55 protein-coding genes (1 of these 55 running past the window's edge) are annotated in these 57,671 nt (G+C 47.1%); 24 read left to right on the forward strand and 31 right to left on the reverse strand.

Annotation, left to right across the window (positions count from 1 at the left end; all coding sequences use genetic code 11):
* Positions 1 to 50: 50 nt before the first annotated feature.
* Positions 51 to 965, reverse strand: coding sequence for a GGDEF domain-containing response regulator (locus tag LRP49_RS21415; RefSeq protein WP_274144828.1), 915 nt, complete (start codon positions 963 to 965; stop codon positions 51 to 53).
* A gap of 222 nt (positions 966 to 1,187) precedes the next feature.
* Between LRP49_RS21415 and LRP49_RS21420 the strand changes: the two genes are divergently transcribed.
* From LRP49_RS21420 to LRP49_RS21435, 4 genes are all read left to right on the forward strand, one after another.
* A complete protein-coding gene (locus tag LRP49_RS21420) occupies positions 1,188 to 2,345 on the forward strand; it encodes a patatin-like phospholipase family protein (RefSeq protein ID WP_274144830.1) in 1,158 nt (385 codons plus the stop codon).
* Between the two features lie 104 nt (positions 2,346 to 2,449).
* The gene (locus LRP49_RS21425; protein WP_274144832.1) at positions 2,450 to 3,304 is read left to right on the forward strand and encodes a GGDEF domain-containing protein; all 855 of its coding nucleotides are present in this window, start codon (positions 2,450 to 2,452) and stop codon (positions 3,302 to 3,304) included.
* Positions 3,305 to 3,383: 79 nt separating this feature from the next.
* Positions 3,384 to 3,590: a YaeP family protein gene (locus LRP49_RS21430; protein WP_274144833.1), complete on the forward strand. Its 207-nt coding sequence runs from the start codon at positions 3,384 to 3,386 to the stop codon at positions 3,588 to 3,590.
* On the forward strand, positions 3,590 to 3,778 hold the full coding sequence (locus LRP49_RS21435; RefSeq protein ID WP_274144835.1) for a DUF4250 domain-containing protein: 189 nt from the start codon (positions 3,590 to 3,592) through the stop codon (positions 3,776 to 3,778). Before LRP49_RS21430 ends, LRP49_RS21435 begins: the two co-directional genes overlap by 1 nt.
* Before the next feature lie 74 nt (positions 3,779 to 3,852).
* Here the strand turns inward: LRP49_RS21435 and LRP49_RS21440 are convergent, their stop codons facing one another.
* The 20 genes from LRP49_RS21440 to rpsB all read right to left on the reverse strand — a co-directional run bounded on the left by LRP49_RS21440 (position 3,853) and on the right by rpsB (position 26,313).
* Complete coding sequence (locus LRP49_RS21440) at positions 3,853 to 5,199, reverse strand: sodium-dependent transporter (RefSeq protein WP_274144836.1); 1,347 nt, start codon at positions 5,197 to 5,199, stop codon at positions 3,853 to 3,855.
* Between the two features lie 181 nt (positions 5,200 to 5,380).
* Positions 5,381 to 5,692: a c-type cytochrome gene (locus tag LRP49_RS21445; RefSeq protein WP_274144838.1), complete on the reverse strand. Its 312-nt coding sequence runs from the start codon at positions 5,690 to 5,692 to the stop codon at positions 5,381 to 5,383.
* Between the two features lie 54 nt (positions 5,693 to 5,746).
* The gene (gene tilS / locus LRP49_RS21450; protein WP_274144840.1) at positions 5,747 to 7,075 is read right to left on the reverse strand and encodes a tRNA lysidine(34) synthetase TilS; all 1,329 of its coding nucleotides are present in this window, start codon (positions 7,073 to 7,075) and stop codon (positions 5,747 to 5,749) included.
* A gap of 90 nt (positions 7,076 to 7,165) precedes the next feature.
* Positions 7,166 to 8,128 (reverse strand): acetyl-CoA carboxylase carboxyl transferase subunit alpha, encoded by a 963-nt coding sequence (accA, locus tag LRP49_RS21455; RefSeq protein WP_274144842.1) that lies wholly within the window; start codon positions 8,126 to 8,128, stop codon positions 7,166 to 7,168.
* Between the two features lie 59 nt (positions 8,129 to 8,187).
* Complete coding sequence (dnaE, locus tag LRP49_RS21460) at positions 8,188 to 11,667, reverse strand: DNA polymerase III subunit alpha (protein WP_274144844.1); 3,480 nt, start codon at positions 11,665 to 11,667, stop codon at positions 8,188 to 8,190.
* A gap of 67 nt (positions 11,668 to 11,734) precedes the next feature.
* The gene (gene rnhB, locus LRP49_RS21465; protein WP_274144845.1) at positions 11,735 to 12,337 is read right to left on the reverse strand and encodes a ribonuclease HII; all 603 of its coding nucleotides are present in this window, start codon (positions 12,335 to 12,337) and stop codon (positions 11,735 to 11,737) included.
* 3 nt (positions 12,338 to 12,340) lie between these two features.
* Positions 12,341 to 13,480 (reverse strand): lipid-A-disaccharide synthase, encoded by a 1,140-nt coding sequence (gene lpxB / locus LRP49_RS21470; protein ID WP_274144846.1) that lies wholly within the window; start codon positions 13,478 to 13,480, stop codon positions 12,341 to 12,343.
* On the reverse strand, positions 13,480 to 14,268 hold the full coding sequence (gene lpxA / locus LRP49_RS21475) for an acyl-ACP--UDP-N-acetylglucosamine O-acyltransferase (protein WP_274144847.1): 789 nt from the start codon (positions 14,266 to 14,268) through the stop codon (positions 13,480 to 13,482). The genes lpxB and lpxA overlap by 1 nt, the downstream gene beginning before the upstream one ends.
* Before the next feature lie 2 nt (positions 14,269 to 14,270).
* Entirely contained in the window at positions 14,271 to 14,723 is a 453-nt protein-coding gene (fabZ, locus tag LRP49_RS21480; RefSeq protein WP_274144849.1) for a 3-hydroxyacyl-ACP dehydratase FabZ, read from the reverse strand.
* A gap of 135 nt (positions 14,724 to 14,858) precedes the next feature.
* On the reverse strand, positions 14,859 to 15,884 hold the full coding sequence (gene lpxD, locus LRP49_RS21485; protein WP_274144851.1) for a UDP-3-O-(3-hydroxymyristoyl)glucosamine N-acyltransferase: 1,026 nt from the start codon (positions 15,882 to 15,884) through the stop codon (positions 14,859 to 14,861).
* An 8-nt stretch (positions 15,885 to 15,892) separates the two neighbouring features.
* Positions 15,893 to 16,402, reverse strand: coding sequence for an OmpH/Skp family outer membrane protein (locus LRP49_RS21490; RefSeq protein ID WP_274144853.1), 510 nt, complete (start codon positions 16,400 to 16,402; stop codon positions 15,893 to 15,895).
* A 22-nt stretch (positions 16,403 to 16,424) separates the two neighbouring features.
* Positions 16,425 to 18,824 carry an outer membrane protein assembly factor BamA gene (bamA, locus tag LRP49_RS21495; protein WP_274144854.1) on the reverse strand — a complete coding sequence of 800 codons (2,400 nt, stop codon included), beginning with the start codon at positions 18,822 to 18,824 and terminating at the stop codon, positions 16,425 to 16,427.
* Positions 18,825 to 18,857: 33 nt separating this feature from the next.
* Complete coding sequence (gene rseP / locus LRP49_RS21500; RefSeq protein ID WP_274144856.1) at positions 18,858 to 20,213, reverse strand: sigma E protease regulator RseP; 1,356 nt, start codon at positions 20,211 to 20,213, stop codon at positions 18,858 to 18,860.
* Complete coding sequence (gene ispC / locus LRP49_RS21505; protein ID WP_274144858.1) at positions 20,210 to 21,406, reverse strand: 1-deoxy-D-xylulose-5-phosphate reductoisomerase; 1,197 nt, start codon at positions 21,404 to 21,406, stop codon at positions 20,210 to 20,212. Before ispC ends, rseP begins: the two co-directional genes overlap by 4 nt.
* Before the next feature lie 65 nt (positions 21,407 to 21,471).
* The gene (locus LRP49_RS21510) at positions 21,472 to 22,323 is read right to left on the reverse strand and encodes a phosphatidate cytidylyltransferase (protein WP_274144859.1); all 852 of its coding nucleotides are present in this window, start codon (positions 22,321 to 22,323) and stop codon (positions 21,472 to 21,474) included.
* A 10-nt stretch (positions 22,324 to 22,333) separates the two neighbouring features.
* Positions 22,334 to 23,104 (reverse strand): isoprenyl transferase, encoded by a 771-nt coding sequence (locus LRP49_RS21515; RefSeq protein WP_274144928.1) that lies wholly within the window; start codon positions 23,102 to 23,104, stop codon positions 22,334 to 22,336.
* 75 nt (positions 23,105 to 23,179) lie between these two features.
* Entirely contained in the window at positions 23,180 to 23,737 is a 558-nt protein-coding gene (frr, locus tag LRP49_RS21520) for a ribosome recycling factor (protein ID WP_274144861.1), read from the reverse strand.
* A 57-nt stretch (positions 23,738 to 23,794) separates the two neighbouring features.
* On the reverse strand, positions 23,795 to 24,523 hold the full coding sequence (gene pyrH / locus LRP49_RS21525; RefSeq protein ID WP_274144862.1) for a UMP kinase: 729 nt from the start codon (positions 24,521 to 24,523) through the stop codon (positions 23,795 to 23,797).
* Positions 24,524 to 24,610: 87 nt separating this feature from the next.
* Positions 24,611 to 25,453 carry a translation elongation factor Ts gene (gene tsf, locus LRP49_RS21530; protein ID WP_274144863.1) on the reverse strand — a complete coding sequence of 281 codons (843 nt, stop codon included), beginning with the start codon at positions 25,451 to 25,453 and terminating at the stop codon, positions 24,611 to 24,613.
* Between the two features lie 131 nt (positions 25,454 to 25,584).
* Positions 25,585 to 26,313 (reverse strand): 30S ribosomal protein S2, encoded by a 729-nt coding sequence (gene rpsB, locus LRP49_RS21535; RefSeq protein WP_274144864.1) that lies wholly within the window; start codon positions 26,311 to 26,313, stop codon positions 25,585 to 25,587.
* A 330-nt stretch (positions 26,314 to 26,643) separates the two neighbouring features.
* Between rpsB and map the strand changes: the two genes are divergently transcribed.
* From map to LRP49_RS21550, 3 genes are all read left to right on the forward strand, one after another.
* Positions 26,644 to 27,441 carry a type I methionyl aminopeptidase gene (gene map, locus LRP49_RS21540; RefSeq protein ID WP_274144866.1) on the forward strand — a complete coding sequence of 266 codons (798 nt, stop codon included), beginning with the start codon at positions 26,644 to 26,646 and terminating at the stop codon, positions 27,439 to 27,441.
* Between the two features lie 66 nt (positions 27,442 to 27,507).
* Positions 27,508 to 30,129: a bifunctional uridylyltransferase/uridylyl-removing protein GlnD gene (gene glnD, locus LRP49_RS21545; protein ID WP_274144867.1), complete on the forward strand. Its 2,622-nt coding sequence runs from the start codon at positions 27,508 to 27,510 to the stop codon at positions 30,127 to 30,129.
* Between the two features lie 164 nt (positions 30,130 to 30,293).
* Positions 30,294 to 30,671 carry a DUF3461 family protein gene (locus LRP49_RS21550; RefSeq protein ID WP_274144868.1) on the forward strand — a complete coding sequence of 126 codons (378 nt, stop codon included), beginning with the start codon at positions 30,294 to 30,296 and terminating at the stop codon, positions 30,669 to 30,671.
* Positions 30,672 to 30,726: 55 nt separating this feature from the next.
* Here the strand turns inward: LRP49_RS21550 and truC are convergent, their stop codons facing one another.
* Both truC and LRP49_RS21560 read right to left on the reverse strand, forming a co-directional pair.
* Entirely contained in the window at positions 30,727 to 31,458 is a 732-nt protein-coding gene (truC, locus tag LRP49_RS21555) for a tRNA pseudouridine(65) synthase TruC (RefSeq protein ID WP_274144870.1), read from the reverse strand.
* On the reverse strand, positions 31,448 to 31,798 hold the full coding sequence (locus LRP49_RS21560) for a YqcC family protein (RefSeq protein ID WP_274144872.1): 351 nt from the start codon (positions 31,796 to 31,798) through the stop codon (positions 31,448 to 31,450). Before LRP49_RS21560 ends, truC begins: the two co-directional genes overlap by 11 nt.
* A 200-nt stretch (positions 31,799 to 31,998) precedes the next feature.
* Here LRP49_RS21560 and LRP49_RS21565 point away from each other — a divergent pair, with 200 nt between their 5' ends.
* The 4 genes from LRP49_RS21565 to LRP49_RS21580 all read left to right on the forward strand — a co-directional run bounded on the left by LRP49_RS21565 (position 31,999) and on the right by LRP49_RS21580 (position 35,430).
* Positions 31,999 to 33,039 (forward strand): DUF3549 family protein, encoded by a 1,041-nt coding sequence (locus LRP49_RS21565; RefSeq protein WP_274144873.1) that lies wholly within the window; start codon positions 31,999 to 32,001, stop codon positions 33,037 to 33,039.
* Positions 33,036 to 33,344 (forward strand): DUF3301 domain-containing protein, encoded by a 309-nt coding sequence (locus LRP49_RS21570; protein ID WP_274144874.1) that lies wholly within the window; start codon positions 33,036 to 33,038, stop codon positions 33,342 to 33,344. Before LRP49_RS21565 ends, LRP49_RS21570 begins: the two co-directional genes overlap by 4 nt.
* Before the next feature lie 1,509 nt (positions 33,345 to 34,853).
* Complete coding sequence (locus LRP49_RS21575) at positions 34,854 to 35,087, forward strand: DUF2789 family protein (RefSeq protein ID WP_274144876.1); 234 nt, start codon at positions 34,854 to 34,856, stop codon at positions 35,085 to 35,087.
* 64 nt (positions 35,088 to 35,151) lie between these two features.
* Entirely contained in the window at positions 35,152 to 35,430 is a 279-nt protein-coding gene (locus LRP49_RS21580; protein ID WP_274144877.1) for a hypothetical protein, read from the forward strand.
* 36 nt (positions 35,431 to 35,466) lie between these two features.
* Here LRP49_RS21580 and LRP49_RS21585 read toward each other — a convergent pair whose 3' ends face one another.
* Both LRP49_RS21585 and syd read right to left on the reverse strand, forming a co-directional pair.
* Positions 35,467 to 36,240 carry a Zn-ribbon-containing protein gene (locus tag LRP49_RS21585; protein WP_274144879.1) on the reverse strand — a complete coding sequence of 258 codons (774 nt, stop codon included), beginning with the start codon at positions 36,238 to 36,240 and terminating at the stop codon, positions 35,467 to 35,469.
* 6 nt (positions 36,241 to 36,246) lie between these two features.
* Positions 36,247 to 36,792, reverse strand: a complete 546-nt coding sequence (gene syd / locus LRP49_RS21590) for a SecY-interacting protein (protein WP_274144881.1) — start codon at positions 36,790 to 36,792, stop codon at positions 36,247 to 36,249.
* 62 nt (positions 36,793 to 36,854) lie between these two features.
* Here syd and queF point away from each other — a divergent pair, with 62 nt between their 5' ends.
* The 5 genes from queF to xni all read left to right on the forward strand — a co-directional run bounded on the left by queF (position 36,855) and on the right by xni (position 44,173).
* Positions 36,855 to 37,700: an NADPH-dependent 7-cyano-7-deazaguanine reductase QueF gene (gene queF, locus LRP49_RS21595; RefSeq protein WP_274144882.1), complete on the forward strand. Its 846-nt coding sequence runs from the start codon at positions 36,855 to 36,857 to the stop codon at positions 37,698 to 37,700.
* A gap of 27 nt (positions 37,701 to 37,727) precedes the next feature.
* Positions 37,728 to 40,022 (forward strand): tetratricopeptide repeat protein, encoded by a 2,295-nt coding sequence (locus LRP49_RS21600; protein WP_274144884.1) that lies wholly within the window; start codon positions 37,728 to 37,730, stop codon positions 40,020 to 40,022.
* A gap of 129 nt (positions 40,023 to 40,151) precedes the next feature.
* Entirely contained in the window at positions 40,152 to 41,711 is a 1,560-nt protein-coding gene (locus LRP49_RS21605; protein ID WP_274144886.1) for a GGDEF domain-containing protein, read from the forward strand.
* Between the two features lie 254 nt (positions 41,712 to 41,965).
* A complete protein-coding gene (gene ppnN / locus LRP49_RS21610; RefSeq protein WP_274144887.1) occupies positions 41,966 to 43,336 on the forward strand; it encodes a nucleotide 5'-monophosphate nucleosidase PpnN in 1,371 nt (456 codons plus the stop codon).
* A 63-nt stretch (positions 43,337 to 43,399) separates the two neighbouring features.
* Positions 43,400 to 44,173: a flap endonuclease Xni gene (gene xni / locus LRP49_RS21615; RefSeq protein WP_274144888.1), complete on the forward strand. Its 774-nt coding sequence runs from the start codon at positions 43,400 to 43,402 to the stop codon at positions 44,171 to 44,173.
* Between the two features lie 45 nt (positions 44,174 to 44,218).
* Here the strand turns inward: xni and rlmM are convergent, their stop codons facing one another.
* Genes rlmM through LRP49_RS21635 form a run of 4 tightly spaced genes read right to left on the reverse strand, consistent with a single transcriptional unit; the run spans position 44,219 to position 47,240 of the window.
* A complete protein-coding gene (gene rlmM / locus LRP49_RS21620; protein ID WP_274144890.1) occupies positions 44,219 to 45,286 on the reverse strand; it encodes a 23S rRNA (cytidine(2498)-2'-O)-methyltransferase RlmM in 1,068 nt (355 codons plus the stop codon).
* Between the two features lie 60 nt (positions 45,287 to 45,346).
* The gene (locus LRP49_RS21625; protein WP_274144892.1) at positions 45,347 to 45,721 is read right to left on the reverse strand and encodes a DUF423 domain-containing protein; all 375 of its coding nucleotides are present in this window, start codon (positions 45,719 to 45,721) and stop codon (positions 45,347 to 45,349) included.
* Complete coding sequence (locus LRP49_RS21630; RefSeq protein ID WP_274144894.1) at positions 45,718 to 46,338, reverse strand: alpha/beta family hydrolase; 621 nt, start codon at positions 46,336 to 46,338, stop codon at positions 45,718 to 45,720. The genes LRP49_RS21625 and LRP49_RS21630 overlap by 4 nt, the downstream gene beginning before the upstream one ends.
* On the reverse strand, positions 46,335 to 47,240 hold the full coding sequence (locus LRP49_RS21635; protein ID WP_274144896.1) for a transcriptional regulator GcvA: 906 nt from the start codon (positions 47,238 to 47,240) through the stop codon (positions 46,335 to 46,337). The genes LRP49_RS21630 and LRP49_RS21635 overlap by 4 nt, the downstream gene beginning before the upstream one ends.
* Positions 47,241 to 47,635: 395 nt before the next feature.
* On the opposite strand from LRP49_RS21635, the gene csdA reads away from it, so the two are divergent.
* The 6 genes from csdA (at position 47,636) to phaC (ending at position 54,085) form a co-directional block, all read left to right on the forward strand.
* Positions 47,636 to 48,859, forward strand: coding sequence for a cysteine desulfurase CsdA (gene csdA / locus LRP49_RS21640; protein WP_274144898.1), 1,224 nt, complete (start codon positions 47,636 to 47,638; stop codon positions 48,857 to 48,859).
* A gap of 15 nt (positions 48,860 to 48,874) precedes the next feature.
* Complete coding sequence (gene csdE, locus LRP49_RS21645; RefSeq protein WP_274144899.1) at positions 48,875 to 49,297, forward strand: cysteine desulfurase sulfur acceptor subunit CsdE; 423 nt, start codon at positions 48,875 to 48,877, stop codon at positions 49,295 to 49,297.
* Positions 49,298 to 49,840: 543 nt separating this feature from the next.
* Positions 49,841 to 50,581, forward strand: a complete 741-nt coding sequence (locus LRP49_RS21650; protein WP_274144900.1) for an SDR family oxidoreductase — start codon at positions 49,841 to 49,843, stop codon at positions 50,579 to 50,581.
* A gap of 17 nt (positions 50,582 to 50,598) precedes the next feature.
* Positions 50,599 to 51,810 carry an acetyl-CoA C-acetyltransferase gene (locus LRP49_RS21655; RefSeq protein WP_274144902.1) on the forward strand — a complete coding sequence of 404 codons (1,212 nt, stop codon included), beginning with the start codon at positions 50,599 to 50,601 and terminating at the stop codon, positions 51,808 to 51,810.
* Positions 51,811 to 51,859: 49 nt separating this feature from the next.
* Positions 51,860 to 52,207 (forward strand): phasin family protein, encoded by a 348-nt coding sequence (locus tag LRP49_RS21660; RefSeq protein ID WP_274144904.1) that lies wholly within the window; start codon positions 51,860 to 51,862, stop codon positions 52,205 to 52,207.
* Between the two features lie 63 nt (positions 52,208 to 52,270).
* Entirely contained in the window at positions 52,271 to 54,085 is a 1,815-nt protein-coding gene (gene phaC, locus LRP49_RS21665; protein ID WP_274144905.1) for a class I poly(R)-hydroxyalkanoic acid synthase, read from the forward strand.
* Positions 54,086 to 54,155: 70 nt separating this feature from the next.
* Here phaC and tcdA read toward each other — a convergent pair whose 3' ends face one another.
* Positions 54,156 to 54,956 carry a tRNA cyclic N6-threonylcarbamoyladenosine(37) synthase TcdA gene (tcdA, locus tag LRP49_RS21670; protein ID WP_274144906.1) on the reverse strand — a complete coding sequence of 267 codons (801 nt, stop codon included), beginning with the start codon at positions 54,954 to 54,956 and terminating at the stop codon, positions 54,156 to 54,158.
* 83 nt (positions 54,957 to 55,039) lie between these two features.
* Complete coding sequence (locus LRP49_RS21675) at positions 55,040 to 55,939, reverse strand: LysR substrate-binding domain-containing protein (protein ID WP_274144908.1); 900 nt, start codon at positions 55,937 to 55,939, stop codon at positions 55,040 to 55,042.
* A gap of 174 nt (positions 55,940 to 56,113) precedes the next feature.
* On the opposite strand from LRP49_RS21675, the gene LRP49_RS21680 reads away from it, so the two are divergent.
* Both LRP49_RS21680 and LRP49_RS21685 read left to right on the forward strand, forming a co-directional pair.
* Positions 56,114 to 57,433, forward strand: coding sequence for an aspartate aminotransferase family protein (locus LRP49_RS21680; RefSeq protein ID WP_274144910.1), 1,320 nt, complete (start codon positions 56,114 to 56,116; stop codon positions 57,431 to 57,433).
* Positions 57,434 to 57,442: 9 nt separating this feature from the next.
* Positions 57,443 to 57,671, forward strand: partial view of a beta-keto acid cleavage family enzyme gene (locus LRP49_RS21685; RefSeq protein ID WP_274144912.1) — the start only. It continues 605 nt past the right edge of the window; only the first 229 of its 834 coding nucleotides appear in the window; the start codon lies at positions 57,443 to 57,445; its stop codon lies off the right edge, out of view.

A 57,671-nucleotide genomic window follows, 5' to 3' on the forward strand; every position in this document is an offset into this window, starting at 1 on the left:
CTCCGAATGGAGGCGTTTTTTTGTTTTCTTCTTTCTTACAGGCTTAACGATTATAGAAATGTAATGCAATTACGGCCGTTGGCTTTTGAAGTATAAAGCGCGTCGTCTGCTCGTTTGAAGTAATCTTCTACCCGCAGCGCATTATCGACCATGTCGATTACCGTCGCCCCGAAACTCATCGTAACCTTAATATCCGTATTTTCATGCTTAAAAGGATGGCACTCAATGGCCTGCCTTATGCGTTCGAGAACACGCACTGCATTGTCCTTATCTTCAACAGAAAATAGCAATAAAAACTCCTCACCTCCGACACGTCCCAGTCGGTCATAAGGTCGCAACTGGTGCGTGAGCAGTGCACCCAACTCACTTAAAATGGCATCTCCCGCTGGGTGACCAAAATTGTCATTAACCTGCTTGAACCAATCGATATCACACACAGTGAAACACAAACAAGATTTAGATCGAGCTGCACGTGAAAAGTCTTCATGAATGCATTCAAATACTGCTCGTCGATTCATCAAACCCGTTAGTTCATCGAAACGGGCTAACTTATCTAAACGAGACATTGCATTAATAAGTCGACTTTGAAGCTCTAGCGTTCGCTTACCAACTTCAACTCGAGCACGAAGGACCTGCGTATTAAAAGGCTTAGACACAAAATCATTCGCGCCTTTATTTAGCCCCTCTGCAATATGTTCAGCACTGTCTCTCGCGGTACAAATAATGATGTAAGGTGGGTCGTCAGTATCGATTTCTCGTATTTTCTGACAAAGCTCGATGCCACTATAGCCCGGCATCTCCCAGTCAAATAACAATAGAGTCGGAGGCGTCTCTTGCATCATGACTTCCAGAGCTTGGACACCATCATGTGCCACAATAGCTTCCACTCCCCATTTATTCAGGAGAACTTCTACCAGCTTTGCGGTCGCTTTGTCGTCATCAGCAATGAGTGCGGTAATCGGCACGGTAATCTTTCACTTTGAGCAAACCTCGATGAACAAAAATATAACACTTACTGTTCTACTCTATCGAGGGGAATGCAGTACGCCATTCGAGTTTTGGCTCTGAGTCACAATCAGCACGGCAAAGAAGTACAACTATTCGGCATATAAAACGAATCGCTCTAACCCTAATAACTTGGTTCATACTTACCGTAGAGTTTAACTTATTGAGAGTAAGCACTTTACATGAAAAAAACGCCGCCTCCTTCCCGAAGTCCTGTACAGAAAACTGCTCTATTACTGAGTGGAGGAGGAGCACGAGCGGCATATCAAGTAGGCGTATTGAAAGCCATATCAGAATGGTACCCTCGCGTACATGCCAGTCCATTTACCATATACTGTGGAACGTCAGCAGGGGCATTGAATGCAACATCTCTAGCCTGTCATTCGTCATGTTTTCGTCTTGGTGTCAAAAAACTGACTTGGCTTTGGTCAAACCTCGCGACTCAAGATATCTTTCAAAGCTCGGTTTCTGGCATCTTGTCTCACCTCAGCAGACAGGGGTTTGCCCGAATGCAGGCAAAATACCATGATGCACCGCCTTTTGGCCTTCTTGATAATCGCCCCCTGAGGCATCTTCTAAAGCGAGTTCTAAACTTTAATAAAATTGATCATCAGATATTATCTGGTCACCTTCATGGCCTTGCTGTCACTGCCTCTAACTACCAAACCAGTAAATCTGTCACCTTCTTTCAAGGGCAGTCAGATATTGCCCCCTGGACGCGCTCTAGGGCTTTGGGAATAAAAAGCCAGATCACCACAGAACACCTCCTTGCTTCTTCGGCAATTCCGATTGTTTTTCCAGCGACCCAGATTGGACATGGGTACTATGGCGACGGCTCTGTCCACCAAATTGCTCCATTAAGACCTGCACTCAAATTAGGTGCGGAGAAAGTCCTGATTATCGACCTAGCCCCTAAGCAAGCACCTCCGACTCCCTCCATTATCCATGCACCAGGGTTGGCAACCCTTGGAGGGCATCTTATGGATGCCATTTTTGCCGACACGCTGTCTGCTGATCTTGAGCACCTTGATAGAATGAACATGCTTGTCGAATCCTTGGATAAAAAAGCAGCCGATAAATTGGCACTCCGGCAAGTTGATGCCTTCCAACTTTCCCCTTCTTCCCCCTTTGAGCCCCTTGTAGAACGTTACTACTGCCACATGCCTATCGCCGTTAGAAGTTTGATGAGAATTTTGGGCATAAGTCCCATTGATGATGCTGCGATCACGAGTTATCTGTTGTTTGAACCGAAATATATCAATCACTTAATTGACATGGGATATCAAGACGCTCAAAATCTACGATCCGATTTAATCGGGTTTCTCGGTATCGAAAACTAAGACTAAACACTATCAAGCGGCTATCCATTCCATGATCTGGAACGTTACTTGCTTACTGGTTAAAGCATGGACAATCATGGCTATTGGTTTCTGAGGCAATATCGATGAGTACGCAACTGGAACAATTAAAAAATGCCGCGATTCAATCGCGTCGTGTTCCCTTAGGTGCGGATCAGCGGCTTATGGTGCTGCAGAAACTTCAAGGTCGCTTGGAAATCGACCAGCTGTTTGAAGTTTTTATCCGAGAACTTGAAAAACAAATTGACATTACGCGGTTGATTTGGGATCACGAAGATATATCTCACATTGTCAGACGTGGAGGGACGACTGAGTATCGTCAGACCTTCTCGATCAAGTTCGCCCAAACTGCATTAGGCATGCTGCAGTACAGCACCCCCTACAAACTTGATGACGATGAGATCAGTCTGATCCATACCTACCACCGTCTCTTAGCCGGCCCTTTGCGAAATGCTATTGAATATAACCGTGTTAGAAACCTTGCGCTGCTTGATAACCTGACAAGCCTGAATAACCGAACCAGCTTTGAACAAGACCTTCGTCAATCAATTGCACTGGCTGAGCGCAAAGATCATGGCCTCATTTTGATGATCTTCGACATGGATAACTTTAAGCAAGTCAATGATACCTATGGGCACCTTGACGGCGATAAAGTGCTGCGTAGATTTGCCATGCTTCTGAAGCAAGCTATCCGAGCGTCCGATAGATGCTATCGCCTCGGTGGCGATGAATTTGCAGTCTTGCTAACCCCCGCTACACGAGAGTCTGCACAGTTGGTTAATGACCGCTTAAAAACCCTCGTCTCCGCAGATCAACTGCTGACGTCTCACGCGATTACCAGCTCTGTTGGTTGTTCGGAGCACCGTTCAGGTGATAACGCCACATCACTTTTTGAACGCGCAGACCGTGGTATGTATCGCAACAAACATAAACGTCGATAACGCTGTTCTTCTCTCGCACAAAGCTCCTTTTAAGGAGCTTTTTTGTTATATTGCTACTCGAGTTTTTCAAGGAGTGACTATGAAAGTCTACGATTGTTGTGCGCTGATCCGTCAGCGATACGCGGAAATTGGCAGCGGCGAACAAGGGTATATCCCACAAGCTATTACCTGCGCAATTAAAACACTGAACACTATTGCTTCTGACGAAACCATTTCAGATGACCTGCGTGAACAAGCTGCATTTGCAGCCGCTAACCTTCTGATCAGTGATCATGAGGACGCATAATGAATCTTAAAAACTTCGAGACCATGGACACGATTATGCTAATGAGTATTGTGAACATGAAATTGCGAGATGAATTTGACTCTCTAGTGTCTCTTAGCAAGTTCTTTGACATTGATGCTGATGCTTTAAAGCAGAAACTTGCCACCGCTGGTTTTGAGTATATGCCCGAGCAAAATCAGTTCCGTTAAGACTGGTTCTCCAACAGCAAAAAACGGAAGCCAAAGCTTCCGTTTTTTATCCACACTTCACAATGCCAAGCGCGTTAAATCGACATCCAAATCACAGCGGCAACCAACGCAGGACAAACATACTTCACGTAAGCAGGCCAGATTTTCCAAAATAGCCCTTCGTCAATATCATCGTATCCTTGACGCATCTCTTCCAATTGCTTGCTTCGCTTCCAAACCCAACCGCCATACAGACAGAAAAGCAGCGCAGCGATAGGCTGTACATATTGCGTCGCTACCGTCGCGACCAAGCCAAACAAGTCACCAAAGTTAAAGATAATCACCGCACTGAAGGCGGCAATCGCACCGCCTAGCATCCAGCTTGCTGCTATGCGAGATGTGCCTTTACGTTCGTTCAGCAGAGCTACCGGACATTCCAGCATCGAAATAGATGAGGTTAATGCAGCAATCGTCATCAAAACAAAGAATACCAGTGCCACAAACACACCTGCCAAACCCAGACCATCAAACAACATTGGCAACACATCGAACACCAAGGTAGATGAGCTTAGCAACGCGCCGTTCGCATCATAGATTTCTACGCCTTGTTTCATCGCCGCAAACATGGCTGGCATGATAACCAGACCTGCAATCACGGCCACGGCTGTATCGACCAGCGTGACATTTAACGCCATTTTGGGCAGATTTTCTTTCTTGCTAAGGTATGAGCCATAAATCAGCATGGAACAACCACCAATCGTCAGCGAGAAGAAGCCTTGTCCCATCGCCGCAAGGATCAGGTCACTGTCCATGATTCTCGAGAAATCAGGCACCAAGTAGTGCGCCAAACCCTCTGTCGCCCCTGGCAGGGTCATCACATAGACAAACATCAAGCCAAACAGAACAAATAGTGCAGGCATCAAACGCGTCGACCATTTCTCGATACCGTCTTTAACACCGGCTTGAACAATCAATATGGTCAGAAGGTAGAAAACTGCAGCACCAAAAAGATTACGCTCTACCGAAAAACCTTTCAGCCAATCTGATACTGATGTCATGCCCACCAGATCAGCACCAGCTGCGAGCATGAATGACACCAACCAGCCGCCAACAATGCTGTAAAACGCCAGCACGAGACACGGCACCATCAGACCGATAAAACCAACGCCACCGCCTAGCTTTTTGGTAAGGGGTGAATTGCCGAGCTTTTTCATACTGTCGATAGGGTTTGCTTGTCCATGACGGCCAATTGCCATTTCTACCACCAGCATAGGGTACGCCACGATCAGGATCAGAAGCAGGTACACCAGTAAGAATGCGCCGCCACCATTGCTAGCGGCTTGTGTTGGAAAGCCCCAAATATTGCCTAAACCTACCGCAGCACCTGCCGCAGCGAGTACAAAACCAAGGCGGGAACTAAAATGCTCGCGTCCTGCAGCCATTGCGTTAACCTCTTACAATGTATCAGTGAGCTAGTACATTAGTAAAAACCAAGTTTTTTAGCAATAGCAGACAATCTGTTCGAACAAAAAACGAGCAGGCAATATTTAAAACCTGTGAATAGACTCGATACAAACAAAAAAGCCACAGCTAAACGCTGTGGCTTTTTTGAAACTTGGCAACCTATTTCATTTGCGCAAAGTAAGCAGCAAGATTTTCCATATCAGCATCGCTCAACATCGCGGCTTGGGGCTTCATAACCATCGCTTGCGCGCCGGTTCGTTCGCCATTTTTGTAAGCTTTAAGTGCGGATACGATGTACTGCTCATTTTGACCGGCTAGATTTGGATATCCCGGAATTGCCGCAATACCATTCGCACCATGACACGCTGCGCAGATTGCCGCTTTGGCTTTTCCTGCTTCTGCATCACCCGCTGCAACTGCAGATCCTGAAAACGCCATTAACGCGATTGTTAGAGGTATAAGTACTTTCATTGCTTCCTCGCTCTTTATTTCCCAGTTTTTATCATTGTTGCACGTGATTTTTAATCACGCATCAAGGGCATGGAATTTGTTCCAGAGTAGCTCACATTCCTGACCTTCAAACCCTTCACAGACAAATAAACCCGCAACAGCAACAAGTTGCTTACCATAAAAAACAAGCGGCGTTCTACGTCTCTCCCATGTCGGCACACGATATTCTTGGAACAGCTTTTTGAGCTTCCGCTTTCCTTGCCTTCCAATGGGGTGCGCAAGTAACCCCTCCGGATTAAATTGGACCCTAACCACTTCATCTTTTTCCGGTGCTCGAAGCCGTTGCCCACTTCCCGATATGACTGTTGATAAATATATGATTCCTAGTCCATCAGGTAATTTGCACGTCACATCCAAATCTACCTCTTGCACCCAATAAGTGACATCGCTGGTCGGTTTAACGATATAGATAGCCGCACCATGACGGTGAACCCACCACTGTCCGATTTTGAGCTTTGGATTCGCATCTTCAGCAGCATCAATAACCCCACTGAACACTTCCCTCAGCTGAGCCAGTGAAGGTACCGATGCAGTCTGTCGCTTGAACCATCGACGCACAACAGCGGTTTGAATAGCAGTCTCCAGTTGCGTTAATCTCTCAATCGACAAACTTCCATTTGAATTAACAACATCTTGGTCGAAATCCTTTAGCAAAATATCAAGCAACGCTTCTTGTTCAGCACACAATTGCGCAGTCCGGTTTATCGCCTTTGTGATGCCAGGCCAACGCGCCTTTGCCGAAGGTAACCATTCGTTTCTGATGAAGTTACGGTCAAAACGGTTATCTCGATTACTTTCATCCTCAACCCAAGATAATTCCTTGTCTGACGCGTAACTTTCTATCTGATCTCTGCTGGCACTGAGCAAAGGACGAAGCAATTGCGCATGACCCATTTCTCGAAGGGCGGGCATTGATGCTAACCCCGCAGGGCCACTTCCTCGTTTTAACGCAAGCAAGAAAGTTTCGGCCTGATCGTCGGCATGTTGCGCAGCCAATATCAAAGCACCGGGTTCCACATTACTCACTATGGCTTTGTATCTGGCCTCTCTCGCCACTTTCTCCAAACTTTCACCCTGGCTATCGAGACTGACGCGAATGCCTTTGAAAGGAATTTCCACCGCTTTCGCCCAGCCTTCACATTGTGCTAACCATACATCCGCATTGCCGCTCAACCCATGATGAATATGAATCGCCAAGTAGCGGTGCTGCGGGTGTTTATTGCGATATTGAGCGAGAAGATCGAGCATCACGCGAGAGTCGACACCACCACTGAACGCCAACACGATCTGACGTGGAGAGGCCGTATGGACACAAAGTGATTTTTCAAAAAGTGGGAATAGCATAAATGCCTCAACGAAAATTTATCGCTGCCATGATAGCACCAGACATAAAAAAAGGGCCAAATCGGCCCTTTTTATCAATTACTCTGACTGTTAGCAGTAACCGTAGCTCAGCAGTCGTTGATAACGACGCTCACGCAAGTTTTCTGAGTCCAGTTGTTCTAGTTCGTCGAGTTGCTGAACCAACAATGCTTTGATCGCTTCTGCGGTTTTTGCATAGTTACGGTGCGCACCGCCCATTGGCTCTTCGATGATATTGTCGATCAGGCCAAGCTCTTTCAAGCGAGGAGCCGTCATGCCCATGGCTTCAGCAGCTTGAGGAGCTTTGTCTGAATCACGCCATAGGATTGAAGCACAACCTTCTGGAGAGATTACCGAGTAAGTAGAGTATTGAAGCATGTTGACGTAATCACCAACACCGATAGCCAGAGCACCACCAGAACCGCCTTCACCCACAACGTTAACAATGACAGGTACAGTCAATCCTGACATTTCTTTGAGGTTACGCGCGATAGCTTCAGATTGACCACGCTCTTCTGCACCTACTCCCGGGTAAGCACCAGCTGTATCAATAAAAGTGATGATCGGCATGTTAAAACGCTCAGCCATTTTCATCAAACGCAGTGCCTTACGGTAACCTTCAGGCTTTGGCATACCAAAATTACGCTCAACTTTCTCGCGCGTTTCTCGGCCTTTCTGGTGTCCGATGATCATAACTGGGCGGCCGTCGATGCGTGCCATGCCACCGACCATCGCTTTGTCATCTGCGTATGCACGATCACCAGCCAACTGATCGAACTCGGTAAAGATGAGATCGGCATAATCTAATGTGTATGGACGGCGTGGATGACGAGCAAGTTGAGCGACTTGCCATGCGCCCAAATCGCTGAAGATTTTCTTCGTCAGCTCAACGCTTTTTGTCTCCAGTTGCTCGATTTCTTTATCAAGATTGACAGCCTCAGGACCATCGCCACGCTTTGACACGACGCGTAGGGCTTCAATTTTTGCTTCTAGTTCAGCAATCGGCTGTTCAAATTCAAGGAAATTAAGACTCATAGAGAAAGAATCCTGTTTAGGTAATTAAATTGCCCACCCTTGAGGGTGGGACAAAAGTATCAGTCAAATTCCAGCTCGACCTGTTTCTCGCCAAGCAGGGTTTTTAAGTCATCAATCAGCTTGTCGTCCGGCGTTATACGCCACTCTGCTCCTAAGACCAGTTTCGCGCGCACATCGTCACGCTGATAATAAAGGTTCACTGGGACAGTACCTGCCCGGTGAGGCTCTAGTATCTCGCTGAATTGTTCAAAAAATTTGTTATCAATTTGCCTGTCGGTCACCGAGATAGCAAGACCACGCAGGTACTTTTCACGTGCTTGGGAAAGATCAAGCACTTCTCGTGCCGACATTTTAAGACCGCCGTTAAAGTCATCAAAGCTGACCTGTCCAGAAACAACCAAAATTCGGTCTTTTTCGATGAGATCCAGATACTTTTCTAATGCATCTGAGAACAACATCACTTCCATGCGCCCTGAACGGTCGTCCAATGTCAGTATCCCGATGCGCGTTCCACGCTTGGTGGTCATCACACGTGCGGCAATAACGAGTCCCGCAACTGTTGATACAACATCTCGCTTGGTCGCATGCGCATCTTCTAACCGCCACGTAATATAGTGTTTCAACTCTTTCGCGTAGCTGTTTATTGGGTGGCCTGTTAGATAAAGGCCTAGCGTTTCTCGCTCGCCTTCTAACCACACTTTATCTGGCCACGGCGGCACATTCGCGTACTTGTGTTCCACTTCTTCTGGCGCATCTGTTAATACGCCGAACATATCAGCCTGACCGAACGCTTCTGCTTGGTGATGTTGGCTTGCCGATTTAATGGCATTGTCCAATGACGCCATCATTGCAGCACGATGCGGCCCTAAACGATCCAAAGCGCCAGACTGGATAAGCTTTTCAATCACACGTTTATTGACTTTCTTGGTGTCGATACGTGCACAAAAATCAAAGAGGTCGCGGAAATAACCACCTTCCTCACGCGCTTTGATAATATTTTCAATCGGTGCCTCACCTACCCCTTTGATGGCCCCGATACCATAGACAATCTCACCTTTCTCATTAACGTTGAAGCGGTACAGACCTGCATTCACGTCAGGTGGCAGCATGGTGAGTTTCATCCGGCGACATTCTTCCACCAGACCAACGATCTTGTCGGTGTTGTCCATGTCGGCGGTCATTACCGCAGCCATGAACTCTGCTGGATAGTGTGTTTTCAACCAAAGTGTTTGGTAAGACACCAGTGCGTAAGCAGCAGAGTGAGATTTGTTAAAGCCGTAGCCTGCAAACTTCTCTACAAGGTCGAAGATCTTCATCGACAGCTCGCCGTCGACCCCATTCTCGATCGCACCACTTTCGAAGGTCGCGCGCTGCTTGGCCATTTCTTCCGGCTTTTTCTTACCCATTGCACGACGCAGCATATCTGCGCCACCCAAGGTATAGCCAGACAGCACCTGCGCAATCTGCATGACCTGTTCTTGGTAAAGAATGATGCCGTAGGTTGGGTCCAGAATTTCTTTTAACGACTCATGTTGCCATGTCGCATCCGGGTAGGAAATTTCTTCTCGACCGTGCTTACGGTCAATAAAGTTATCTACCATGCCGGACTGCAGCGGGCCAGGGCGGAACAGTGCCACCAGTGCGATGATATCTTCAAAACAGTCTGGCTGTAGACGTTTGATCAGTTCTTTCATACCGCGCGATTCAAGCTGGAATACCGCGGTAGTTTCTGAATTCTGCAGTACGCGAAACGATGCCGCATCTGCAAGTGGAATCGACTCAATACGCACCGGCTCTTGACCTTCGCGCTCAAGACGAGGGTTTATCAGCCCTAATGCCCAGTCAATAATAGTAAGCGTTCGTAGTCCCAAGAAGTCGAACTTAACCAGACCTGCGGTCTCTACGTCGTTCTTATCGAACTGAGTTACCGGGAAGTGACCTTCAGCATCGGCGTAAATCGGCGCGAAATCGGTAATAGTCGTAGGCGAGATAACCACACCACCCGCGTGCTTACCCGCATTACGAGTACAGCCTTCCAAAATCCGGCAGGTATCAATCAGCTCACGGACTTCTTCATCCGCCTCATAGATTTCACCCAGTTGCGGCTCAGCATCGAATGCTTTTGTCAGTGTCATACCCGGATCAGGCGGCACCAACTTAGAGATGCGGTCAACGAAACCATAAGGGTGGCCCAGCACCCGCCCTACATCGCGAATTACCGCTTTAGCTGCCATGGTACCGAACGTGATAATCTGAGATACCGCGTCACGACCATACATTTCGGCCACGTGATCAATAACCTGATCACGTTTATCCATACAGAAATCGACGTCGAAATCGGGCATGGAAACACGTTCTGGGTTCAAGAAACGTTCGAAGAGCAGATCGTATTCGAGTGGATCCAGATCGGTGATTTTAAGTGCGTAGGCCACCAGCGAGCCGGCACCCGAACCACGGCCCGGACCAACAGGAATGGCGTTGTCTTTTGACCACTGGATAAACTCCATAACGATCAAGAAGTAACCCGGAAAGCCCATGTTATTGATTACTTCAAGTTCGATCTCTAGACGCTCATCGTACTCAGGACGGCGTTTAAGGCGCTCTTCTTCATCTGGGAAAAGAAACTCTAGACGCTCTTCCAACCCTTCTCGTGATTTCAACACCAAGAATTCGGTTTCTTTCATGCCTTCAGTAGGGAAAGCGGGCAGGAAGTATTCATTGAGGCGCACAGTAACATTACAACGCTTGGCAATTTCAACCGTATTTGCCAATGCTTCAGGAATGTCATGAAACAGCTCGCACATTTCCTCTTCACTACGAAGATACTGCTGCGGGCTATAGTTTTTCGGACGTCGCGGATCTTCCAGCGTGAATCCATCGTGAATCGCTACGCGAATTTCATGCGCATCAAACAAATCAGATGTTAAAAAACAAACTTCATTGGTCGCAACGACAGGCAAGTCGTTTTCGACAGCAAAGTCGAGAGCAAAGTGCAGGTACGCTTCTTCATCGGGACGCCCTGTGCGAGTTAATTCGAGGTAATACGCATCAGGGAAATGAGCTTGGTAAAACGCAGCACATTGTTGGGCAAGTGCCATGTTGCCTTTCAGCAACGCTTTACCTAAATCACCCTTTCTTCCGCCAGATAAGATGATTAAGCCTTCTTTAAGCTCAATCAACCATTCCAAGTCAATGACAGGCTGGTGCTGAACATGACCACGAAGATAAGCCTTAGAAATCAGCAAGGTTAGATTCTTGTAGCCCGCATTATTGGCTGCCAGAACAGTGAGTTGACACAAATCATCACCAAACGCATCAGATTGAACCTTAAAGTCGGCTCCGATGACTGGCTTTACACCACACCCTTGCGCTGTGTTGTAGAACTTCACCAGACCACAGAGGTTGGTAAAGTCGGTGAGTGCCATTGCAGGCATGCCCATTTCGGCAACCTTTTTTACCAATGGAGGCACTTTTCCAAGGCCATCAACCATGGAATAATCACTGTGAACACGAAGGTGAATAAAGCGTGGGTCTGACATAGTACTCTTACGTTACTGAATAATTGTTAGATATGGATAGAGGGAGATGACTCTCCCTCTATGGGCATTATGCAATGCCGAGAGCTTTCTTAACAGGTTTAAAACTCTTTCGGTGCTCTGGGATAGCACCGTGGGCTTCGAGTGCTTCGAAATGCACCTTTGTTGGGTAACCTTTGTGCTTGGCAAAGCCGTACTGTGGGTATTGAGCATCCAATACTTCCATTTCACGATCACGTACCACTTTCGCCAAAATTGACGCAGCACTGATCTCCGCCACACGTAAATCGCCTTTTACCACAGCTTGCGCGGGCACATTTAGCCCTTTGGGTACGCGGTTGCCGTCAATCAACACAAAGTCAGGTGTGATGTTTAAACCTGCAACAGCACGCTCCATAGCAAGCATGGTCGCTGACAAGATGTTGATGTCATCAATTTCTTCCGGCTCTGCTCGGCCTAACGACCACGCCAATGCTTTTTCTTTGATTTCTTCAAACAACACTGCGCGTTTTTTATCTGACAATTTTTTCGAATCGGTCAGGCCTTCAATGGGATTATTGGGATCCAAAATAACAGCAGCGGTAACAACGGCACCAACTAGGGGGCCTCGCCCTACTTCATCGACACCAGCAATTAGGCTGGCATTGGGATAAATAAAAGGTTCAAATTCCATCGATTAATGTCCAATCAAGTTCAACACGGCTCGCGCGGAAGATTTATCTGCATCACAACGGATCACTTCATGCAGACGCGTGAATTCATCCATCAGCTGGTCATTGTTTCCATCAAGGTAACGCGATACATCAGCGGCAAGTTGCTCCGGCGTACAAGCTTCTTGCAACCTTTCAGGAACCAACTCTCGACCCGCCAGAATATTTGGCAAAGAAACGAACTCGGTTTTCAACAGACGCTTAGCCAGCCAAGCCGTAATGGCATTGACCTTATAACCGACAACCATTGGGCGTTTCACTAACATGCATTCCAGTGCGACAGTCCCGGACGCAAGTAGCACAGCATCAGAGGCTGTTATCACGTTTCGAGCAGTATCATCGACCAGAGTGAAGTCAAGTTCAGGTGCAGTTTCTTGCCATGCTTGCTCAAATTGAGCACGGCGCTTTTCATTAACCAGAGCAACAGCAAAACCTAAATCTGGATGTGTCTTCTTCAACAGCTTGCAGGTTTCAATAAAGGTCGGAGCCAGCAGTTTCATTTCACCGCCACGGCTACCTGGCAACACCGCCAAGTATCGCTTGTCTTTATCAAGCGCCAGCAATTCGCGCGCCGCCGCTTTGTCGCTGACCAACGGAATATCATCGGCCATCGTGTGCCCTACGAATTCGCAAGGGACAGAAAATTTATCGTAAAATGCTTTTTCAAAAGGCAGTAGAGCAAGAACCAGATTCGTGGCTTTTGCAATGCCAAAGATACGTTTCTGACGCCAAGCCCAGACACTCGGGCTAACGTAATGAACGGTTTTAATACCGTTATCTTTGAGAGACTTTTCTAAGCGAAGATTGAAGTCCGGGGCGTCAATGCCAACAAAAACATCCGGTGGGTTCGCAACAAAGTAATCGACAAGCTCGCGCTTTACTTTCAACAAACGAGGTAAGCGGCCTAGGACTTCGACAATCCCCATCACTGCAAGCTCCTCCATGTCGAAGAGTGCTTCACAGCCTAGTGCTTTCATGCGAGGGCCGCCGATACCCACAAACTCTGCATCTGGGTATTGTGCTTTCACTGCCTGAATAAAACCGGCACCTAAAATATCGCCGGAGATTTCCCCGGCGACAATTCCAATTCGAAGTGGCTTAGCCATTAGCGAATAATGCCTCGCGTTGAGTTTTCAAAAAACTCAACAAACAGGTCTAATGCTGGCTCGTCTTTAGCCGATTCAGCAATGGTTTTCTTGGCTTCTTCCAGTGTTTTACCTGAACGATACAGTTCTTTATAAACCGCACGAATGGCTTTAATTGCACTTTTTTCAAAGCCACGACGCTTCAGGCCTTCCACGTTGATACCAAATGGCGCGCAGTGGTTGCCTTGTGCCATCACATATGGCGGCACGTCTTGAACCACGATTGAACCACCACCCAGCATACTGTGGCTACCGATTACGCAGAATTGGTGAATCGCAGTCATGCCGCCAACAATGGCTTGATTACCCACTTTTACATGGCCAGCAAGCGTTGCGTTGTTAGCAAAGATACAGCGATCGCCAATTACACAGTCATGTGCAACGTGCGCATTCACCATAAACAGGTTGTCATTACCTACTTTGGTGATGCCTTGATCTTGTACCGTGCCACGATGCATGGTTACACTTTCGCGAATGGTATTACGGTCGCCGATGATCAGAGTCGTTGGTTCGTCCGCATACTTCAGATCCTGACATTCTTCGCCAATCGACGCGAATTGGAAGATCTTGTTATCACGACCAATTTTCGTGGGGCCTTTAATCACAACATGGGTCTTTACTTCGGTGCCATCACCGATCTCTACACCCTTGCCGATAAAAGAAAAAGCACCAACTTTTACATTGGCACCTAAAACCACGCCATCTTCTACAACAGCGGTAGGATGAACTTGTGCGGATTCATGGATCACGATTAGAACTCTCTTCTGGCACACTTCAGGTCAGCAGAACACACAACCTTACCATCAACTTTAGCAACACCCGTGAAGGCTGCGATACCGCGGCGCTCTTTAATGAACTCCACTTCCAGTACCATCTGATCGCCTGGTGTCACAGGTGCACGGAATTTTGCGTTATCAATGCTCGCAAAGTAGTACAACTCGTTTTCAGCTGGCTGACCGAACGTTTTAAATGCTAACAAGCCAGTTGCTTGCGCCATCGCTTCAAGGATCAAAACACCAGGGAATACTGGTAGCTGCGGGAAGTGACCCGTGAACTGTGGCTCGTTTACTGATACGTTTTTGATAGCGTGAAGGTATTTACCTTCTTCAAAATCGGTAACACGGTCAATCAACAAAAATGGATAACGGTGTGGCAGCAGGTCTTTAATTTCGTGAATAGTTAAAGTTTTGTTTTCGCGACTCAAGGTAATATTCCCGTATGAAAAGCTTATTATTTTAGTCGTTGATAATGCAAAATGGCCCACGCTGCAGACCACGGTCAAACTGAGGACAACTCAATACGCCGTGTGCCACCAGAGTAGGCCATCAGAAACAGGAAGTTACTCGCTGTCTTCTAGCTGTTTTTCAACGGCTTTCAATCGTTTGTGCATGTCTTCGATCTTCATAACGCGTGCCGCAGTTTTGCGCCACTCTCTATTCGTTTGAAGAGGGATACCCGAAGAATACATACCTGGCTCAGTGATTGGACGCATCACCATTGCCATGCCGGTGATAGTAACACCATCTGTGATTTCCATATGGCCGTTAAAGACACATGCACCACCAATAATACAGTGCTTGCCGACTTTAAGGCTGCCCGCCATAACGGTTGCGCCAGCGATGGCGGTATTTTCACCGATCTGCACATTATGCGCGATTTGGCACTGATTGTCGATTATCACGCCGTCAGAGATGATGGTGTCATCCAATGCGCCACGGTCAATAGTGGTACATGCACCAATTTCCACACGATCACCAATAACAACCGTGCCCACTTGCGGTATTTTCACCCAACGACCTTTGTCATTGGCATAACCGAAACCATCGGAACCAATTACCGTTCCCGATTGAATCAAGCAAGATTCTCCAATGCGAACATTGTGATAAATGCTCACATTTGCCCAAAGGCGAGAATTTGCTCCCAATGAGGCATTCTTACCCACAAAACAACCCGCACCAATTTGTACGTTGTCGCCTAGGATCACACCATCTTCAACTACTGCATTGTGACCAACAGACACACCTTCACCCAGAATCGCAGTCGGCGAAACATAAGCACTCGGCGCAATGTCAGTGGCACATGCAGGGGTAGTGTCCAACAACTGTGCGGTCAATGCGTAACCCAAGTAAGGGTCACGCATCACCAGAGTGTTGCCATTGCAATAAGCGAGGTCGGCTTCCTTGACCATCACTGCGCTCGCCTTGCATTCCGCAAGGTGTTTACGGTATTTGCTGCTAGACAAGAAGGTAATCTGACCCTCAACTGCCTTGTCCATTCCCGCAATTGAACTGATTGTGACGCTACCATCACCGTGCAATTCTGCACCCAGTTTTTCCGCTAAATCAGCGAGAGTAATAGAAGCCATTTTCTACCTTATTTTACTGCTTTAAGTACTTTCTCAGAGATATCGTCTTTCGGGCTAGCATAGTGAACAACCTGACGATCCAACACCATGTTGTAGCCTTCTTTTTTCGCTACAGATTCGATGGCTTTCTGAATTCTTTCCGCCAGTTTGCGCTGCTCTTCTGCGCCACGCTTTTGCTGATCTTCGCGAAGATTGGTTACTTCTAGTTTCAGCTCAGCATCCATCGATTGAAGACCACGTTGCAATTTAACGCGCTCATCATCGCTCATCAGTTCGCCATTGCGCTTGAGCTTATCGAGGTCTTTTTTCATTTTCGCTTCGAGGCGCTCAATTTTAGCGATTCGATCTTTAAACTCAACGCGTAGTTTTTCCTGTACGTTGCTTTGCTTGGCAAGCTGAGCCATCAGAGGCCCGGTCGCTACGTAACCAATTTTTTGCGCCGCTTCAGCCGCGTGAGCAAACATACTTGAGGTGGCGATCACTAGGCTAAGGCCTGCCGCTTTGATAAATGGTTTCAAGTTTTTCTCCTAATATTGAAAATCAGAACGTACGGCCAATGGTAAAGGTGAAGAATTCCTCGTCATCACCTTCAAAGCTCTTAATTGGTTTAGCTACAGAGAATACCAATGGTCCCATCGGCGAACGCCATTGCAGTGCCGCACCATAAGACGCGCGATAGTTTGTTGGGTCGCTGTAGTCATAGATATATTCTTGGCCACTTATGACACGCGCGTCATTTAAATCGTATTCCGTATCCCAAACAGATGCCGCATCAACAAAGACACTGGTTCGAATCGAATTTCTCACGTCAGCAGAAACAAATGGCGTCGGGAAGATCAACTCTACACTCGCCAGAGCCGTTGCGTTACCACCCACGGAATCATTGCTGCCAACCAATCCAGGGTTATTACCTGCGCCCTGATTATAAACTGCTTTTGGACCCGCCGTATTAGAACGGAAACCACGCAATGTGGAAAAACCACCTGCATAGAAGTTCTCATAGAATGGCAACAGATAATCGTCTTCACCATTGCTACCATAACCGTTACCGTAGCCTAAGCGTCCACGGAGCAACACTGAAAAGTCGTGTGATTCAGTCAATGGAATATACTGGCGAGCGTCGTACTGGAGTTTAAAGTACTGCGCATCAGAGCCTGGCACCGTCATACTGAAAGAAGCACGCTGGTAATTACCCGCAGTCGGGAAGAAGCCTCGGTTTAAGTTGTTACGTGTCCAGCTCGCCGACCAATCAAAGTCATCGACTTCTAGGCCCCCGTTATCAGTTACGCTGTCTCCCATAGAATCCAGGAACTTCTCAATTTGGTAGTAACCACCCAAATTTTCGATTTGTCGGTGCGTATAACCTATTGAAAAATCGAAGTAGTTCAATTCATCGAATGGGAAACCCCATGTCAGGCTAGTACCATAGCTTTTATCGGTATAGTCAACGATATTCGCGTCTGATGCTTCAAACTCGTTGTAGAAAATCTTGCCACCCAAGCTGATCCCATCGAGGGTCCAGTATGGGTCACGATAATCCAACGTCAGGTTCTTCTGGTAACTGTTGATCATCGCATTGATACCAAAGCGATTACCCGTACCCGCAAAGTTATCTTGCTGAATACCCGCTTGGAAACTAATGCCAGACTCAGTACCGTAACCTATACCAAAGTTAACGCTACCTGAGTTCGTTTCTTTTACCACGTACTCAACGTCAACCTGATCATCAGTACCCGGCACGCGGGTAGTGCGCACATCTACCGTTTCAAAGTAACCCAGACGGTTAAGACGTTCTTTACTGGTTTCTACCGATTTGGCATTCAACCAAGAGCCTTCCATCTGGCGCATTTCACGGCGCAACACTTCATCTCGGGTTGTTTGGTTGCCAGAAAATCGGATATTTCTAACGTAAACACGCTTACCAGGGTCGATATTAATATTCAATGCGACCGTTTTTGCATCATCATTGAATTCTGGAATTGTCGTAACCTGAGGATAAGCATAGCCTTGCTCACCCAAGGTTTTCTTAATGGCATCTTCAAGTGCTGTTACACGTTGACCGTTGTAAACATCACCGTCTTTAAATGTCACCAGCTTTTCATATTGCGAACTGTCTTTTCCACCTCGGAAAGATACACCGGACACGGTATACGGTTCGCCTTCATCGATATTCAAGGTGATGTAGACACCTTTTTTATCGGGTGAAATCGATACGTTTGTCGACTCGACGCGAAACTTAAGATAACCACGGTTTAGGTAGAAAGAGCGCAGGGCTTCTAGGTCGCCAGCCAACGCTTGTTTCTGGTATTTTTCATTCGCAAGGAAATTCCACCAAGGAACATCTGCACGGAGCTTGAAGTTAGACTTCAACTCGTCATCTGAAAAGACCTTGTTGCCAATAAAGTTGATTTGTTGAATGGTCGCAGAGACACCTTCAGTGAACACAAACTTCACATCGGCACGATTACGAGGAAGTGGCGTAATCACAGTGCTCACTAGCGCATTGTATTTACCTACGCTGTAATAGAAGTCTTCCAGACCCTGCTCAATATTTGACAGTTTGGTGCGATCAAGGGCTTCGCCAACACGCAGTCCGGATGCAGAAAGGTTCTCTTGGAGCATCTCGTCTTTAATGGCACTGTTACCAGAAAATGAAACACTCGCGATGGTAGGACGTTCGATAACTTTGACGACCAGATCGTCACCATCTCGGAATACACGAACGTTCTCGAAGTTACCCGTTGAAAACAGAGATTTGATAATTTCCGCGACATCGCTATCGCTAATGCTGTCGCCGACGCGCACAGGCATAGCCAGAAGTGCCGCACCTAAGCTGACACGCTGTAGGCCCTCAAATTGAATGTCATCCACTACGAACTGGTTAGCCGTAACAGAGCCCGAGAATAAGAGTGAGGCCAGTAAAAGTTTTTTCATCGCCATTGTTGCTCTGACTTTTCCTTGCTAAACGCTGATTTACAGCCGTGCGACGTCATTAAAAATCGCAACGGCCATCAGTACCACGATAATGGCTGAGCCAACTCGGTAACCGATATCCTGGACTTTCTCTGGAACGGGTCTACGCGTCACGGCTTCAATACCGAAAAACAACAGGTGACCACCATCGAGAACAGGTAACGGTAAAAGGTTAATAATACCCAAATTCACGCTGATCAAAGCGAGAAAACCAAGAAAGTATACCAAACCAAAGTCGGCGGTCATCCCTGCCCCTTTGGCAATAGAAATCGGACCGCTCAAGTTTTTCACAGCGACATCGCCAGTGAAAAGCTTTTTAATCATTTGCGCCGTCAGAACCACGACCTGCCAGGTTTTATCCATTGCAGCCGGGATTGCATCTAACGGGCCATATTGCAACGTAAACTGGTAAGAAGCTGGCCAAGGTGCAACTTCCGGAGAGAAGCCCGCATAACCAATTTTAGCTTTACCTTGTTCGCGTGTATCAGGCACTAAATTGACGTTGACGTTTTCGCCTGCCCTTTTAACCCCTAACGCAATATTCTGTCCTGGATGTGCCCGGACAGCCTCAACAATCGAGGCCCAGTCTGTCACTGGTTGACCATTGATACTTTGTAACTCATCCCCAGCTTGAAGTCCCGCCCGTTGTGCTGCACTGCTTTCAACAACTTGCGCTATCGTTGTCGATATTGCAGGGGTAAAAGGTGTAATGCCTAACGTACGTAACGCGGACTGAGACTCTGGGTCATAGGACCAAGTGGTTAAATCTAACGATTTATCTACCGAGTAGGCGGCATTGTCGTCCGGTTTCACTGACAGCGTCATTTCATCATCACCAATATGTGAAATAAGCTGCAGATTTACCGATTCCCAATCCCGAGTTTTGATGCCCGACACCGCAGTAAGTTCCATGCCAGGCTCAATTCCTGCGCTAGCAGCAATAGAATGTTGCGCTACGTCACCAACAACGGGTTTAACGGCAGGCACACCCATGATCATGACAATCCAGTAGGCAAAAATGGCAAACAGGAAATTCGCAATCGGTCCAGCCGCCACAATTGCACTTCGCTGCCACAGCGGACGATTGTTAAAAGCACGAGGCTCTTCGCCAGCTGGAATGTCATCCACGCGACCATCCAGCATTTTTACATAACCGCCAAGTGGGATCATTGCCAGCGTATATTCCGTGCCGTCTTTACCCACTTTTTGCCAAATAGCTTTGCCAAAACCAATGGAAAAGCGCTCGACTTTAACGCCGCATCGACGAGCAACCCAAAAATGGCCATACTCGTGAACTGCAATCAAAACACCTAACGCAACTAAGAAAAATAAAAGGTTCCAAAGAACGCCACTCATGATGCCAACCTCATGACCCAGTTTTTCGCCAACAGACGAGCGTGGTTATCTATCGCCAAAAGGCTATCCAAACAAGAAGGTTCTTTCAGTTCTGCTTCTTGCAACACAGCGTCATTAATTTGTGCGATTTGCATGAAGCCAATATGTCCTTGCAGGAACGCTTCCACTGAAATTTCGTTAGCCGCATTGAGGGTTGTGGTGGCAGCTTGTCCTGCGTAGCAAGCATCGATCGCTAATTTTAAGCACGGGTAACGATTGAAGTCAGGTTTGATAAACGTAAATTCCCCAACCTCACTGAAATCCAGCGGTTTTACACCCGCGTCAATGCGAGACGGATAAGCCATCGCATAAGCGATTGGGGTGCACATATCAGGGTGGCCCATCTGAGCGAGAACTGACCCATCACGATATTGAACCATTGAGTGGATGACTGACTGTGGATGGATAATGACATCCAGTTGCTCTCGCTTAGCATTGAACAACCAACGCGCCTCGATGTACTCAAGGCCTTTATTCATCATAGTCGCTGAGTCGACAGATATTTTAGGCCCCATCGACCAATTTGGATGCGCGATAGCCTGGGCAGGTGTGACGGTGGAAAGTACATCGATATCGGTATAGCGGAAAGGACCACCGGAGCCAGTGAGTAGGATTTTGCTCACGCCTTCAGCATTGAGGTCGCAAATACCGGGTTGTTTCTGAATAGACGTAGGCAGGCATTGGAAAATCGCATTGTGTTCACTGTCTACAGGCAACAATTCTGCGCCATACTGATGAACCGCATCGATAAAGAACTGCCCTGACATCACCAGAGCCTCTTTGTTGGCCAGCAAGACGCGTTTTCCCGCTTTAACAGCAGCCATGGTAGGTATAAGGCCAGCAGCCCCTACAACAGCAGCCATAACCGTATCAACATCCTCATGAGACGCCAATGCACATAAACCCGCTTCACCGCTCAACACTTCTGTCGGGCAGCCTTGATTACTGAGAGCCAAACGCAGTGATTTCGCTGCGCTTTCGTCAGCCATAGCGGCAAACGCTGGCTTCCACTTCAAGCACAGTAGGATCATTTCATTCACATTGGCGTTAGCCGCTAATGCAAACACTTCGTAGGCTTGAGGATTCTTTTCAACCACTGAAAGCGTGCTGCTTCCAATCGAACCAGTCGCACCAAGAATCGTTAACTTACGCATAGAAAACTCAGTTTAAAAATTCGCTGTCACAGATAAACGTCACCGGCAAATTGCCGGTGAGCTCATTATGCTAGCCAGAAATACAACACAGTGAAGACCGGAAATGCAGCGGTTAAGCTATCAATTCGATCTAAAATACCGCCGTGTCCAGGAAGAATGCTGCCACTGTCTTTCACGCCAGCAACGCGCTTAAACATACTTTCTGCTAAATCACCCAGCACTGAAGCAAAAGCGGTGATTAGAGCAACGACGCCAAGCATTGGAAGGGAGGAGAATGGAATTGAAAATCCCTTTGCTGCTACGAGCGTAACACCGACTGAAGCGATTAAGCCGCCAATCAGACCTTCCATTGTTTTGTTTGGGCTTACTGCTGGTGCCATTTTGCGTTTGCCAAATCGTTTACCTGCGAAATACGCGCCAGTGTCAGCAGACCAAACGAGCAAGCAAACAAGGAGAACCATTTTTGCACCAAGAAATGGCGCGTTGTCGTACTCATAGGCCCTAAGAATCGACACACTCCAAAGAAATGGTACGAGCGTGAGCACACCAAACATTTGCTGCAATAACGCGTTATTCGACCACCACGAGGTCGCTTTCGGGTATTTCAGCACCATCGCGGTAGCAACAAGCCACCAAATTGCACCAATTAACGCCAGTAAACTGCCATTAATGCCAGAGAGATTTAACCCTGATTGAGTCACGGGCCAGAGGCCAATGAGTGACGCCAGTAAAATCAGTGAAGGCAAAACAAGCGCTTTGAAGCGCGAAGATGACGCCACAAACTTGGTCCATTCCCAATGACCAAGAAGCGTCACGCCAGCGATGGCGACAATAAAAAAGGGTAACGGCAAAAAGAATATCGCTGCGATAACGATTGGTGCTAGCACAGACGCCGTTAGTACACGTTGTTTCAGCAAAGGAGACCCTCTATTTTTCTACTTGTAACATGGCCTGGATTTGCTCACCGGTGCAACCAAAACGTCGCTCGCGGCTTACATACCAAGCAATGGCTTCAGAGAGGCTGACCTCATCAAAATCCGGCCAAAATTCGTCGGTAAAATACAACTCAGCATATGCAGCCTGCCAAAGCATAAAGTTACTGATTCGACATTCTCCGCTGGTGCGAATCATCAGATCAACATTGGGCATGCTTGCAGTTGTTAAATGTGCGCTTATATCAGCTTCAGTCAATTGCTCAGGTGTCAGTTCGCCACGTTCAATCTGACGGGCCAGCGTTTGAACTGATTGCAGTATATCCCATTGACCACCGTAGTTAGCGGCCACATTCAACACTAAACCTGTATTGTTTGCGGTCAATGCTTCCGCTGAAGCAATCTTATCCTGTAGCGATTTACTGAATCGCGTAGTGTCGCCAATAACTTTGAGCTTCACACCAGTTTTGTGAAGACGTTTCACTTCACGTCCCAAAACGGTGACAAATAACTCCATCAGCAAGCTGACTTCTTCTTCGGGACGACGCCAATTTTCACTACTGAACGCAAAAAGTGTAAGAACTTTAATACCAAGACGGTTCGCAGCGGAAACTGTTTTTCTGACAGCGTCAACGCCGGCTTTGTGCCCAAACATTCGGGCTTTACCGCGCGCTTTCGCCCAACGACCATTACCGTCCATGATGACAGCAATATGTTTAGGGAGAAGGTTGGTGTCTATTTCTAGATAGGAAGACTGGGAGCTCATCATTATCCTTCGCAAATAAAAAGCGCTGTACTGCTAGCACAGCGCTTTGGCAATGGAATCAGAGTGTAGCCGGAATTATACTTCCATCAACTCTTTTTCTTTCGCATCAAGAATCGCGTCAATTTCTTTTACTGCCGCGTCGGTCAGCTTCTGGATATCGTCTTGACCACGACGCTCGTCGTCTTCAGAAATCTCTTTATCTTTCAACAGACCTTTAAGGTCACTGTTCGCGTCACGACGGATGTTACGTACTGCAACACGACCACCTTCAGCTTCACCACGTACGATTTTAACCAAATCGCGACGACGCTCTTCAGTCAACGGTGGCAATGGTACGCGAATAACAGTGCCTGCAGACATAGGGTTCAGACCCAAGCTTGAGGTCATGATCGCTTTTTCAACAGCCTGAGTGATTGACTTGTCGAATACAGTAATCGCCAGTGTACGTGCGTCTTCTGCAACGATTGAAGCCAGTTGCTTAAGCGGAGTCGCTGAGCCGTAGTAGTCTACAGATAGACCATCCAGCAGTGCAGGGTGAGCACGGCCAGTACGGATTTTAGTTAAGGTGTTCTTCAGCGCTTCAACGCTTTTTTGCATGCGATCTTTCGCATCTGCGTTAATTTCATTGATCACGAGAGTATCCTTGAAGATTCTTTTTTCTAACGAGTGGAATTATGCCACTAATTTTGATTAACCGTTATTAATTAGTGTGCCTTCTTGCTCACCCATCACAACTCGGCGCAACGCGCCCGGCTTATTCATGTTGAAAACACGGATAGGCATCTTGTGATCGCGAGCCAGAGTGAAGGCTGCCAAGTCCATCACTTTCAGTTCTTTTTCAAGAACGTCTTGGTAAGTCAGGTGGCTGTATAGCTCTGCTTCTGGGTTCTTCGCTGGGTCATCAGTGAACACACCATCAACTTTCGTTGCTTTAATCACGATATCTGACTCGATTTCGATGCCACGCAGACATGCTGCTGAGTCAGTGGTGAAGAATGGGTTACCTGTACCCGCAGAGAAAATCACCACGCGGCCATTGCGCAGCTGGCTGATTGCTTCAGCCCAGTTATAGCTGTCACACACGCCATTCAAAGGAATTGCCGACATTACCCGCGCGTTCACATAGGCACGATGCAGTGCATCACGCATTGCCAGACCGTTCATCACAGTCGCCAGCATACCCATGTGGTCGCCCACAACCCTGTTCATACCCGCTTCGGCAAGACCTGCACCGCGGAATAGGTTACCACCACCAATTACCAGGCCAACTTGAACACCAAGTTCTACCAGTTCTTTGATTTCTTGCGCCATACGATCAAGTACAGCTGGATCGATACCGAAGCCTTCTTTTCCTTGGAGCGCTTCGCCGCTCAATTTTAACAAAATTCGTTGATAGGCTGGTTTTGGATTTGTAGTCATGCTCACTACCTTTAGGCACTTACTTCTACGGATGGGATTGTAAAAAGACCGCAGGGTTCTGCGGTCTTTTGGGTTCTCAAAGAGGGATTAACCTTTCTGAGCGGCTGCAACTTCTTCAGCGAAGCTCATGCCTGCTGCTTTCTCAATACCTTCACCCACTTCTAGGCGGATGAAAGTAGATACTGACGCGCCTTTTTCTTTCAGGATTTCGCCTACAGTTTTCTTAGGTTCCATGATGAAAGGTTGGCCAGTCAGTGAAACTTCGCCAGTGAACTTCTTCATGCGGCCTTCAACCATCTTTTCAGCGATTTCTTTAGGCTTGCCTTCGTTCATTGCGATTTCAACTTGAACTTCGCGCTCTTTAGCAACTACGTCAGCCGGAACATCAGATGGGTTCACGTACTCTGGACGAGATGCAGCAACGTGCATTGCGATGTGCTTCAGAGTTTCTGCGTCGCCTTCACCAGCAACAACAACACCGATGCGCTCACCGTGACGGTAAGAAGCAATCGCTGTACCTTCAACGTATGCTACGCGACGGATAGAGATGTTTTCACCGATTTTAGCAACCAGAGCAACACGCGCTTCTTCGAATTGCGCTTGCAGTTCTTCAACAGTTGCTTTTGACGCTAGAGCAGCTTCAGCAACTTCGTTTGCGAATGCAGTGAAGTTACCGTCTTTTGCTACGAAGTCAGTTTGGCAGTTAACTTCTACCAGAGCTGCAACACCATCAGTTTCTTTGATGATGATTGCGCCTTCAGCAGCTAGGTTACCTGCTTTCTTAGCAGCTTTAGCAGCACCAGACTTACGCATGTTTTCAATTGCCAGCTCGATGTCGCCGTCAGTTTCTACCAGCGCTTTCTTACATTCCATCATGCCTGCGCCAGTGCGTTCGCGCAGTTCTTTTACCAGGGCAGCGGTAACAGCCATTGTTCATTCCTCGATTCGAAACAATTAGGGTAAAAATCAGGGGCCAATATTGGGCCCCTGCTAACCTACTTAGCTTACAGTGCTGTCTATGACAGTCTGATGGCTAAGAACGCTCATAAGGAGCAGTTGTCTTACTCAGCTACTTCAACCAGCTCGTCTTCTGCTTGAGCAACGATGTCCTGGCTACGGCCTTCTTTGTAAGAAAGAGCAGCAGCGTTCAGGTACAGTTGAACAGCACGGATTGCGTCGTCGTTACCTGGGATAACGAAGTCAACGCCGTCTGGATCAGAGTTAGTATCAACTACTGCGTATACTGGGATACCCAGGTTGTTCGCTTCTTTGATCGCGATGTGCTCGTGATCAGCATCGATTACGAACAATGCGTCTGGCAGACCGCCCATGTTCTTGATACCGCCCAGAGATTTCTCTAGTTTTTCCATCTCACGAGTACGCATCAGAGCTTCTTTCTTAGTCAGCTTCTCGAAAGTACCGTCAGTAGATTGAACTTCTAGATCTTTCAGACGTTTGATTGACTGGCGAACAGTTTTCCAGTTAGTCAGCATACCGCCCAACCAACGGTTGTTCACGTAGTACTGATCACAGCTTTCTGCAGCTGCTTTTACAGATTCGCTAGCGGCACGCTTAGTACCAACGAAAAGTACTTTACCTTTACGCTCACCAACTTTGGTCAGCTCAGCCAGTACGTCGTTGAACATTGGTACAGTTTTTTCTAGGTTGATGATATGAACCTTGTTACGTGCACCGAAGATGAAAGGTTTCATCTTAGGGTTCCAGTAACGAGTTTGGTGACCGAAGTGAACACCAGCTTTAAGCATGTCGCGCATTGAAACAGTAGCCATTTTACATCCTCTTGGGGTTAGGCCTCCACATATCCCATACTGCCGACCCTTAAGGGCACCCCGGCGCATGTGTCGATACGTGTGTGAGTTAATTAAATAGTCTTTAGTGAAACCGTCATCATAGAACCTGTTTTCAAGATTAACCATGAAGGCGTATTTCGGCGCGCTTTATACCATGAAAACCACCTCTGAATCCAGTAGAAAAAAGTAGCCTCTTTCTCTCTCACGGTTCCCACATGGCGATGCGATTGATAATATGTATTAAATGCAGTCATACATTTCCTCGTTGAGATAACTATCAATGACGAGGGAGCTAACCGAGAGAAAGCAATGAGCGCCAAAATAAAAACGGCTGAAGAAATTGAAAAAATGCGTGTAGCCGGTCGCCTTGCAGCCGACGTATTGGAAATGATTGAGCCTCACGTCAAAGCTGGCGTGACCACCAAAGAGCTGGACGACATCTGCCACAAGTACATCACGGAAACCCAAGAAGCGATCCCAGCACCGCTAAATTACCATGGTTTCCCTAAGTCAATTTGTACATCAATCAACCACATTGTATGTCACGGCATTCCATGTGAAGGCGATGTACTGAAAGATGGCGACATCGTGAACATTGATATCACCGTGATTAAAGATGGTTACCACGGCGATACCTCAAAAATGTTCTTGGTAGGTGAAGTGTCAGCAGAAGACAAAGCCCTTTGCCATGTTGCTCAAGAAAGCCTTTACCAAGCACTGAAAAAAGTAAAACCAGGTGCGCGCATTGGTGATTTGGGCACGGAAATCCAAAAATTCATCAAAAACCGCCCTCGCCGCTACTCCATTGTAAAAGACTACTGTGGCCACGGTATCGGTGCAGAGTTTCATGAAGAACCGCAAGTGGTTCACTACAAAAACAGTGACCGCACGGTAATGAAACCGGGTATGTGCTTCACCATTGAACCTATGATCAACGCTGGTAAATTCGGCACTGTTCTAGATGAAGATGATGGCTGGACAGTTTATACCATCGATGGGAAGAAATCGGCGCAGTGGGAACACACCATTGTCGTTACCGACAACGGTTGTGAAATTCTGACCCTGCGAAGCGACGAGTCGCTGCCTCGAATTTTGAACAACGCTTAACACGCTAAAAACAACTAAAGTCGGCCTCGGTGCCGACTTTTTTTAAATTGTACGACAAGGAAGACGATGAACGACGTTTTGCTCTCCCCAGAAGACCTGACTGCAGATCAGTTGGAACTACAAACCCTCAAACACCAGCTGGCACTTTTCGGCGAGCAGCAAAAAGCGGCATTTCTCAACCACGGTTCCGTCAATGATCTCGTTTATGCACGTTCAGACTTTATGGACGCACTGCTCGCGCGACTTTGGCTACATTATGGCTTCGACCATCACCCTAACCTGTCATTGATTGCAGTAGGGGGCTACGGACGTCGTGAGCTGCACCCATTATCTGACATTGACTTATTGATCCTTAGCGAAGGTCGGATCGACAAGCAGTATCAAGAACGCATCAGTGAATTTGTCACACTCTTATGGGATTTAAAGCTAGAAGTCGGGCACAGCGTGCGCACCTTGGCAGAGTGCATGGATGTGGGTCTAGACGATTTAACGGTAGCAACCAACCTTCAAGAAGCACGATTACTCTGTGGTAGTGAGCGCATCTATCACGACTTAAAAAATCGCGTTCATTCCGAACATTTCTGGCCGAGCGAGCGTTTTTTCAAAGCGAAAGTGAAAGAGCAAGTAGACAGGCATGCTCGCTACCATGACACAGCGTACAACCTTGAACCTGACATCAAATCCAGTCCTGGTGGCCTTCGTGACATTCACACATTGAGTTGGATTGCCCGACGCCACTTCGGTGCCACCAGCCTTCGAGAAATGAGCAAATATGGCTTCCTGACAGATGCTGAATTTCGAGAGCTCGACGAATGCCAAACTGTTCTTTGGCGTATCCGCTTTGCCTTGCACTTAGAACTTCGCCGCTACGACAACCGCCTAACATTCTCTCACCAACCGTCAGTGGCTGAAACGCTTGGCTATCACGGAGAAGGAAATCGTGGTATCGAGCTCATGATGAAGGATTTCTACCGTACATTAGGGCGGGTATCTGAACTCAACAAAATGCTCATTCGTTTGTTCGAATTGGAAATCAATGACGAACCGGACAATAAGAAAATAGAAATACTGAGCGATGACTTCCAGCGCAAAGGTCGTCAAATTGAAGCGCGAAAACCAGCCCTATTTCAAGCTCGCCCAGATACGATCATTGATATGTTTTTGCATATCGCCAATGACAAATCGATTGAATCAATCTCTGCGCCTACCTTACGCCAACTTCGCACAGCCCGTCGTAGATTGAGCCGTTTCCTTTGTGACATTCCTGAGGCTAAAGACAAGTTCATAGCACTAGCTCGCCATCCCAATGCCTTACACAAAGCATTCTCGCTCATGCACAAACACGGTGTGCTTTCGGCTTACTTGCCACAGTGGAGCCAAATTGTCGGTCAGATGCAGTTTGATTTATTTCATGCCTATACCGTTGATGAACATACAGTCCGTCTGCTGAAACACATCAACCGTTTTGCGCAGGAAGAAAATCGCGATAAACACCCTATTTGCTGTGACGTATTGCCGCGCCTGGCTAAACCAGAACTTCTTTTACTGGCTGCGATATTCCACGACATAGGTAAAGGTCGCGGCGGTGACCACTCCGAAATTGGTGCCAAAGAGGCGTATGCTTTTTGTATAGATCACGGGTTTTCACGCCCAGAAGCCAACCTTGTCAGTTGGCTGGTAGGTAACCACTTACTGATGTCAGTGACTGCGCAGCGCCGTGATATTTATGACCCCGAAGTCATCACTGAATTTGCCCAAAAAGTTCGAGATGAAGAGCGGTTGGATTACCTCATATGCCTAACCGTCGCTGACATTAACGCCACCAACCCAGAACTTTGGAACAGTTGGAAACGCACCTTGCTCGCTGAGCTTTATTATTCGACCCAAAAAGCGTTGCGCCGCGGTTTAGAGAATCCACCAGATGTTCGAGAACGTATTCGCCACAACCAACACTTAGCCGCTGCTATTCTACGTAAGCATGGCTTTGCACCGCGCGATATTGAGCTGGTATGGCAACGCTTTAAAGCCGACTATTTCCTTCGACATACACACAAGCAAATTGCATGGCACAGCGAACATATACTGAATCATGATGGTGTGGAACCACTTGTCCTTGTGAGTAAAAATGCCACACGAGGTGGCACCGAGATATTTGTCTACAGTGAAGACAAACCTAGCCTTTTCGCTCGCGTGGTTGCAGCTCTGGATAAGAAAAACCTGAGTGTTCACGACGCACAAATCATGACAAGCAAAGACGGCTTTACGCTTGATACCTTTATGGTACTTGATGCCAACAATGAGGCGATTCAATCAGATAGACACGATGCCATTCGAGACGGTGTTCAGCATGCACTTATGCAGGATGGAAAAATCACCATTCCAGTAAGACGCGCACCACGAAAGCTAATGGCATTTAACGTAAAAACACAGGTGACTTTCTTACCCACTCGAACAGGCCGTCGTACCTTGTTGGAACTCGTTGCCCTCGACAAGCCCGGTCTTTTGGCTCGTGTCGGTGCGGCATTCGCCCAGCAAGGCGTCTCTCTTCAAGCGGCAAAGATAACCACCATCGGGGAGCGAGCAGAAGACTTTTTCATTGTGACCGATGGTGAACGCCAAGCATTAAGTGACGAAGCTCAGCAAGCATTAAAAGAAGCACTATTTGATGCCTTGAATGACCCCAATTAGTGGAATATGCAACTAGCCTTGTAATGTAAATTAGGATATCTGTCGATCTCCTCCACAAGTCTCAGACTTTGATCATTCTAGGTATTGGGGGTGAGCGGCTGGTGCTGCTAAAGTGAACAGTAAGTAGTTGAAACCATGGTCTGAGTGGACGAAGAGAGGTAGTTATGTATCAGAATCTGAAAAACATCGGTATCGAAAAACCAGAAAACATTGAGCGCTACACCCTTCGTCAGGAAGCGAATTCAGACACACTGAAAATATACTTTCACAAAGCCAAAGGCGAACTGTTTGCCAAAAGCGTAAAATTCAAATACCCACGTCAACGCAAGAATGTCGTCGTTGACAGCGGCAGTGGCCGCTTCAGAGAAGTCACCGAAATTAATCGTAGTTTATCTCTGGTTGTGGATGAATTGGATAAAATTGTCCGTCGAGACCAATCAGAACAGGATGTGAAGAAAAAGATTCTGCGTGATCTACGACATTTAGAAAAAGTGGTCGCCAGCAAGATCGCCGAGATCGAGACGGATCTGGAAAAACTGTAAATCGTTTCCAAATAAAAAAAACCGCCAATTTGGCGGTTTTTTTATTTGTGATCACTTAAAGCTGATCTTGCCAACCCAAGCCATCCAACACGCGTCGCCATACCGGGTCAACGCTAGCTTCAACTACCACTTTTTCATTGGTCACTGGGTGCGTAAACTCAGTACGTGAGGCATGAAGAAGCAATTGGTGGCAATCAAACTCTTGCCTAAATAGGCGATTATGCCTGCCATCACCATGGTTCACATCACCCACAATATGGTGGCTCAGATGGTGCATATGTCGGCGTAATTGGTGCTTGCGTCCGGTGCGAGGTTTCATTTCCACCAGCGTATAGCGACAGCTTTGGTAACGCCCCATTGCGATTGGCAATTCACCGTGCGCAATAGGCATGTATTCGGTAATCGCTTCTTTCGCTTCCGGTTCTTTCGTCGCTTTTTTATCTGCGATTTTATCGAGCTCTTCCTTCAACGGATAATCAAGCGTCGCCCCATCTTGTATCCATCCCCGCACCACCGCGTGGTAGGTCTTGTGAATGTCACGTCCGGCGAATTTGGGCATCATTTCCGCCGCCATCTCAGACGATAGCGCGAACAACAAGACGCCCGACGTTGGTCGGTCTAAACGATGAAGCGGAAAAACGTGCTGTCCAATCTGATCACGTAATGTCTGCATGACAAAGCGGGTTTCGCCTTTGTCCAGCCATGAACGGTGGACCAACATGCCAGAAGGCTTATTCACCGCAATGAGCCATTCATCGCGGTAGACAATTTCAAGTTCAATTTGCATGGTATTTACTGACTATCACTGCTGAACAAGGCATCAAGGCATCAAGGGTCATTGTTACCTGTGTAATTTCTAAATGGCCGTTTGCGCCTTTCAATGCTTCATCAACATAAGGAGAGATATTGAAAGCGTCAGGCAGAGGGAAATGATGGTCGACTAAAAACTGCATCTTAGGGATGAATATCCATTGCAGCCATTCAGTGCACGACAAGGTATCTACAGCAAAAGGCTCTGAGCTCGCGAGCTTTTCATCAGAAGGTGCCTGACTTTGCCAATGGCCGTGTTGCACTAGCGTCTCTCTAAGCTGAAGCAGCAAAGCACCGACTTTTTGGTGTTGGCTCATGAAATTACTCTCTTCTTTCGCTGTATGGGTTGAAAATCAGATTCCGCGCAAGCATATCAAAAAACAGCGAGGTCAGTGAAAACACTCGTGACCAATATACAAACACACTGAACATGCAGAATTTCAGGTCGTTTGAAAATCCAAGTACACTGACCCACTTTCACTCACTGCCACTTACTGGCAACAACATTAGAAGTAATATGGAAAATTCGCTTTCTCTTCATGCCATCTTCGAGCAAGCCAAGTGTGACTATGTCGTCTACGACCTCAGTCGTCGCGTGACAGAGGTCAATCAAAGGGACTTTGTGGCCATCGAAGAAAACCGAGTGGCATATCCCTACCCTATCCAGCAACATGCGCAGTTTGGCATTGCATTTTGGCCAGAGGGGCAATCGCCTTGGGTATGGTTTTTGAAAATGCCATTGGATGAACGTGGTTTGTTAAAGCAAGCTGCACTTGGTGACTTTATTCAATATGTTGCGCAAGCGATGGGAGCAAGCTTAGATAAAACCCCAACGGATGAAGAAAAAGAAAAGCTGGCAAACAACCCATATACCTACAACCCGCAAGATGACAAAAAGGCGATGTTCCATGCCTTTCTCACCGCAAAACTGGGGCAACCCGCCAGCCAATATTACGACCACACGCAACACTATCTTTCCGGTGAGTTGAATTGGTCCGAGTGGCAAGGGGTTGGGCTGCAAGGCATTGCAGATATCTGCGCACGTATGAATGACCATAACAACACCACACGGGTTCGTAAATCTCTCAAACACATGCCCGAGACACCACGTTACGCACTGCTGGGATGCTTGGAACACTGTGATATTCCGTCTTCCATTGCTGATCGGTTAGAAGACGAAATGAAGGCAATGCTCAGCAGTCAAGACGTTGACCTTTTTATGCTGACTGCCTATCTACGAGCACTGTCTGGAGCTGACTTAGCACGATTACAAAGCATGGTATCGCTTGTGCTCGAAGAGACCGCTTTGCAACATAAAGAAATGCTGATTGCGATTGCTGGACGCTGTTGGACGGCATTGAATGACGATGCCTTACTTGACCGTTTTTTGATTGCGGTTGCAGATCAAAAAGATCAAATGTTCTTTCAGCAGATGGTTGCCGATCTTGTGATGATCCCGAGCTTGCGCCCGCAAGTACTCTCGCTTTTACACGGCAGTGCATCAACAGCATTAATGGATGCTGTTAAACAACTCCAACAATCGGTCAGACAATCATGATCACCGATCTTTTTTGGATTGTCGCCATTACCGCAATCGGAGCCTTATTCTGGCAACAGCGGAGCCAGACAGAGATTGCCAGACAACATATCCAGCGTCGATGTCAGCAAGTTGATGTTCAACTGCTCTCTATTGCACGCGGCAGCCATTCATTTGGTTGGCCAAAAGGACCTCTGAATATTCAGACCCGCTATTACTTTGAGTTTTCAGTTAATGGGTTAGATTGCTACCAAGGCTATGCGGTAATGAAGGGAAAACGCATTCAAGAAGTCTACATGCCAGCGTATCCTGTCCAGGAGCCCTAGCACGAGCATCACCTCGCAGAAGTGTTGGGTGACTATTGCGTTGAAACGTTCTTTTTCTGGGTGCCAGAAAGAAGAACGGGCGCGACTTTCGTCGCGCCCTAAGGTCTTACTTGCAGCTATCCGGCTACGAATGTGCTCCCTGCATCATTCCTTGATCAGTGGCTGATTCCTTCAGCACTATCCTTATCTCTCCTTCCTGGAGGTGTCCTTCGGTCTTGCCTTGACCCATCGAGTCATCCTGTCTCGACTCTCATCCTCTTCCTGAGGGTGTCCGTTACTTCATCCTGAAGTGATTCCTTAAGCCCCCATCCTGGGTTGTCCTAAGTGTCGTCCTGACCAGTAAACATCCTATTTACTGCTACGGTTCCATCCGTATCCCTAATTCCGCATTCCTTGCTGGTAACACATTCCTTGCATTACCTGCTCATCCTGAGCGACCAAAGTCCGTGGTGTTAGTTCCTGTTCCGTTTGTCAGTTCCTTCCGACACCGCAAAGATTACGCGAACCATATTTCAAAACAACCAACCTGCAGGTGATCAACTTCACACTTTGGAATGCATCATTTAGAGAAAACTATAACGCAATGAAAATAAAGCGTTTTTAAATGTAACGCTTCCAAAAATCACTATATAAATCAGAAGAATCCCACGCCCGTGTAAGAGATATCTCACAAAGACGTGAGTCATCGTCACGACACAATATTTTCCATTGGATGACTTAGTATCGAGAGAAAAAGAATATCTGGCTGTAAGTGGGATAACGATAGGATAAAAACACATCAAACTGTTGATGAGTTAGAGTAATTTATAGCGAGGAGTTGTGAACGGTGGAGTAAATGGCTTAAGCCAAAAAAGAACGGGCACGACGTTCGTCGTGCCCTTATGGTCTTACTTGCAGCTGTCCTGCTACGAAATGTGCTCCCTGCATCATTTCCCTGATTAGTGGCTGATTCCGTCAGCGGTGTCCTTAACTCTCCGTCCTGGAGGTGTCCTTTAGTCTTACCTTGACCCGTCGAAGCATCATGTTTCGACTCTTACTCATCCTGAGTACGTCCTGCCTTCTTCCTGAAGGTGTTCCTGCCATCTGTCCTTAGACGAGTCCGTTGTGTCTTCCTGACCAGCAAACATCCCGTTTACTGCAAATTCCTTTCGTCCTTGATACGTCAGTCCTTGATGGTAACGGGTCCGTTGTTACCTGCCATCCTGGCGTTTGGTTTCCTTTCCGTATCCTGTTCCATGTGCCGATATCCTGTCGACAAGAAACAGATTACGTGAAAGAGAGGGTTAAACAACCCACCCACAGTCGATCAAACTCACAGTTTCTCACTGGAACAACACCGAATGTCATAAGTCATTGATTAATAATCAGATTGGTAAATGTAAAAAGACAATTCCCCACGATCAAAGATGGAAATTCCTACCCACTTGTAAGCGATCTCTTACACGCTTTGATGACGAAATTGCCCTGAGTCCATCTATACTGAGAAAACACATCCAGTGAGGTATACCAATGGAAGTATTCAATCACAATCTTGAAAGCCTTTTTCAACAGCTTGGTCTGCCATCGGACAAGTCATCGATCGATACGTTTATCGACACGCATGCGTTAGAAGACGGAGATGATCTAACACAGGCTTCCTTTTGGTCTGTCAGCCAAAAGCAGTTTTTGACAGAAGCGAAGCTACAAGACGCTGATTGGGTTGAGCAAATCGATATGCTGGATACCTTGTTGCGAAAATCCTAAGTCCCGTGTCATCCTTGGCACAAAGAAGAGGCAATACCTCATTACGTTGCATTAAGGAAGAAACGTGAGCACAGATTTCACCCCACAACTTCAAGAGGCCATTAACTCTTTAGTCTCTGACGGTAAAGAACCCAGCATTGCTTTGATTAAAAGCCGCCTGACATCCCCTATTCCTATGCCTCTGATCATCAGCGCACTCCAGCGTTGGAAGAAAAATGGCACCGTACCGAAAGTGGAAAAAGTAGACGCGCCTTTGGATGCAGAAACGCGTATTGCTGAGCTAGAGAAGCAGGTCAGCACCCTAACTGAGCGATTGAATGCGCTTGAAAAACGCCTAAATTGACATGATTGCAGCCGATCGTAGATCGGCTGCAGCACATTATTGAAAGTCCCAGGAAAGATTAGAGACGATTCGGCAATCATCGCATTTGAAATGGAACACATCGTGGATTGGCTCTTCCTGCAACCATTCACCGCCACATTTCGGGCATTTTCTAGCCAACTCTGACGCTAAACCTTCGCCACCTACACGGTATTGGTAGTAATACGTCGGCACCTGCGTCAAATATTCGATGCGACCACGAATATCCCAGCCTTTTCTAAATAACAGGCTGTCAGCATCTTGAATTTCTGCCAAGGCAGCATGTTCAGCTTTGAATGCCCCCGCCATTTGAATCTCATCACACGCTTGCCATTCCGTTTGCCATTTAACTTCGGCCTTGTGATCACCATTGAAGGTCGCTGGTATGCGATACAGTGGTATAGGAAGCAACGTTTCTCCGCATCGGAGCGGCGAACATGTATGTACATACGTGGTGTACAACACTTGCCAAGAGCGCGCTTCATCGGCAGCACTTTCTTCAGAGTTGATGTCTCGACCCAGCACTTTTACTTTTGGTGAGAGCAAACACGCGTCCGACAACTGACGCAGCTTTCCATTGACTTGAGGACTGTTGTACTTGGCACTGAGGCTATCTTTCTCCGGACACACCGCGCGAACATGGAACTGGCCATCTCCCATCACCATTGGGAATTCGCGACCTAACACCTGGCCATTGTAACGCAACGCATCCATCAAACCGTTCACGGCACGATCTACTGCAGAAATTGTCGTGTTATCAAAACATTCAAACGTAAGTTCGACGACGTACATACTGACTTACACCTCTGGGCTCAACTGAGAAAGAAATTGCTCAACGCTATCAGCCAGTACCTGCCGCTGCTTAGTACCTATGCGCTCTTTGAGTACTTCTCCACTCACATTACAAATAGAAACCACATCAAGCTCGTCATAAGTAGACGCAATAAAAACGGTTGGATTTTGCTTCAATCGTTTCTGCATAAGCAGGTGACCCAAGATATTTTCCTGTAGACGAGGTAGATCCTCATCACTCCACACTTGGATTAACTCAATGTTCAATCCCTCGAAGCATGCGGTCATATCACCACAATACTGCCCGGCATAGAACGCTTTAATGTCATCATGTAACTGGATTCCAATGCCGTCTTCAACATTGGAGAAATCCGCGAGTTCGTCGCGCGCCACAGGCTTCCAAATCACCACGTCATCTGTCTCTTGCACAACACAAGGCGATGCGAGCTCTAAATACGCATCACTTTGAGGCATTGAGCCATGTTGTGATTGCCAAGCTTCGACAAAGCGCTCGCTGAACGACCAAAGCGCAGTAGTGACAGAGTGATTCATTAGCAAGATTCCTCAAGATTCAGTAAACTTTGCGCATTCTAATCGATCCGTGGCAAAACCGTATGAGCAAATATCAAGATGCAAAAGAACTTGCTGGCCTAACGTTAGGTCAGAAAACGGACTATCAGGAACACTATGCACCTGAACTGCTGCAACCTGTACCTCGAAGCCTTAACCGTGATGACCTAGACCTAGGAGATTCACTGCCTTTTACAGGGTACGACATTTGGACGCTCTACGAACTGTCATGGCTGAATGCGAAAGGCCTGCCACAAGTTGCGATTGGCGAAGTGCGTTTACCTGCAACCAGTCCAAACCTGATTGAATCTAAATCGTTCAAGCTTTACCTGAACAGTTTCAATCAAACCAAATTTGAAAGCTGGCAAGAAGTGGTTGATACCTTGGCAAAAGATCTGTCTGCATGCGCAGGCGCGGATGTCGATGTCACCATTCTTCCGCTTGAAGAATTCAGCAATGCCTCTGTTGTTGCGTTTGGCGGTGAAAATATTGATGAGCAAGATATCGAAGTCGACAACTATGAGTTCGATGCGTCTTTGCTTCAAGATGCAGCTGATGGCCCCGTGGTCACCGAAACACTTAACAGCAATCTTCTGAAATCAAATTGCCTTATTACTAGCCAACCGGACTGGGGTTCAGTGCGCATTTCCTATAAAGGCAAACGTATTAATCGTGAAAAACTGCTGCGCTACATTGTGTCTTTCCGCCGACACAATGAATTTCATGAGCAATGTGTCGAGCGTATTTTCACTGACCTCATGAAATACTGCCAGCCAGAGCTGCTGACCGTATATGCCCGCTATACCCGCCGTGGCGGTTTGGACATTAACCCATACCGTACAAATATGGGTAAAACACCAAGTGAAAACAATCGTCTGGCTCGCCAGTAAGTTCAATAGCCGGCCAATAGAGCCGGCTTGATTTTTATTTTAACGGGAACCATGCGCTTACTTCCTGCGGCAATCTGCCTTATTTCTTTGTTGCTGACCTCTCAGGCCAGCGCGAAGATTTATTCCACGCCAATACTCTCTGATGCAGAGACGATGATCTCCACCACACCGGAGAAATCAATCGAAATTGCAGAGCGATTTTTAGTCCAACGTCGATTGGCTGACACGACAAACAGGATTCATACGAATAGTGAGGCCGATCGTTCCATTCGCTCGCCAATGAATACCGTGCACGCCTATATCGTCTTAGCAAAGGCAAACAGTGTGATTGGGAATCACGATGCGGCTTGGAATGCGCTTTATAGCGCAAGAGAAATGGTGCAAGAAAATGACCTGTCACACATGTCATTAGAGCTGGCATTCGTTGAGGCTTCCCTGTTTTATCACCTAGATAAAAACGCTGCCGCTGCCGAACAAAAACTCAATATCCTGTTTTCAGAGTTGCCTCCAAAAGGCGAAACGCGTAGCAAGAGTTTGGACTACCTAGCTTTTGAGGCTGCCTTACTAAAAGCGATTATTGTGTCGAAATCAAGCAGCGAAAAAGCAACGCTTGATCAATTCGACCTCGCTTATCGTGAGCTCGGTGATAAACCAGACGTCCAGCAAAAAGTACGCTATCAAATTGCATTGGGTAATTACTTTTTACAAAAGCAATCCTATGAACGCGCGCTCGCTGAACTGTTAAGTGCCTACTGGTTGGCAAGCGAGAATGACCTTACACCTGAAATTGCCAGCTCGAACGTTTCATTGACAAAACTCTACCGTCAGCAAGGCGTGCTGGATAAGGCACTTCAACATGCCAACCAAGCTGCGGAGTTTTACGAGCATTTCGACTTAAGCCGTGGTTTGTCACAAACGCAGACGCTGCTGGCGGATATATACAGCAAGCAAAGTCGATACAATTTTGCGTTGGTGCATTATTTCAACGCATTGGATATCGAGAGCACCCTCGCTCGCGCCCCCAAAATTGCCAATATCAAAATTGCCATTGCCGATACCTATTTAAAATTGCTTCGATTTAACCAAGCAGAACAATATGTCGACAATGCCATCAGTATTTCAAAAAATGCCGAGCTCATTGAGCCCCTCACACGTGCATTAATCCTGAAAGGCGAGCTGGCTTTGCGGACAGACAACAATGAAGTCGCACTGCAATCACTCAAAGCTGCCCTTCAAGGTGCCGAAACCTTGAAGAATCGTGCGCTGATGCTTGAATGCTTGCCTCGATTATCAAAGGCCTATGAACAACAAGGGCTTTTTCAAGAAGCACTTCAGGTTCAACGTCGGTTCGATTTACTCAACCAACGCAATGAAAGCCGACGTCAGATCCAAGAAGCAGAATCTTTCAAGCACCGTCAACGTGTCATCGAAAGGCAGCTGCAAATTGAAGACATGCAGAAAAAACAGGTTTTGGATACCCAAGACATCGTAGAGCAGAAGAAAATCAATCTCTTCCTTCTAGGCAGCCTCTGCATCATTTTACTGATTCTTGTGTTACGTCATCGCACCGCTAACGCACGACAATCTCAGCTTGAAGATTTACGTGAAGAACTCTATACCCATCCAAGAAGTGGCTTACGCAACCTGCGTATGCTCAACGATCGATTATCAAACTCCTTAGCGAAAAGCAGTGCCCAACTCGAACAGTGGTACCTAGGGGAAATGATCCATGAGCCATTAAGTGACAAGCTCAGCTTTGCGATGTTTGAAGTGCCATTTCTTAAAGTCGCCTACTTGCAGCATGGCTATCTGAAAGGTCTCGAACTCGAGCGAGATTTGGGTAATTACCTCAAGGTGCATACGCAAGAGCCTGCGCGCCTTTATCACTTTTCTGATGCCATGTTTATCTATATCGAGCACCACGCCAGCTCCCCAGATACGCCCGATGCAATGGCAACGAAAATTCAGGCCATGGTGGATGGCTTTATCAACGAATATAACCTCTCCGATGTCGACGACCGCCTTCGGATTGGGATGGCAGACTATCCATTCCTACCTCGCGCCTTTACCTCAATTAATGATAAAGAGCTCATCGATATTCTGTTAATGGCCACCAGTGCAGCTAGACAAGCTTGCAAGGCCGAAGAAACAAGCCAATGGGTCTATTTAACCGCGATCGAATCAACACCTGCTGCATGTTTCGCCAACACCAATGTTCGCCAAGCTTGTCTCGATGGAATTAATTCAGGACTGATAAAGGTTAAAACTTCAGCAACAGGCGGAATTAACTGGCAGACGGTTCACGATTCTGATAAAAACTGACGCTAATCAATTGATAAAACTAGTAGTAAACCGTTATAGCTAGACGCTGCGCCTTAGCGTTTGGAATTAGCAGCCCGTTTTACCAGTGAGAATTTTCACTGTTTGGGTTTGGAGATGTAGTCGCGTTTTATGTCCAACTTCTCATCAGATGAAGATGTCATCACACTGACAGAAAAGTTGCAGCATTCTCAGCTGGTCGCCCGTGATTTGGCTTTGAAATCGCGGCGCGAAGCGACGATCCTGAAAAGGCTAATTTCACGTCTTATCGCTGCCTCACAAGCGCAAGATGAACCTCTCATCAACCAAAAGCTGGCTCAGATCCAACGAGACCTTGACGCCCAGGAAGATGTAGGGAGATTGATTCCTCAACTTGCTTTGGTAGAGCGAATGGTCAACAAACATACTCATGCGCAAGAGAAAGCGAAAGACGCTTTAGAACATCAATTTCTGCAAAGTGGTGAAACACTAAAATGTCTGCCGGGTCTGCCTGCTCAATTAAAACGTGACTTACGAAATCTGATCCAACGTCCCGCGACCGAGTCACACGGCAATACAGAAAAAATTGTCGCCTTGCTTCAGCTTTATGAGCGAGCGCTAAAGCTTCTTTCTTTGCCATCAAACGGCTTAACCGCGAAAGAACTGCTGAATATCGATCGCATCAACCAGTTAGCTGGCGAGCTGCAACACCTCGTCACAGAACTCGATTTCGATGGTGAAGTCGGCGATCGATTACTTGATATCCGTAACCGTTTACTGCTTTCCCCTGATGCACAAACACTGTTGGAACTGACGTTAGAATCCGTTCAACTTATCCTTGAAGGGACGCGAAACGAACGCAAAGCTTCACAGACATTTTTGAACCAACTCAATGAAGATCTGTCAGTCCTTCAACGTCACAACGGACGCTCAATTGATGCGACCCATCTTATTGCGGGTCAACGCACTTCATTGAATGAAGAGTTGGCATTGTCTGTCGATGAAATGCAGATCCACCTAAATGAAGCCCAGTCATTAGAAGCATTGCGTCCGAATTTGAGCAAAGTGTCTGACAACCTCGCCTCCATCGTTGCGCGAAACAAAGAGCTGGAAGAGCGAGAGCAGCAGCTTCTCGAACAGCTTCAACATAACGAACAAAAACTCGATGCGCTTTATACCCAAACAATGGATTACCGCCGACGTTTGGGTGATCAAGAACGTAAACTATTGTTAGACCCGTTAACCAAGGTGTATAACCGCGCCGCGCTGGATGACAGGTTAGAACACGAATACCGTTGCTGGTTACGCTATCAATCTCAGTTCTGTTTGGCGATGATAGACATAGATCACTTCAAATCAGTCAATGACCAATACGGTCACCTCGTTGGCGACAAAGTCTTGAAAGTCGTCGCGCGCAGTATTCACCAATGCTTGCGCGATACCGATTTTATCGCACGCTTTGGTGGTGAAGAGTTTGTGGTATTGTTGCCCGACGCAGATGAAAACGTGCGCACTGAGATCCTCGATAATATTCGCGAAACCGTCGCGAAACTGCCGTTTAAGTTTAAGAATAAGCGCCTCACTGTTACCGTCTCAATCGGTGCGAGCATGTTTATGGACAAAGACCACACCGTAGACGTTCTTGAGCGCGCAGACAGTGCGCTCTACAACGCCAAGCACAATGGTAGAAACAAACTCGTTTGGGCTCAATAACCGGCTTGTTCAGTGACGAATTCCAATACCCGAACCCTATGACTGAATGACTAGCCTTCCGTTTCGTTTACCTTACAGCATTCTCTTTTTTGGTTGAATAATTGGCTAAACCCTATCTCAGTGTGTATGTTTAATTAACACACTGTTTTTTCTGGGGATGCCCCAGCCAACAACAAAAACAACCGAAAAACGAAATGGTGTCCTAAGAACGCCTCTCTCTTTCCTTAGTGTGTTTTCCTGCACAGGAGGTGACTATGATCACGCATATCAGCCCAGTCGGGGCCATGGATCTTCTCTCTCAATTGGAAGTCGACAGACTCAAAGATACGGCCAAAAGCGATTTATATCGCCTCTACCGTAATTGTTCACTCGCCGTATTGAACTCTGGCAGCCACACAGACAGCTCAAAAGAACTGCTAGAACAATACAAAACTTTTGATATCCGGGTAATGCGCCGTGAGCGAGGGGTAAAACTCGAATTGATAAACCCGCCCGATCACGCCTTTGTCGACGGGCGCATTATTCGCGGCATACAAGAGCACATGTTCTCCGTGCTTCGAGATATTGTGCATGTCAACGTACAGCTCGAACATGCAAAAGTGTTCAACCTGACCAACTCAAGTCATATCACCAACCTGATTTTCGATATTTTACGTAACGCCAAAGCCTTGGTGCCGGGTAAAGACCCTAACTTGGTAGTTTGTTGGGGTGGGCACTCCATCAATGCCATTGAGTATCAATACACTCGTGAAGTGGGTAATGAACTTGGCTTGCGCGAACTAAATGTTTGTACTGGTTGCGGGCCAGGTGCAATGGAAGGACCAATGAAAGGTGCCGCCATTGGTCATGCAAAACAGCGCGTGAAAGATGGACGTTTTTTGGGGTTAACCGAGCCTTCAATAATTGCCGCCGAACCCCCAAATCCGATCGTGAATGAGTTGGTAATCATGCCGGACATCGAGAAACGTCTTGAGGCGTTCGTACGCATGGGGCACGCAATCATTATCTTCCCTGGCGGCGCAGGTACCGCAGAAGAACTCTTATATCTGTTGGGGATTTTGATGCATCCTGACAATGCCGGACAACCTATGCCTGTTGTGCTTACAGGCCCTAAAGAAAGTGCCAATTACTTCCGCGTCATTGATGAGTTTATTCGTGATGTATTGGGTGAAGAGGCCACAAAATACTACGAGATTGTGATTGGTGACCCCGCGAAAGCTGCGCGCATTATCAAACAAGCGATGCCCGCAGTTAAAGCGCACCGTCAGTCCACGGGCGACGCATACTCGTTCAACTGGTCGCTCAAAATTGCGCCCGAGTTTCAACTTCCTTTCGAACCGACCCATGAGAATATGGCCAACCTCGACTTGCATATGAATCAACGCACTGAACTTCTCGCGTCAGCTCTTCGTCAAGCATTTTCCGGCATTGTGGCTGGTAATGTGAAAGAAGAAGGTATTCGAGAAATTGAGCGTCATGGGCCATTTAAGATAAACGGTGACGCAGTTCTGATGAAGAAAATGGACAAACTCTTACGCGGCTTTGTCGAGCAACAACGCATGAAACTGCCGGGTACCGCGTACGTGCCTTGTTATGAAATCGTACAAGGCTCCAACGGCCGATAACGCTTTCTTTTCTCTTCCAACAAATTAGAATGGCCGTATCCGGCCATTCTTTTTGGGTAACCCATGTCAATCCACCTTGTCATCATCGATGCCATGAACCTCATCCGCCGCGTCCATGCTGCACAACCTAACCCCGATGATATCCCAGGTACCGCCCAAGTCTGTTGCCGTGCACTTAATAAAATAATTAAAGAAGCAGATCCTTCTCACATGGTGGCTGTTTTCGACCATGCAGAGCAAGACAGAGGCTGGCGAGCGGATTTAGTACCAGAGTACAAACAAGGCCGAAAGCCAATGCCTGAGGCTCTACAGCAGGGTCTAGACAAGATTCAAGATGCCTTCTGGAACATGGGAATTGATTCTCTCTTGTCTTCCGGGGATGAAGCTGATGACATGATTGCGACGCTCGCCATGAAAGTCGCCAGTCATAATGGGCAAGTCACGATTATCTCGACCGACAAAGGCTATTGCCAACTACTCCACCCAACGATTCGGATACGCGACTATTTTCAGCAGCGCTGGCTAGACACCCCTTTTATTGAAAAGGAGTTTTCAGTGCTTGCCTCTCAGCTCACTGACTATTGGGGACTGGTCGGTATCAGTTCAAGCGGTGTGTCTGGCGTTCCAGGTATCGGCCCTAAAACTGCAGCCACGTTGTTGCAACGTTATGGCACGTTAGAACAGCTGTTTTCCGCAGAAGACATTGAACCTAAGTGGATGAAAAAATTAGACGGCAACCAAGAACTGGCACTGAAATGTAAACAGGTTGCCACATTGAAAACCGATATCACGTTAGGGTTTAACCTGCAAGACATTCGCTTCACGCCGGATGTCTAACGGGACAAGTGACGAAAAAAAGGCAGCCAGATGGCTGCCTTTTTGTTATTTAATCACGCGAATGTGAACGGTGACTTCTTCACGATCATGGTAGAGATGCTTTGCTTGCATCTCAAAACGAACACCATTCTCAATCAAAAATTTCTTCAGGTTCTGTAGATCATCTCTGACCTGCTCATAGCGACGGTTCATTGGCAGTTTCAAGTTGAAAATGGTCTCTTTTGCCCAACCAGCAATTAGCCACTCACCCATCAATTGCGCCACACGATATGGTTTTTCAATCATGTCACACACTAGCCACGTGATGTTCTTTCTTGGTGGCTCAAACTTGAAGCCATCAACGGCATGGTGTTTAACCTGACCCGTTTCCATCAAGCTTTCTGCCATCGCGCCGTTATCGACCGAGTGCACAAACATAGATCGCTTAACCAGCTGATAGGTCCATCCGCCAGGGCATGCACCCAAGTCCACAGCTTTCATACCTGGAGCTATACGATCATCCCACTCTTCGCGTGGAATGAAGGCATGGAACGCTTCTTCCAGTTTCAGCGTTGAACGGCTTGGTGCTTCAGGTGGAAACTTCAAACGATGAATGCCCATGTAATGCGGTGAGTTGTTGTTACTGAGTGAGAAGCCCACAAAACAACAACCCGGTGCGGTAAAGCACACGTGCAGCACAGGTTGCTTTGCATTCTCTTTTGCCAGCAAAACCCCACGCTTACGCAATGCTTGACGCAACGGCACCGTAAATTTACGGCAGAACTTTAACAGCTCTTTCGCTTGGGCAGTATCAGGCGTTTCAACGCGAATATCGCCACATTTCGGTAACTCGCCGCCCAACGCAAGAATAGGTGAAATGCGATCACCTGGATCTAGATCATTCAGCGAGTCAACAACTGCAATCATCTGACGCGCAAAAATCAGAGACGTTAACGGCAATTTTTGAAGCAGTTTTTCTGCATCGCCTTGCTGGTAACACTCAAACAGCACGTAGCCCGTGTTCTTTTCCACGCGAGGAAAACCATACACTTCGACTTCCGTTGCCTTGTCCTGAATTTCACCCGCACACTCTTTTTCAAAGCCTTGGCGGCAATACAATAAAATCTGGTTCACGCGAGGCCTTATCTACCTGGTAAAAATAACGCGCCATTATCGTCAAGCAGCACCACTAACTCAAGCTTTGCGCCACAAAGACCACGCAGCTGTCCCCCAGCCAATTAAAAAACAGGTTCCACCTAATGGGGTGATTGGCCATAACCATCGCCAATCTGACAGTGCTAAACCGTAAAGACTGCCACTAAAACAGAGAATACCAATTGCGATAAAACAAGATGCTACAACCACACTGCGCTTAGGTACCACGTGATACCAAAGGCCTAAACCAATAAGTGCTAGCGCGTGCCAAAATTGATACTGAACACCTTTCTCTACGATCGAGAGCTCATAGGGTGTTAACTGCGCTTTTAGTCCATGTGCGGCAAAGGCTCCAAGCGCGACGGCGATTCCTGCAACGAGGCACCCTATTGATGCAATTCTCCTTCCCGTCATGCACACACCTTTTGAATGAAAGCCACGATATTTTCTGCTGCCAATTGGCGATTTTCTGATTCTGTATGACCAGACGCTTTACGTGGTTTAAAGCTGTGGTCACCATCAGGTATGAAGGTTAACGTCACTGAATCAGACAGCGGATAAGTTTCGAGTTCACTTCGGTTACCAAAAGTGTCTCGCTCTCCTTGGAGGATCAGTGTAGGTATAGTCAGTGATGCCAAGTGCTCACCCTTGTCTTTTTCAGGCTTACCTGGCGGGTGAAAAGGGAAACCTAGGCAGGCTATTCCTTTTATTGCTGGAGACGCAGACAAATGACTCGCCATACGCCCTCCCATGGATTTTCCGCCAATCACCGTGTTCTTCGACGCATAGTTTTCTATCACCGCCTCAAAGGCTTCAAGGAGCTTTGGAGCGCGGTCAGGCGGTCGCTTCTTACCGTCTTCGGTACGCTTAACCATATACGGGAAATTAAAACGTACAACCCGAACACCATTCGCAGCAATACGTTTGGCAACGTCTTCCATAAAGTCATGCTCCATTCCTGCCCCTGCACCGTGAGCAAAGATAAAGGTATGTTCAGCATGGTCAGGACCATCAATTAACACATGATTCATGCAGAAATACTCTCCTGTTCTGCGGCGGCTTTCGCCAGTACCCATTCACGAAATGCACTGATTCTTCCTGAATCAGCATCTTTTTGCTGGCTAACGAGATAAAAGGCATTTTTACTCATCAAGAAATGATCAAACGGACAAACTAAACGTCCCGACTCCAATTCTGGTTGAGCAAGTACGTTATTACTCAATGCAACACCTTGTCCAAGCGCGGCAGCTTGAAGAACCATCGCTGAATGACTAAAAATCGGACCATAGTTTAAATTAATACCACTAATCTGGTAGAACTTGGCATACGCTTTCCAATCCTTGCGTGAGCGGTCGTGCAACAAAGTGTGATGTTGAAGGTCTTCTAGGCTATTTAGAGGCTTACTGCTGGCAAGCGTTGCGGGGCTGCAAACAGGCAATAAGAATTCAGGATAAAGCTCATCACAACGCAACCCAGGCCAGTTTCCACGCCCGTAATAAATCGCCACATCCACATCGTCAGTTAACGAGCCATCCTCCATATCAACGGCTTTAATCCGTACGTCAATTTCAGGGTGCTGCTGATTAAAATCCGCCAATCGTGGCACTAGCCATTGGATTGCAAAACTCGGAGGCAAACTAATGGTCAGCGCACCTTTTGCACCGCGTTCGAGCACACGATCAGTCGCATCAGCCAATGCAATAAAAATATCTTTTATATCAAGAAAGTAACCTTGCCCCTCTTCAGTCAAGAGCAAAGACCGATTTCTTCGACGAAACAGTTTTAGACCAAGAAATTCTTCTAAGGCTTTAATCTGGTGACTGACTGCTGCTTGTGTTACGAACAATTCTTCAGCTGCACGCGTGAAGCTCAGGTGTCGCGCGGCTGCTTCGAATACGCGTAGTGCATTTAAGGGGGGTAATCGACGGGCCATATCTCACCTTTTAGGATAAGTTTTTCTAATGCAAAACATTATAAAATGTCCATTGTTCTAGTACCAGAGAAACCCTATAGTTTGCTCGCACCACAAAGCCCGCATTTTTCGCGAATCTCTCTTTGTGGTTGCGATGTTGTGTTTGCATATTTTTGGCTAATGCCAGATCTCGGTAGTGATTGCTACCCTAATACTTGCTGTATTTTGAATCCGATCTATCAAATGATTTGTCGTAGCACTGAGTGTAAACTCGGTGCTTTTTTTTTGCCTGCGATACACACATTCTCACATCTTGCACCACAGAAAACATAGAAATAGACTTTCGCTTGAGTTAACGCGTTAGAAAGGTGATCATTCTCTCCCTGTTCCATTCTGTTTTAAGTGATTTTCCCACGATGACAACGCGCCCTTTTCAAGTTGAAGCAATACGAAAGGACTTTCCGTCTCTAACACACAATGGCAGTCAACAGCCTTTGGTATACCTTGACAGTGCAGCCACATCGCAAAAGCCTAAAGCAGTCATTGACGCAATCAGTCAGTATTATTCGGGTGCAACGGCTAACGTCCATCGTGGTTCTCACTCGTTGACAACTGCCGCAACCAACCGTTTTGAAGCAGCCAGAAAAACCGTCGCAAACTTTTTAGGGGCACCAACGAACGGCATCGTTTGGACACGTGGCGCAACTGAAGCGCTAAACCTCATTGCGCAGAGCTACGCAAGACAACACTTAAAACCAGGTGATGAAATCCTTGTCAGTGAAATGGAACACCACGCAAATATAGTCCCTTGGCAAATAGTCTCTCAGCAAACGGGCGCGACCATTGTTAAGTGGCCGATTGATCCATCAACCTGCACCCTAGATCTAGATACCTTTGATTCGCTCCTCAATGAGAAAACCAAGTTAGTCGTACTGGGACATATCAGCAATGTCACAGGTACGCGCAACCCCATCGAGCCCGTCATTGAAAAGGCCCATAACATGGGCGCGGTTGTGGTTATCGACGGCGCACAAGCTGTGGTGCATGAAGGCATTAACGTAACAGACATTGATGCTGACTTTTACGTTTTTTCTGGTCATAAACTCTTCGCACCAGCAGGCATAGGTGCCCTATACGGAAAGCCAACACTTCTTGACGCCATGCCACCTTGGCATGGTGGCGGTAAGATGGTTGAGAAAGTTTCTTTTGACGGTACCCAGTTCGCACAATCGCCAGCAAAATTTGAAGCAGGAACGCCGAATGTGGCTGGTGCCATTGGTTTAGCTGAAGCCATAAACTGGTATAGCACAGTCAACAGAGCCGAGGCTGAAAATCACGTTGGGCAACTGCAATCTCGACTGGTTAACGGCATTAAAGATATTGAAGACATGAAAATCATTGGCCTACAGCCTGGTGCAAGCGTTGTGGCTTTCAACGTAAATGGCGTCCATCACTCAGATATTGCAACCCTTCTCGACCAACAAGGCATCGCCGTTCGTTCTGGGCATCATTGTGCGCACCCCCTCATGGATGCACTGGGTATCAATGGTTGTGTGCGTGTATCCATTGCTTTGTATAATACCGAAGAAGACATTGATCGCTGCATTGCGGCGATCCAAAAAGCATGCGACTTACTTTAATAACGGCATAGCATCATGACATCATTTCCTGCCCACCCATTCGGCACCCAAATCACCACAGACCAAATCTTGTCTCAAATGGCGGATTGCCGCTCTTGGGAAGATAAATACCGTGTTGTCATTCAGCTAGGAAAAAAGCTTCCTGCGCTGTCTGAAGAGCAAAAAACGCAAAGTTTGAATGTACCTGGCTGTGAAAGTAAGGTGTGGCTTTTCGTCACTCAAAAAGAAAATCGATATTATTTTTCTGCAGACTCAGATGCGCGTATTGTTAAAGGGTTGTTATCTATTATTCTCGCAGCGGTAGAAGGAAAAACCCGCAAGGATATTCAAACCTTCCAGTTTGACAATTACTTTCAAACAATGGATCTGATGAATCATTTAAGTGAATCACGAAGCAATGGAATCCACGGCATCATTGAACACATTCGCGCCATCTAAGCACTACTTAAAGTGCGGTTTATTCAGCTTTTTCAGTGCTTTTGATGACTACGTTACCGTACAAACAACACTATAAAGCTGAGACTTTGGTCAATTATTCTGATATTTAGTTTGCCAATTTCTTACTTTATTCCTTAACTAAATATGACTGTTTTTTGCGCAATAATTTTCACCGGAAATACCGTTTTAAAACGGCCCAACTTCTACGCAAAGCAGCAAAAAACACAAGCAAAACCCAAATAGAACACAATATGAACCAGAAATTAACATTGCGTTAACTTCTGGTGCTATATTGTGGATCGAGATCTTGTTTCGATAATTCTCCCTCCTTTCGTTTTGCCTTACTCAAAAGATTGTATATCTTTAATCTCGGTGGTCACAAAATCGCCATAATAATAATTTATCTTATTCTGAGACTAACTGAGTTTCCTTAGTCTCAACCCTTATGCGCTATAAACAAAATATATCGGTGCCTGTATTTTTGGGCTTCCAAATGCAGTTACAGGGGTCATTTAATGCTTGTTGTTAAGAATGGAGTCATCAATGAAGAAACTCGCGCTCATCACCGGTTCGAAAGGTGGTATCGGCTCGGCGATCACAGAAAAACTGGTAAGTCAGGGCTATCGCGTGATTGCAGCCTACTTCACCGGAAACCTGCAATGTGCTGAGCAATGGTTTGAAGAGAAGAATTTCAATTCAGATCAAGTGCGCTTATTCGAATTAGACGTTACTAACACAGAGGAATGTGCAGAGCGTCTACCAAAACTTCTTGAGGAAGAAGGTACCATCGACGTGCTCGTAAACAATGCGGGCATCACACGTGATGGGCTTTTCAAGAAAATGGACGCCGAAAACTGGCGCGTTGTTATCGATACCAACCTCAATAGTCTTTTCAATGTAACCCAACCTCTCTTTGCAGCAATGTGCGAAAAAGGCGGTTGTCGTGTCGTGAATATCTCTTCCGTCAATGGGCTGAAAGGCCAGTTTGGTCAAACCAACTACTCCGCAGCGAAAGCGGGCATGATTGGTTTCACTAAAGCGTTGGCATTTGAAGGCGCGAGATATGGCGTAACGGCAAACGTTGTTGCCCCTGGCTATACAGCAACCCCAATGGTAGAAGCGATGCGCGACGAAGTGCTCGATTCTATTAAGGCAGAAATCCCGATGAAACGCTTAGCGCGTCCGGAAGAAATTGCCGATGCAGTCGCTTACCTTGCTGGTGAGTCTGGCGCATATATCACTGGGGAAACGCTGTCGGTCAACGGCGGCCTGTACATGAACTAAGAAGGGAATAAGTTCACATGGAAAAAGTGTTTATCGTCGCTGCGAAGCGCACGGCGCTTGGCGCATTCACTGGCTCACTGAAAGATACGCCTGCAGGCCAACTGGCTGCTGTAGCAATCAAAGGTGCGTTGGAATCAGGCAACGTTGCACCAGATGCAGTAAACGAAGTCATCTTGGGTAACGTGGTTGCAGCAGGACAAGGTATGGGCATTGGTCGTCAGGCGGCTATTTTCGCTGGCCTTCCTGAACATGTCCCAGCGTACGCCATCAATATGGTTTGCGGTAGCGGCATGAAAGCAGTGATGGATGCGGTATCACACATTCGTTGTGGTGACGCTGAAGTTGTTGTAGCTGCCGGTGTTGAAAACATGTCTCAAATTCCTTTTGCTGCATCTGGCGCGTTGCGCGGTGGGCAAAAGATGGGCGACATCAGCCTCAAAGATCTGTTGATCAATGACGGCCTGACTGACGCGTTCAATCAGTATCACATGGGTGTTACCGCTGAAAACGTTGCTGAACTTGTCGGCCTCAGCCGAGAGCAACAAGATGCGTACGCTCAACAAAGCCAACAAAAAGCAGTTGCTGCTATCGAAGCTGGACGTTTCAAAGATGAAATCGTGCCGGTCGAAGTAACGCAACGTCGCCAAACTGTTGTTTTTGATACCGACGAATACCCTAAAGCCGATTGCACACAAGAAGGCTTGGCAAAACTCCGTCCTGCTTTCAACCGTGAAGGCACAGTGACTGCGGGTAATGCATCAGGCTTGAACGATGGTGCAAGTGCCATTGTCGTCGCATCAGAATCAGCGGTTAAGCGTCTAGGTCTTAAACCGTTGGCTGAAATTACCAGCTATGCACAAGTTGGGTTAGATCCAAAAATTATGGGCCTTGGCCCTGTGGGTGCTGTAACCGAAGCTCTGAAGAAAGCAGAGCTATCGATTTCCGATATGGATCTGTTCGAGCTCAATGAAGCCTTTGCTGCTCAGGCACTGGGTGTTGTCCACCAATTGGCGGATCAGCACAACGTGACCCCTGAGGCCATTTTGGAAAAAGCAAATGTAAATGGTGGCGCAATTGCATTGGGCCACCCACTCGGCGCATCAGGAAACCGCGTTTTGGTCTCCCTGATCCACGAACTGGAAAAACGCGAAGGTACCTACGGTGTAGCTTCGCTATGTATCGGTGGCGGCATGGGAACGGCAGTTGTCGTTAAACGTGCAAATAGCTAACGAACGTTAAACCCCCTTGGATCTAATTACTACTCTCAGGAGAAACACCATGTACACAGATATGTTTAAAGCGTTCTCAGAGCAAACTGAAAAAACTCTGGCACCTTACGTAAAATTCAACAAGTTAGTTGCGAAAAACGTTGAGACTCTGACTGAGCTTCAACTGAACGCTGTGAAAACTTACAGCGAAATGGGTCTGGCACAAGTTAAAGCTGCAAGTGAAGTGACTGACGTAACGTCAATGACTGCATACAGCAGCCAACAACTGGCAGCTCTGACCAAATTGTCTCAGCAAATGATGGATGACAGCACCAAGCTGCAATCTGTTGCTAAAGAGTTCAAAGATGATCTGGAAAAACTGACTGCAGATAACCTGAAAGCGGCTACGCCAGCTTAATCAAGGTTACCCGCCCTCAGCATTGCTGAGGGCGGTGTTGTTTCCGATCAAGAGGGTTTACACATGTATCAGAACTTCTTTTCGGACTACCTTGTAAAACTCCAAGAGAGTAACCAGCAATGGTGGAAGGATCTCGAGCAAGGCAAGGCGGCCGTAGACACACCCTTAAACAAAGCCATTCATGAGCTAAGCGTTGATGACACCGCAAAGCTATTGGAAGGTGCTGCTAATCAACCCGCTGCAATGCTGCAAATTCAAATGCAGTGGTGGGAAAAGCAAATGCAAATCTGGCAAAACGTAACATTAGCTGCGAACCAAGCAGAAATTGTCGCGCCAGAGAAAGATGATAAACGCTTCCAAGACAAAAGCTGGCAGGATGAAGTTTGCTATAACTTTATCAAACAATCCTACCTACTGTTCGGACGCACATACCTTGATACCATCAATGCTGTTGAAGGCTTGGATGACAAGGCTAAAGAACGTCTGACTTTCTTTTCTCGCCAAGCGATCAATGCAATGTCACCAAGCAATTTCGTAGGGACTAACCCTGAGTTGATGAAATTGACGATGGAAAAGAATGGCGAAAACCTGGTAAAAGGCTTGCAAACCCTGCAAGAAGACCTCGAATCCAGTGCCGATATTCTTAAAATCCGCATGACCAACAACAATGCGTTCCGCCTCGGTGAAGACGTGGCGAACACGCGAGGTGACGTTGTTTATAAAAATGAACTGTTTGAGCTGATCCAGTACCGACCGCTTACCGAACAAGTAAACGCGACACCGTTACTGATCGTGCCTCCATTTATCAACAAGTACTACATTTTGGATCTTCGTGAGAAGAACTCCATGGTACGTTGGTTAGTAGAGCAAGGTCACACTGTCTTTATGATGTCATGGCGCAACCCTGGTGCTGACCAAAGAGACACTGAATTTGGTGACTATGTTACCGAAGGTGTGGTGAAAGCAGTCACGGCGATTGAAGACATCACTGGAAAATCTCAAATCAACGCTGCTGGCTACTGTATTGGTGGCACAGTGTTAGCAAGTACCATTGCGTACTATGCAGCCAAGCGTATGAAAGCACGCATCAAGTCAGCGTCATTCTTCACGACTCTGCTTGATTTTGCTCAGCCTGGCGAAGTCGGTGCCTATATCAATGACAATGTGATTAGTGCCATCGAGCTACAAAACAATGCAAAAGGTTACATGGATGGCCGTTCATTGAGCGTGACATTTAGTCTGCTTCGTGAAAATAGCCTCTATTGGAACTACTACATCGACAACTACCTCAAAGGGAATAGTCCTGTCGATTTTGATCTTCTTTATTGGAATAGTGACAGCACGAATGTTGCAGCGACAACGCACAACTTTATGCTTCGCGAACTCTACCTGAACAACAAGCTGGTTCAGGACAAAGGCGTTAAAATTGGTGGCGTGTGGATTGATTTAAATAAAATCAAAGTTCCAAGCTACTTCATTTCAACCAAAGAAGATCATATCGCACTTTGGCAAGGCACATACCGTGGCGCGCTAAATGTTGGTGGAAACAAAACCTTTGTACTGGGAGAGTCTGGTCATATCGCAGGTATTGTTAACCATCCAGCAAAAGAAAAATATGGTTACTGGCTCAATGAAGAATTGAGTGAATCTGCCGATGAATGGTTTGAATCAGCACAGCACAACACAGGTTCTTGGTGGTTACACTGGGACAAATGGCTGTCTGCTTATAGCCCGAAAGAGAAGATTGCACCTTACCAGCAAGGTTCGGAAGCATACCCTGTCCTCGATGTTGCACCAGGTGATTACGTGAAGCAGGTTCTACCTGTACCTCAAGAGGCACCTGCTGCGAAAAAGCCACGCTCAAAAGCAGAAGCTTAATCGATACAGACTCAGACTAAAAAAGGCCGCATAGCGGCCTTTTCTTTTCTAAAACTCGCCAAAACACGGCTTACTTTTTCGCCGTCAGCTTCGCAATAATTCGAGATACCGCAACAAAACCGAACGTTGCCGTCACCATAGTTGCCGCACCGAACCCACTCGCACAATCCATGCGTTTTGGCCCTTCTGCTGTCGCTTTTGTCTCACAAACACTGCCGTCAGGTTGTGGATATTTCAACTGCTCTGTTGAGAACACACAATCAATCCCAAATTTTCGACCCTGTGTTTTGGTGAAGTTGTGGAAGCGACGTAAGTTATTACGAAGCTTCGCCGCCAGCGGGTCTTGAATCGTTTTAGTTAGATCTGCAACCTGAATTTGAGTCGGATCAATCTGACCACCAGCCCCACCAACCGTAATGATTTTAATTTTATTGCGCTTACAATAAGCTAATAGTGCCGTTTTTGGCTTGATGCTATCTATTGCGTCTAACACATAATCAAAGTCTTTGGTGATGTAATCGGGAATGTTACTTTCCGAAATAAAATCATCAATCAAATGCACGGTACAATCTGGATTGATTGCGCGAACACGCTCTGCCATCACGTCAATTTTGCTTTGGCCGATAGTGCCTGACATCGCATGAATTTGACGGTTGATATTCGTGACACAAATGTCATCCATATCAATCAAGGTCAGCGTTCCTACACCGCTACGCGCGAGGGCTTCCACCGCCCAAGAACCAACACCACCAATACCGATCACACACACATGTGACTGGCGCAGTATCTCAAGCTCTGAGGCACCATATAAGCGGCGAGTGCCACCAAAACGTTGCTGGTAGCTTTCCGATGCTGGAGAAGGTGTTGTCATACTAATTCGCTCTGATTATGAAAAAGACCATTGGACTGCGGTTTATACTCGTTTGACATAAAAATGTCCATGTCAGACCCGCGTCATTTAGGTAAGTAGATCCCCCGAATAACTTCTCGTCGCAACCAATCTATCACTTGTTTTACTGGTCCTAATCGACGTTTATAACCATGACTAAATAGGAAATACCCATAAGGACTATCAAAGATCATGGATGCCGGGTTTACCACGACTGCATTTTTTACATACTGCTGCACTAAAAATTCAGGGATAAGTGCGATACCTTCACTGTGTCTTACCGCCTCTAGAGCCATATAAAAGTGTTCAAAGCCAACACCATATTGGGGAGTATCGGGCGACACGCCTTGCTTATGCCAGAACTGATTCCAAATTTGAGGGCGCGTGATATGGCTAATTGCCTTGAGCGTAAGTAGTGCGTCTATATTGTCCAAGCCTTGCATCAACTCAGGAGAACCCACCAGCAAGAGTCGTTCACGTATAATAAGCTCTGCATCTTCTTCATGCGTTGAAAGTGGCAGGCAATGAATCGCGATATCGCTTTGATATCGATTTTGCCCGTCTGCCGTCACACTTGCTCGAACGACAAGATCTATCTTGGGGTGCTGACGCCTGAAATCACCTAACCGCGGTATTAGCCACATGCTCGCCATCGACGGCGGCACTGAAAGTTCGACGCGACTTTTCGTTTCTGATGACTGCATAACAGACGACGTGGCATGCTGTAAATTCTCCAATGCTTCAACCACAGAGGGTAAATACCGTCGCCCTGCATCTGTTAGTTCAACCTTTCCCCCATTGCGTTCAAATAGCGAGCACCCCATCAACTCCTCGAGCTGGGCGACCTGCTTACTGATGGCACTTTGCGTCAAATTAAGCAGTGCTGCCGCTTTTGAGAAGCTCAACGTTTGAGCGACCACACTAAATGTTCGCAGTGTCTTAATCGGAGGTATTGGCATACTCATACAGCGCACACTCCCGTCGGTATGAATTTTTGGAATACCCACTGAATTTATATCGTTTGCTGTTCAATTTCCAACCCGTTAATACTTAAGTATCCAAGCGATCAAAAAGTTTCATCCGCTTGGGGGCAAACACAATAATTCAATATTCTTGTTTAGGGATGGCGCAAGAAAACGATGACCCACATATTGCAACGACACTGCCACACAAAACCTCCTGTTGTGGAAGGAGGCCAAGGTGTTTACATTTCTGATAACGAAGGAAAAACCTATTTAGACGGATGTGGCGGAGCCGCCGTGTCATGCCTCGGGCACAACCACCAAGGCGTTCTCGCAGCAATTCAAACGCAACTGCACACTATTCCATATGCTCATACTGGGTTTTTCACATCTCCCGTCGCTGAAGAGCTCGCTGACAGGTTAGCTGACAAAGCCCCCGGCCCACTCAATCACGTCTACCTCGTCAGTGGCGGTTCAGAAGCTGTCGAATCGGCTCTTAAAATGGCACGACAGTACTTCATTGAAACGGGTCAGCCCCAACGAACCCGTTACATTGGACGCCGCCAGAGTTATCACGGTAATACGTTGGGAGCACTGGGTGTCGGTGGGAACATGTGGCGAAAAGAGCCTTTCTCTCCACTACTCATCAATAGCGAACTGATTGCACCTTGCTACGCCTACCGCGATAAAAAAGAAGACGAAACGCACTATGAATATGGCCAACGTGTTGCCAATGAGCTTGAAGATCGTCTACTTGCTGTTGGTCCAGAGACTGTCATCGCCTTTGTTGCTGAGCCCGTCGTAGGTGCAACGGCCGGCGCACTGGTTGCTGAAAACGGATACTTCAAACGTATTCGAGAAATCTGTGACAAATACGGTGTGCTGCTGATTCTCGATGAAGTGATGTGCGGGAGCGGCCGCACGGGGACTTACTACGCGTATGAGCAAGAAAGCATTACGCCAGATTTAGTAACCATGGCAAAAGGTCTTGCCGCGGGTTATCAACCCATTGGGGCAGTCATGGTTCACGATAAGATCTATGACGCCATATCGCAGGGTTCTGGCTATTTCCAACACGGTCACACCTTTATGGCACACCCTTTGGCATGCGCTGCAGCCTGTGCCACGCTTGATGCATTAGATTCGGGCATTTTGAACCAAGTGACAGAACGCGGTAGCTATCTGGTCAAACAATTGCGTTCTGAATTCGCCGGACACCCATTTGTTGGTGATATTCGTGGGCGAGGCTTGTTTCTAGGCCTTGAACTGGTCGAAAACAAGCAGAGCAAACAGCCGTTCTCGCCAACACGTGCTCTTCACACACAGGTGAAGAAAACAGCGATGCAAGAAGGCCTGATGTGTTACCCCATGGGCGGAACCATAGATGGGAAGCAAGGGCATCATATTCTTCTCGCCCCCCCATTCATTATTTCTGAAAACGAAATAGACGAACTGGTGCTTAAGCTCAGTCGCACGTTGGACAACGTATTTAAATAGGGACCTGCCGTGCAGAAAGGAAGAAACATTATCGTCGCGCCAAATGGCGCACGACGAGGAAAAGAAGCTCATGAGGAGCTTCCCCTCACACTCGATGAAATGAGCCAGTGTCTGACGCTGTGTGCGGACGCGGGCGCAGCAATGGCACATATGCATGTGCGAGACAAAGAAGGCAAGCATACGCTAGATGTGGCACTCAACAATGAGTGGCTTACCGAAATACGAAAACAGCACGATC

The organism is Enterovibrio qingdaonensis, from assembly GCF_028683135.1.
GTDB classification, from domain to species: Bacteria; Pseudomonadota; Gammaproteobacteria; order Enterobacterales; family Vibrionaceae; genus Enterovibrio; species Enterovibrio qingdaonensis.

Excerpts from the sequence above, each read along its gene's own strand:
- truC (WP_274144870.1), bottom strand. The coding sequence starts at position 31,458 with ATGCAAATTGAACTTGAAATTGTCTACCGCGATGAATGGCTCATTGCG.
- ppnN (WP_274144887.1), top strand. The coding sequence starts at position 41,966 with ATGATCACGCATATCAGCCCAGTCGGGGCCATGGATCTTCTCTCTCAA.
- LRP49_RS21425 (WP_274144832.1), top strand. The coding sequence starts at position 2,450 with ATGAGTACGCAACTGGAACAATTAAAAAATGCCGCGATTCAATCGCGT.
- tcdA (WP_274144906.1), bottom strand. The coding sequence starts at position 54,956 with ATGACAACACCTTCTCCAGCATCGGAAAGCTACCAGCAACGTTTTGGT.
- LRP49_RS21630 (WP_274144894.1), bottom strand. The coding sequence starts at position 46,338 with ATGAATCATGTGTTAATTGATGGTCCTGACCATGCTGAACATACCTTT.
- lpxD (WP_274144851.1), bottom strand. The coding sequence starts at position 15,884 with ATGGCTTCTATTACTCTCGCTGATTTAGCGGAAAAACTGGGTGCAGAA.
- lpxB (WP_274144846.1), bottom strand. The coding sequence starts at position 13,480 with ATGGCTAAGCCACTTCGAATTGGAATTGTCGCCGGGGAAATCTCCGGC.
- LRP49_RS21675 (WP_274144908.1), bottom strand. The coding sequence starts at position 55,939 with ATGAGTATGCCAATACCTCCGATTAAGACACTGCGAACATTTAGTGTG.
- bamA (WP_274144854.1), bottom strand. The coding sequence starts at position 18,824 with ATGGCGATGAAAAAACTTTTACTGGCCTCACTCTTATTCTCGGGCTCT.
- LRP49_RS21515 (WP_274144928.1), bottom strand. The coding sequence starts at position 23,104 with ATGAGCTCCCAGTCTTCCTATCTAGAAATAGACACCAACCTTCTCCCT.
- csdE (WP_274144899.1), top strand. The coding sequence starts at position 48,875 with ATGACATCATTTCCTGCCCACCCATTCGGCACCCAAATCACCACAGAC.
- xni (WP_274144888.1), top strand. The coding sequence starts at position 43,400 with ATGTCAATCCACCTTGTCATCATCGATGCCATGAACCTCATCCGCCGC.
- LRP49_RS21650 (WP_274144900.1), top strand. The coding sequence starts at position 49,841 with ATGAAGAAACTCGCGCTCATCACCGGTTCGAAAGGTGGTATCGGCTCG.
- accA (WP_274144842.1), bottom strand. The coding sequence starts at position 8,128 with ATGAGTCTTAATTTCCTTGAATTTGAACAGCCGATTGCTGAACTAGAA.
- ispC (WP_274144858.1), bottom strand. The coding sequence starts at position 21,406 with ATGCGTAAGTTAACGATTCTTGGTGCGACTGGTTCGATTGGAAGCAGC.
- map (WP_274144866.1), top strand. The coding sequence starts at position 26,644 with ATGAGCGCCAAAATAAAAACGGCTGAAGAAATTGAAAAAATGCGTGTA.
- syd (WP_274144881.1), bottom strand. The coding sequence starts at position 36,792 with ATGAATCACTCTGTCACTACTGCGCTTTGGTCGTTCAGCGAGCGCTTT.
- LRP49_RS21680 (WP_274144910.1), top strand. The coding sequence starts at position 56,114 with ATGACCCACATATTGCAACGACACTGCCACACAAAACCTCCTGTTGTG.
- csdA (WP_274144898.1), top strand. The coding sequence starts at position 47,636 with ATGACAACGCGCCCTTTTCAAGTTGAAGCAATACGAAAGGACTTTCCG.
- tsf (WP_274144863.1), bottom strand. The coding sequence starts at position 25,453 with ATGGCTGTTACCGCTGCCCTGGTAAAAGAACTGCGCGAACGCACTGGC.
- pyrH (WP_274144862.1), bottom strand. The coding sequence starts at position 24,523 with ATGACTACAAATCCAAAACCAGCCTATCAACGAATTTTGTTAAAATTG.
- LRP49_RS21570 (WP_274144874.1), top strand. The coding sequence starts at position 33,036 with ATGATCACCGATCTTTTTTGGATTGTCGCCATTACCGCAATCGGAGCC.
- queF (WP_274144882.1), top strand. The coding sequence starts at position 36,855 with ATGAGCAAATATCAAGATGCAAAAGAACTTGCTGGCCTAACGTTAGGT.
- LRP49_RS21435 (WP_274144835.1), top strand. The coding sequence starts at position 3,590 with ATGAATCTTAAAAACTTCGAGACCATGGACACGATTATGCTAATGAGT.
- LRP49_RS21560 (WP_274144872.1), bottom strand. The coding sequence starts at position 31,798 with ATGAGCCAACACCAAAAAGTCGGTGCTTTGCTGCTTCAGCTTAGAGAG.
- dnaE (WP_274144844.1), bottom strand. The coding sequence starts at position 11,667 with ATGTCAGACCCACGCTTTATTCACCTTCGTGTTCACAGTGATTATTCC.
- LRP49_RS21430 (WP_274144833.1), top strand. The coding sequence starts at position 3,384 with ATGAAAGTCTACGATTGTTGTGCGCTGATCCGTCAGCGATACGCGGAA.
- LRP49_RS21420 (WP_274144830.1), top strand. The coding sequence starts at position 1,188 with ATGAAAAAAACGCCGCCTCCTTCCCGAAGTCCTGTACAGAAAACTGCT.
- LRP49_RS21605 (WP_274144886.1), top strand. The coding sequence starts at position 40,152 with ATGTCCAACTTCTCATCAGATGAAGATGTCATCACACTGACAGAAAAG.
- LRP49_RS21445 (WP_274144838.1), bottom strand. The coding sequence starts at position 5,692 with ATGAAAGTACTTATACCTCTAACAATCGCGTTAATGGCGTTTTCAGGA.
- glnD (WP_274144867.1), top strand. The coding sequence starts at position 27,508 with ATGAACGACGTTTTGCTCTCCCCAGAAGACCTGACTGCAGATCAGTTG.
- LRP49_RS21660 (WP_274144904.1), top strand. The coding sequence starts at position 51,860 with ATGTACACAGATATGTTTAAAGCGTTCTCAGAGCAAACTGAAAAAACT.
- LRP49_RS21565 (WP_274144873.1), top strand. The coding sequence starts at position 31,999 with ATGGAAAATTCGCTTTCTCTTCATGCCATCTTCGAGCAAGCCAAGTGT.
- rpsB (WP_274144864.1), bottom strand. The coding sequence starts at position 26,313 with ATGGCTACTGTTTCAATGCGCGACATGCTTAAAGCTGGTGTTCACTTC.
- phaC (WP_274144905.1), top strand. The coding sequence starts at position 52,271 with ATGTATCAGAACTTCTTTTCGGACTACCTTGTAAAACTCCAAGAGAGT.
- LRP49_RS21655 (WP_274144902.1), top strand. The coding sequence starts at position 50,599 with ATGGAAAAAGTGTTTATCGTCGCTGCGAAGCGCACGGCGCTTGGCGCA.
- tilS (WP_274144840.1), bottom strand. The coding sequence starts at position 7,075 with ATGCTATTCCCACTTTTTGAAAAATCACTTTGTGTCCATACGGCCTCT.
- LRP49_RS21440 (WP_274144836.1), bottom strand. The coding sequence starts at position 5,199 with ATGGCTGCAGGACGCGAGCATTTTAGTTCCCGCCTTGGTTTTGTACTC.
- LRP49_RS21550 (WP_274144868.1), top strand. The coding sequence starts at position 30,294 with ATGTATCAGAATCTGAAAAACATCGGTATCGAAAAACCAGAAAACATT.
- LRP49_RS21635 (WP_274144896.1), bottom strand. The coding sequence starts at position 47,240 with ATGGCCCGTCGATTACCCCCCTTAAATGCACTACGCGTATTCGAAGCA.
- rnhB (WP_274144845.1), bottom strand. The coding sequence starts at position 12,337 with ATGGAATTTGAACCTTTTATTTATCCCAATGCCAGCCTAATTGCTGGT.
- LRP49_RS21625 (WP_274144892.1), bottom strand. The coding sequence starts at position 45,721 with ATGACGGGAAGGAGAATTGCATCAATAGGGTGCCTCGTTGCAGGAATC.
- LRP49_RS21575 (WP_274144876.1), top strand. The coding sequence starts at position 34,854 with ATGGAAGTATTCAATCACAATCTTGAAAGCCTTTTTCAACAGCTTGGT.
- LRP49_RS21585 (WP_274144879.1), bottom strand. The coding sequence starts at position 36,240 with ATGTACGTCGTCGAACTTACGTTTGAATGTTTTGATAACACGACAATT.
- rseP (WP_274144856.1), bottom strand. The coding sequence starts at position 20,213 with ATGAGTGGCGTTCTTTGGAACCTTTTATTTTTCTTAGTTGCGTTAGGT.